We start from the raw sequence: 54819 nt of genomic DNA on the forward strand, positions 1-54819 counted from the left end.
TTTAAAGAACTTTTCTAACTAACTTACCGCTTCAGCGCCTCGTCGTTAGGGGTGCGTATCTTACGCTTCCCAATTTGAGAGTCAAGCATTTTTTCAAATTCTTTTTTCTCTCTTCCCGACTCGCTGTGTGACTTTCGTCTCACTCCGTGTCGGTGGATGCGCAGTATAGGGAATCCAGAAATGAGCGCAACCCTTTTTTTGAAAAAAACATTCCAAGCGGTCACTTATCCATCAAATGCGTAATATCTGCATATTTCTTCGTCACATTTGAGACATATCACAGCAATTGGTTGGAAAAACACCAACCATATACGTAAGATTCATGTGTCTATTTTGTTAATAGGCAGCCAATCTCTTTATCATCTATATGTAGTAATCAAAATGACGTCTAAAAAAAATCTGATCTTGTGTGCTGGGTTGGCGGTCATTGGGGGAATCATCTTCTCTCAGTTACCTGTGCCACCTGCCTTGAGCTTTGTTATCGGTGTTGTCGCTACTGCTTTTCTTTTTTCACTTTCTAGCAAAACACCTGTTCTTCAATCTTCGGATTCCGATCCTTCAACTAAAACGCTGTATGTCGGCAACCTTCCTTATAAGGCAAATGAGAGTCACGTTCGTGATTTGTTTGCTGAGTATGGTCAGGTTTATGCAGTACGCTTAATGAAAGATAAGCGCACTGGTAAAAGAAGAGGGTTCGGTTTTGTAGTGATGGCTGCGGCAGATGCAAAACCTGCTATCGCTAAACTCAATGAGAAGGAATATATGGATCGTACGCTTAAAGTACGTATCGCTAACGACCCTAAACACCCGGATGGCGGTAAACCTGAACAGGATTAAATCCTAAGTTCGCCAAACAGGTATTCAGTGCATCTTCTTGCCAAGGAGGTGCACTGGCATAAATCTTCTTGCTCCCCTCCTCTTTACTCTCTTCCTTCATATCACTTGTTAGTAATGCCTTTACTCGACGAGCAATGGCCTCACCAGAATCAACTAACGTAACCTCTCCACCTAACGCTTGATGGATTTCGTCTTTTATTAGAGGAAAGTGAGTACAACCTAGCACTGCAACGTCCACTTTATTACGCAGTGGGAGAAGAATGCTTTCCAGCTCTGGAAGAGAGATGCTTTCACCACGTAGCTTTTCTTCTGCCATATCCACTAATCGAGTAGAGCCTAATAACTCGACTGGTTTACCTTGGGCAAAGTCGCGGATAAGTTCATGGGTATATTGACGAGTTACGGTCGCAGGCGTAGCAATGAGTCCTACACCTTGAGAAGCGAGTAACGAGGCAGGCTTAATCGCAGGCACCACACCGACAACTGGAATAGATAGATTCGCACGCAGTGATGGCAGCACTATGGTACTTGCTGTATTGCAGGCGATGACGACGATGTCAGCTTGATGCTCTTCGACCAACGCTGCCACCAGCTTATTAACGCGAGTAATCAACACATCTTGATCGAGTTCGCCATACGGATAGGCTTCGTTATCGAACAGATACAAGTAATCCATGTGTGGTAGAAGTCGGTGGATTTCTTGGAAGACCGATAGCCCTCCGACACCGGAATCAAACACTAGGACTTTTTTCTTACTTGATGTTCGCACGAGTCTTACCTGCAAATTAGAGACTCGGCGATCATACTGGTTAGATTTGTTTTGGCAATGCTTTGGCTTGGTATCTTTGATGGCTGAATCGCTCCCCTATTTCCACTTCAAGCTTAGTCAATTCTATATGTCCTTGAAATGATGGGGTTGATGTCACCAATGTATGGAATTCACCATCTTCTCCGCAGGGATCAATATGACCGGGCAATGACTCAATCAGCGCTTTGTCATACCAACGTCCACACCACTCGGGCGGCAACACCTCCCCATCTGTGGTAATTAACATGGTTTGAATACCACGCTCGACAATTTCAAATGCCAATGCCTTGCTCTCTTCCCCCAGTAATGGGAATACGCACTCCCAACCGGCAGGTTCAATATAGCTGCGACGATAGTCTGCAATGCCATTACAGAACATATCGCCAAACGCGACCGCTTCTACATTCAGTCCGCTGCTTTGTAATGCATTAACGATAGTTGATTGATAAATGTCGTTACTCGGGAACACTTCAGGCAGTTCGATAGTTATGAGCGGAAGGCCAAGTAAGTCTGCCTGCATTTGCACGACCTCAAGCGGGGTTGCTTGGAAAGGCACTTCTTCATCTACATAGGTGGTGTACAAACCAACTACCTGATAGTGCGGATTTTCGTTTAGTCGCTCTAACGCTAACGTGGAGTCTTTTCCACTCGACCAACTGATCACGACATGTTTCGGTTCTGTCATCTTTTTTCCTTGTTACCTATTTCCACCCGGACCTGACTCACAATAAGAAAGACCGCCGATGTGGCGGTCTTGTTGGTATTAATTAGAAGCGGTAATCCGCAGAGACAAAGTACTGACGCCCTGGTGTCGCGTAGCCCACGTACATCTCGTAATCTTTATCAAAAGCGTTGCTTAGCTTCGCGTTGATATCCCAGTTTTGGTTTACTGCGTAAGAAGCCGTAAAGTTCCATAGGCTATAGCTAGGCAGTCTTGTGTTGCCATTAAAGCGTTCACCTTGGTAAAGGTACTGCGAGCCCAACGTCCATTGGTCAAACGTCGCGTAAGCGTTCCACTTAGCACCGCGCTTAGAGCGGTATGCTAGCTGGGTATCTTCTGCACCAGACTTATCGACAGGATCTTTATAATCTAGGTAGAACTCATGAGATACGATATCTGTATCGAGTTTCACTTCTAGTTCGACACCCTTGATCTCGGCTTCACCCACGTTTTGCATACCAAAGCCTTCCCAAATCAACATGTTTTCAATTTGGTTGTAGTAACCCGTCACCGTCCAATCAACAATTGATACGCCTCCAGAGACAGAAATCTCCGTGTTTTCTGACTCTTCCGGTTTTAGGTTTGGCATTTCGTAACCCGGGTAGTACAAGTCAACAAAACTCGGCGCGCGGAAGGCGGTACCATGGCTAAGCGTTAACTCGTAACCTTCGTAAAACGTCCACCCCGCAGCAGTTTGCCACGTGGTGTTGTTACCAAACTGGTTGTTGTCGTCATTACGTACGCTTGCTTCTAATGTCCATACGTCATAAGCGTATTGAGCAATAGCGCTAACAGCGAAGTTGGTTCTTGGGTTCTTTTCTGGATCGTAACTCTGAGAAGGTCCCCAATCACTTGGTGCAATGTAGCCCTTCGCGAGCTTCTCTGTACGGTAATCCAAACCACCACCAACACTGAGTTCCTCGGTAACACTGTACGAGTTCAACCAAATCGCATTGAACTGCTCAATAGCAATATGATCCCCCGCAGTTTTACTTTGACCTGATTTGTGGTCGTAGTTGTCTTGTTGACCATAAGCCAACTTCAATTCAGATGAGTAAACGTCTTTGTTGTATTCCAACGACAAGTCGGCGCCGACATACTCTACTTCACCCGTTTTCTTCTCGTGCTTATCAACCGTGCCCCAAGCTGGGTTGCCATAGCTACTATTGTCGTAGTCATATTCATTGTTGTAAGCGCTCAACCCAACGTAACCAGATAAGTTATCAGAGAAGTTTTGTTGGTAGCCTAGTTTAAGGTTGAGCGTTTCAAAGCCATGCTCATCACCATCGTTCACACCTGGCAGAGGTTTAACATTAAAACCATCTGTTTTCTCGTAACCGAGCACGCCCTTAAAGTGTTTACCGTCACCTACGGGCTTAGAGACAACAAACGTGCCTTTCTTGTGATTATCCGATCCATAGCCGACCGATACACGGCTCGCGTCATTATCAATGTCTGCACGAGTAATAATGTTGATTACGCCAGAGATCGCTTCTGAACCATAGATAGAGGCACGTGCACCACGAATGTAGTCGATACGTTCGATAGAGTTGATTGGAAATTGATTAAAGTCGATACCCCCCATGATTGCACGAGGCATACGAACCCCATCAACCAAAACGAGTACTTGAGACGAGCTACCACCTCGAACGTAGATGGATGCAGATTGACCACGCCCACCGTACTGAGCAACTTCAACACTCGGCAGTGTACGGAACACATCAAACAAGCTATCAGCTTGAAGGCGTTTGATATCTTCTTTGGTTACCGTAACGGTTTGTGCGAGAACCGCACCATCAACTTGTTTGAATCGGTTTGCAGTAACGACAACCGTTTCGTCTGCCGAGGCTTCTTGGGCCTGTAAATAAAAGGTAGGTGAAAGCAGCGATGCACACGTGATCGCAAGAAATGTTTTTCTCATTGTATTGTCCTAAGTCGCGTAATTCCTACTGAGCCCTACTCGTATTGAGCAGTCCAGTGCTGTGGCTCAGTTGCTGGCAGGTATTCGGACTTAAGAGCGAGGTTACACCATCCTACTTGCTCGACTTCCCACATAAACTAATGCAGTGTCTTGATGAGCGTTCGTTCTCTTTTACCGCTGCGCGTCAGTTCTGGATTTCCACCAGATTCCCATTTCAGCCATCTAGATTGCTAGATAGCACCAGCTTGGGGCAAATACTATTAAGCTATTGATTATTTGTCCAGCCAATATTAGCCCTAACAATTGTAACGTTTTGGTTCATTTCGACCTCAACTGACACAGAACACACTATCTTTAAATCAATTGGGGCACAAAACTGGACATCCTATTGAGATTGAATAAAATCTGCGCTCTTAAATTGAATGCACCATAAAAGGTAAGATCATGGCTACTCTTGATGTAAATCCACAACGCTACCAAGAACAACTGGCTGAAAAAGTCGAACGTCTCACTGATATGTTCGCGCCATACAACGTGCCAGAGCTGGAAGTGTTTGAATCACCAGAGCAGCACTACCGTATGCGTGCTGAGTTCCGTGTTTGGCATGAGGGTGAAGACCTTTACTACATCATGTTCAACCAAGAAACTCGTGAGAAATACCGCGTTGACCAATTCCCAGCAGCAAGCCGTCTGATCAACGACCTGATGCCACTATTGGTTGAAGCGATGAAAGACAACGAATCGCTACGTCGTAAACTGTTCCAAGTGGATTTCCTATCGACGTTAAGCGGTGAGATTCTGGTTTCACTGCTTTACCATCGCCAACTTGATGAAGAGTGGATTGAAAACGCGAAAGCCCTGAAGCAGCGTTTGAATGATGAAGGCTTCAACCTAAACATCATTGGTCGTGCTCGTAAAATGAAGATTGTCCTAGACCGCGACTACGTGATCGAGAAGCTAGACGTGAATGGCCAAAGCTACATCTACCAACAAGTTGAAAACAGCTTCACTCAACCGAACGGTAAAGTGGCAGAGAAAATGTTGGAATGGGCAGTCGACTGCACTCAAGAAAGCACTGGCGACCTACTAGAACTTTACTGTGGTAACGGTAACTTCTCTCTGGCGCTGGCACAAAACTTCGATCGCGTTCTCGCAACAGAGCTAGCGAAGCCATCTGTGGTTTCTGCGCAATACAACATTGCAGCAAACGAGATTGATAACGTGCAAATCCTACGTCTATCAGCAGAAGAGTTTACTCAGGCAATCGAAGGTAAGCGTGAATTCCGCCGCCTACAAGATGCAGGTGTGGATCTGAAGAGCTACAACTGCAATACGATTTTTGTCGATCCACCACGCTCAGGTATGGATGTCGACACTTGTAAGATGGTGCAAGGTTACGAGCGCATCATGTACATCTCTTGTAACCCAGAGACACTGAAAGAGAACTTGGACATTCTATGTGAAACCCACAACGTGACACGTTTTGCTCTGTTTGACCAATTCCCTTACACACACCACATGGAAGCAGGTGTACTGTTGGAACGTAAAGCGTAATCCACCAGCATCAGACATAAAAAAAGCGAGCTCAATGGCTCGCTTTTTTGTTGGATTCGTTTTGCTTATTCAGCGGTAGTCTTCTTTTCCATAAAACCCAGTTTCTTACCGATCCACGCTAGGAGAATCATTGAAACTAGAATTGCGAAGAAGTTAGAGCCTGCTTCTGGGTATTGCGCTTTGATAAACGCAGAGTGACCAAATGCACCAACGAAGAAACACGCCAGACCAACAAGTGGGATATCTTCTGATACTGGGTTGTTAAGGTATTCTTGGTACAGCGCCTGTACAGCTAGCACGAGTGCAATCAGAGGGAAGATTGAAAAAGACACTTCGCTCATGGTCAACCATGACAACAAAGCATCACCACACATACCTGCAACCAGTGCCAAAATCAGCGTTTTCTTTTCAGATTTATTTCCATTCGACATTATTCTATCCCGCCTTTTAATCGGTTACGTTCACGTTCTTTGCGATACCAATAGGCCCCTTTGGCTATCATTCGCAATTGCATGATCAATCGCTCGGCGAGTTCATCGCGCTCACGTCGATCTAAATCTAAAGCTTCCGCACCAGAGCTAAACACCAAAGTAACCGACGCCTCTGCTTGAGTGAACGCCTCTTCTTTGGTCATGCCGGTGCTCATTAAGTACTCAGTTAATTCTGCCGCAAAATGCTGAATTTCTCGAGCGACGGCAGTACGAAATTCAGAGGAAGTGCCGGAGCGCTCACGCAACAATAAGCGGAAAACGTTAGGACTACTTTCAATGAATTCCATGAAGGTTTCAACTGAAGTTCGAATCACACTGCCTTCTTTGACAATACGCTGACGCGCCTGACGCATCAGTTGTCGCAACAACAAACCACCTTCATCAACCATGGTTAAGCCCAGCTCATCCATGTCTTTGAAGTGACGATAAAAAGAAGTCGGTGCAATTCCTGCCTCTCGGGCAACCTCACGCAAGCTGAGATTGGAAAAGCTGCGATCCGCACTGAGTTGATTAAATGCCGCATCGATCAACGATCGACGTGTTTTTTCTTTTTGCTGCGCGCGGATTCCCATCGATTTCATTCTTTAACTTGCTCTTTTTCTATTGGGTACGAGAGCTTCAATATAACGCATATCGCACCCACGTATAAAGCGACGTTATCTGTCGATAAGCGGCGAGCACGTTACTATTGCCATGCACCCAATTGCAATTGTCTCGCTTCAAATAGTAGACATACAGCATACCAATTAGTTCTTTTGGGCGATTCTGCGTGATCACTTCCACTCTCTAGCAGGCATTACGTGTTCCCAATAGAGTAAATGAGTTAAAATCCCGCTACAGCAATGTTAAGCAAATATAACAAGGAAGACATCATGGCGCATGCTAATCACTATGACGTGATCGTAATTGGTAGTGGCCCGGGCGGTGAAGGGGCGGCAATGGGATTGACCAAAGCCGGACTGAATGTTGCCATCGTAGAAAAGGAAAGCAGTGTTGGTGGCGGTTGTACGCACTGGGGAACCATACCATCCAAGGCATTGCGTCATGCGGTTAGCCGTATCATCGAATTCAATAGCAACCCATTATTCTGCCGTAATAACACCAGCCTTCATGCAACATTTTCTGACATTTTAGGTCATGCGAAATCGGTCATTGATAAGCAAACTCGACTTCGTCAGGGCTTTTATGATCGCAATTCATGCACACTGTTGTTTGGTACTGCGCGCTTTATCGATAACTACTCCATCGCCGTCATGCAAAGTGACGGTACGGACGAAGTGTACTCAGCGGATAAATTTGTTATCGCGACAGGCTCTCGTCCATACCAACCAAATGACGTCGACTTCTTGCATGAACGCATCTACGACAGCGACTCTATCCTGAGCCTGAAACACGACCCTCGCCACATCATCATTTACGGTGCGGGTGTGATTGGTTGTGAATACGCATCTATTTTCCGCGGTTTGGGCGTGAAGACCGACTTGATTAACACTCGCGACCGTCTGCTCTCTTTCCTAGATAACGAAGTCTCGGATGCTCTGTCTTACCACTTCTGGAACAGTGGCGTGGTGATTCGTAACGATGAAACATTCGAGAAAATCGAAGGCACTGAAGATGGTGTTATCGTGCATCTTCAATCTGGCAAGAAGATGAAAGCCGATTGCCTACTGTATGCTAATGGTCGAACGGGTAACACAGACAAACTCAACTTACCTGCGGTTGGACTTGAGGGTGATTCGCGCGGACAGCTCAAAGTAGATGGTAACTACCGTACAGAGGTAGAACACATCTACGCAGTCGGTGATGTAATTGGCTACCCTAGCCTAGCGAGTGCAGCGTATGACCAAGGTCGTTTCGTGGCACAAGCCATCACTAAAGGACAAGCTGACGGTAATCTGATTGATGACATCCCAACGGGTATCTACACCATTCCAGAAATCAGCTCAGTGGGTAAAACCGAGCAAGAACTGACTGCGGCGAAAGTGCCTTACGAAGTGGGACGTTCTTCGTTCAAGCATCTCGCTCGCGCACAGATTGCAGGTAAAGACATCGGCAGCTTGAAAATCCTCTTCCATCGCGAAACCAAAGAGATTCTTGGTATTCACTGCTTTGGTGAGCGCGCTGCGGAAATCATCCACATCGGCCAGGCCATCATGGAACAAAAAGGTGAAGCTAATACGATTGAATACTTCGTCAATACCACCTTCAACTACCCGACGATGGCAGAAGCGTATCGCGTAGCGGCGCTGAACGGTTTGAACCGATTATTCTAATTCAATTGGGCTGCCATGATCCAAAAGCTAAAACAGCAGGTTTCGACCTGCTGTTTTTTATGTGTAACTAGGCAAGAAAGCTTCCCTTGCGCCATTGATAGAAGAAGATAGCGCCAAGTCCAATCCCTCGCATTGCCATGAAACTGGTCATCGCAAACCACAGCGCATGGTTTTGCCAGCCAGAGAACAAAAAGAAAATCGCAAAGAAACAACAAGTCGCCACGAACATACTGTTTCGCATGTCTTTACCTTTAGTGGCACCAACAAAGATGCCATCAAATAGGAAACACCACATCGAAGCTAATGGCATGAGCACCAGCCATGGTAAATATACCGACGCTTGCTGCTGCACCGCGTCAATCGAAGTGATCATGGCGATCAAGTGCGATCCCGCCAAACCAAATACCGCAGTCAAACCTAAGCAGATGATCAGACTCCAGAAGAAAGTACCAATCAACGAAGCACTGAGTTGCGCTCGGTCTTTGGCACCAATCGCTTTGCCAACCATGGCCTCCATGGCATAGGCAAATCCGTCCATGCCATAGGAAATCATCATCAAGAAACTCATCAATACCGCATTAGCCGCAACCACATCATCACCAAAGCTCGCACCTTGAAAAGTCATAAAGCTAAACGTAGCTTGTAAACAGAGCGAGCGTAAGAAGATATCGCGATTGAGTTTTACGAACCGCCCTAGCCCATGTTGAGTATCGGTTAGCAGGCTCTTAGGTGATGGCAACTGACGCGATCGCCATGTTTTCCACACACACATCAAGCCAAACGCCATGCCTGAGTAATCAGCTATTACCGATGCCAGCGCTGCGCCTTCTACTTTCCAGCCTAAGCCAATAACAAACAGTAAATCGAGCGCAATATTGGTCACGTTGGTGATGATCACCATCCACATTGGGGCTTTGGAGTTTTGCGTTCCGAGTAGCCAGCCCAACAACACAAAGTTCATCAGCGCTGCGGGGGCGCTCCATACACGGATAGCAAAATACTGCATGCCGTAGTGCTTCACTTCCGCACTGGCATCACTCCAACCAAATATCAGATCTGCGATCGGGTTATGGGCAATAAGAAAGACTAACGCAAACAGCAGTGCCATCAGTGAGCCTTGCATAAACACCAACGCGAGTTGTTTTCGATCCTCACCACCATAGGACTGCGCCGCTAATCCAGTAGTCGACATACGTAAGAAGCCAAGCAACCAGAATGTCACACTGATCATGGTACTACCAAGGGCAACACCGCCTAGATACCAAGCGTGTTCAAGGTGACCGATCACCGCAGCGTCAACCAAGCCCAAGAGTGGAACAGTAATATTCGACAGCACCATAGGAATAGCGAGCGCTAACACTTGGCGATGCACTTGAGGATTCGATAAAGGAGAGAAGATAGAGTTTGTCACAGGCACCTCGTTGTTTAGATCAGCGAGTGTACCTGAGTACTAAGGGTCTGTTGACCTTTAGAGCTTATTTTTGCAGCTGTTTGTGGGTTCTCACTATTCAATCAAAAAAAGAAAAAAGTTTGAAATGCAGCCACTCAGTACAGGAAGGTCACAAAGCTGCCAAGGGTTCGGCTAAAAGCGCTTTACTCTTTGTTGATAGGTCATTGCTTAGAGTGACTAAGCGGCTAACCTATCGTCGCGATTAAAACGCTTTTATCTCGAACAAAATTTAACCGCAAAAGGTAAACAGACCCTCGTGCCTAGCCAATTACCACTTGATGTGAACGAGGACTGGCGTGAGGCGATGCTTCAACATTGGGATCTTATTCAACCAACGTTGCCATGCTTTCCAACGTGAGCAGAATCGGTCGAATGGCGAGAAGGCTTTCACCCATTGCGCCCATGGCAGCCAATGCAGTACTTGTTGTGCTGGTGCTTCAAAACCATGTGCATACGTATCTGAGCCGAGCTTCTGACCCCATTTACTTTCGGTTAAATCACCCGCTAGCACCATGCAAACTTCTGCTGAAACAAAATGACGGCCCAGAGTTTGGATGAAAGTCGCAACGCGCGATTCATCACAATCGAGTAAAGCCATCTCACACAGAATCAATACTGGCGCTTTTTCAGGGATGCGTAGTTCATCTAACCAACTCATGTCTTCTACGCTACCGCAACGATGCTCGTAACGTTCGTTTTTATGGAACAATCGCTGACGCCAAACCAGATTCTCGGTGACATCCAGTTCAATCCAGTGACAACGACCATTGTCCAAACGGTAGAAGCGCGTATCTAAGCCCGCACCAACGTTAATGATCCAAGCGTCTGAGTGTTGTTGAAGAAAGTGACTGACCTGCTGATCGCACAGTTGAGTTAAAGTCACGTGCAGCAGCTGCTTCTGATCGACGTCGCCACTGATGCAATCTGGTGCCATCTTGCAGCTCAAGCACGCTTTTGCAGCGATCGGATCGTACACCAAGCCGTTATCGACCAAGCTTTCGCGGCTGCGCAAAAACAACGGTTTCAACAGATGATTAGGTACGTGATGTTGAGGCTTGGACATGGGCATTTCCTTGCGCCGAAAAGAAAATGGTTAAATGGAATTAGATGATAATAAATCTCAATATCACTTGCAAGTTTTAACGCAACAACCAAACGCTCTGAATCAGGCCGAGCGTAACTGTGCTCGGAAGAAAAGAAATATGCTTTGAAGAAAATAAAAGTGGGAATAGAAAGCGCAGAAAACACAAAGCCCAGCAGAACGCTGGGCTTTATTAGAATGCTTGAGGTAAAAACCTACATCCAGTCGGTGTTACGGATGATGCCAACCGCCAGACCTTCAATCGTCAGATGTTGCGACGTTAGGTCAACTTGGATTGGTGAAAACTCTTCGTTCTCTGCATGCAGTAGAACCGTAGAACCTTTGCGCTCTAAACGCTTCACCGTCACATCGTCATCAACACGTGCAACCACAACTTGACCGTCGCGCACATCTTGAGTTTTGTGCACAGCCAGCAAGTCGCCGTCCATAATACCGATGTCTTTCATACTTTCGCCGTTTACGCGAAGTAAGAAGTCTGCTTTTGGTTTGAACATCGCAGGGTCCACTTGGTAGTGAGACTCCACATGCTCTTGAGCCAGAATCGGCTCACCAGCAGCAACTTGACCAATCAAAGGCAGACCTTGATCGTCGTTTGCCGCATCTTCAAGTAGGATTCGGATCCCGCGAGATGCGCCTGGAATAATTTCAATCGCTTGTTTACGAGCAAGCGCTTTTAGGTGTTCTTCTGCGGCATTCGCAGAGCGGAAGCCAAGCTCACGCGCAATCTCTGCACGAGTTGGTGGCATTCCGGTGTCTTCGATTTTGCTTTTAATCAAATCGAAGACTTGTTGTTGGCGTGGCGTTAACGGCTTCATATGTCACCTGTCTTTTTATACAGTTAACTGTGAGTATATCCAGTAAATGGACAAATGAAAACCCAATTGGTTGTTTTTTAATTTATTTGCGCCAGTTTCAGATCCCATCCACAAACCTCAAGTGAGCATGCGTTTTAAACACGCATTCGGCAATTCGTCTAATGAAAGCAACAACCTAGGGGTTCGACTAATTTCCGCTCAATAAAATTAAAAGGTTTGACCAGTTTCTGGTATCCTTGCTGCGCTTAAATTTTATCGCCTAGGCTTATTTCTATAGCCGTATCTATTACCTTCTCTTTAGAAGAAGGCAAAGCGGACACTGAAATAAGGTTAGGCTTGTTTGAATACCTATTGAGGCTGTGAACTTTATGTCTTCTGGACAATCATTTTCACGTTCATTACTAAAACTACCTTTATCGGTAATGGTAAAGGGCACCACAATCCCATCGAATCCGATTGATGATCTCAACATCGACCTCACTAAACCGATTGTGTATGCCTTGCCGTTCCGTTCGAACGTGGATTTGCTGACACTGCAAAAACAAGCTTTGAGTCTTGGTCTGCCTGACCCGCTCAGTCCATTGGAAATTAATGGAAAGACATTAACTCGTTACGTGTTTATCGCGTCTCGTCCAACTGTGATGAGCAACGATAACGATGTACCAAGCGAGTCGGTTTCTCTATTTACAGAGTTACTAGAACTGCACAAACTCGACAGCGAGTTAGACGTTCAAATGATCCCTGCAACTGTGCTTTGGGGTCGTAAACCTGGTAAAGAAGAAAACCATAAGCCGTACCTGCAACCAATGAATGGTCCGCAAAAGGCAAAAGCGGTCATGGCAGCTGGTCGTGACTGCTTGGTGCGTTTTAGCCCAGTGGTTTCACTGCGTTACATGGCAGACTCTCACGGTACCGACAGCGCTATTGCACACAAGCTAGCGCGCGTTGCACGTATCCACTTCTCTCGTCAGAAGCTCGCGGCATCGGGTCCAAACCTACCTCAACGCCAAGTGCTGTTTGCACGCTTAATGAAATCGCCAGCGATTGAAAAAGCAATTGAAGACGAAGCGCAAAGCAAAAACATTTCTATCGAGAAAGCACGCAAAGAAGCCCATGACATCATGGACGAGATTGCAGCGGACTTCTCGTATGGTTTGGTGAAAAACGGCGATCGTATTCTTGGCTGGTTGTGGACGAAGCTGTACCAAGGTCTGCACATCAACAACGCTTCGACGGTTCGTCGCTTAGCACAAGATGGTCATGAGATCGTGTACGTACCATGTCACCGCAGTCACATGGACTACCTATTGCTTTCTTACGTTCTATATCATGAAGGCATGGTGCCACCACACATTGCTGCAGGTATTAACTTGAACTTCTTCCCAGCGGGCCCAATCTTCCGTCGTGGTGGTGCTTTCTTTATTCGTCGTAGCTTTAAAGGCAACAAGCTGTACTCAACGATTTTCCGTGAGTACCTATCAGAGCTGTTTGCTAAAGGTTATTCGGTAGAGTACTTCAGTGAAGGTGGTCGTTCACGTACTGGTCGTCTGCTTCAAGCAAAAACCGGTATGTTGGCAATGACGATTCAAGCCATGCTACGCGGTCTAAACCGTCCAGTAACACTAGTGCCCGTGTACATCGGTTACGAGCATGTAATGGAAGTGGGTACTTACGCCAAAGAGCTTCGCGGTTCACGCAAAGAGAAAGAAAACGCAGGTCTTGTGCTGCGTACTCTGCGTAAGCTGCGCAATTTTGGTCTTGGTTACGTTAACTTCGGTGAGCCAATTCAGCTAAACCAATACCTGAACGAACATGCGCCAGAATGGACGAAAGACATCGATCGCATGGGCGGCAGCAAACCACAATGGATGAACCCTGTGGTGAACGGTCTGGCAAACAAGATGATGACGCACATTAACGATGCGGCAGCGACCAACGCACTAACTCTATGTGCGACCGCGCTGTTGGCTTCTCGTCAGCGTGCATTATCTCGTGACTCTTTGATCAACCAGATTGAATGCTACCTGAAGCTACTTAAGAACAACCCTTACTCAAACACTTCAACGGTTCCAACAGAAACGGCTGAAGAGTTGGTGGATCACGCTATCTCACTTGATAAGTTTGTGATTGAAACCGACACCATGGGTGACATCATTTCGCTGGATCGTAGCCAGTCGATTCTGATGACTTACTACCGCAACAACATCATTCACCTGTTCGCCCTACCTTCATTGATTGCTCAGATGATTATTCGTCAGCGCAACGTGACCGTAGAAAAGATTCAAGAAAACGTCGCTCAAATCTACCCATTCCTTAAAAAAGAGCTGTTCCTAAGCTACAAGGAAGAAGAGTTGAACGAGCTAGTCGTGAAGATTTTGAACGAGTTCATTGAACAGAAGATGGTTTGCCAAGATGGTGACAAACTGGAAATTAACCAGTCAAACAACCAATCATTGGTTCTGTTGGGTCGTACTATCACAGAAACACTGCAACGTTACTCTATCGCAATGAACCTACTGGTAGCAGACCAAGAGCTGGGTAAATCTGACCTTGAGCAGAAGAGCCAAGACATTGCACAGCGTTTGGGGCGTCTGCACGGTATTAACGCGCCAGAGTTCTTCGATAAAGGTGTATTTACTGCAATGTTCAATACGCTGAAAGAGCAGCAATACCTAGATAGCGACGGTAACTGTGACCTTGAGAAGACACAGCAATTTGCCAAACTGTTGTTTGCTCTGCTTTACCCAGAAGTGAAGTTGACCATCGAAGAGAGTATCCACCAGTTGCAAGCATAGTTCGCTTAAGCTCGATACTCATCTCGACAAAAACACAAAAGGCATCCAATCGGATGCCTTTTTTCTATCTGAGTGTTTGTACTATGCCGTTACCAGAAAGCGATAACCAGACCGACCGCAATCACCATTCCCACATAGTTATTGTTAAGGAAGGCTCTGAAACACAAGTCGCGATCTCGATGGCGAATCAAATGTTGCTGGTACACGAACAATGAAGCAGCCACCAGAATCGTCCAGTAGTAGCTTTGGCCAAGTTCATAGTGCTGACCAAGCAACACCAACATCGCCAAGGTAATCAACTGTAGAACGCCAATCACCAGCTTATCGTGGCGACCAAACAAGATAGCCGTTGATTTGATGCCAATCTTTAAATCATCATCTCGGTCGACCATCGCGTATTGAGTGTCGTAGGCGATCGTCCATAAAGCATTAATCGCAAACACAAACCACACAATCAAAGGCAATTCGCCTGTTTGTGCTGCCCACGCCATCGGAATCGCCCAACTAAAAGCCAGACCTAAAAACAGCTGCGGCAAATGGGTGTAACGCTTCATAAATGGATAAATGAAAGCCAAAAAGATGCCAGCGAAGGAGAGCTTGATCGTCAGTGGGTTCATGGTCAGCACTAATAAGAAAGAGCTGATACCCAAAACCAAAAACAGACCAATCGCTTCTTTCGAGGTCACTTTACCCGATGGTAAAGGACGCTGTTTGGTGCGTTTCACATGCCCATCAACTTTACGGTCGGCAAAGTCGTTAATCACACAACCAGCGCTACGCATTAGGAACACACCTAATACAAACACGATGAGTACATTCCAACTTGGTATGCCTTGGGCGGCAATCACAAGTGCCCAAACCGTCGGCCACAATAACAAGAGTGAGCCAATTGGGCGGTCCATTCGCATCAGTTGCCAATATGCTTTGGCTTTGTCTGCGGACATTTACACCTTCTCCTTAGCGTAAACTGGTGAATTTGGTAAGAATAACTCAGCAACCAGCATGGGTTTGTGATTCATCCACAGTCTTGAGCGTCGCGCTAAAAAGCGCCCCTCCTGTGGCAAACTAACCCATCCCATTTGCAGAGCATCGCGTTCAACGTTATCGGCGCTGAACACAGTTAAACCCAGCGGGATATCTCCTTGCTGAGCTAAGTCATATTGTTGATCGACCAAGGTTGAACGAGGAATGAGCGTGCGGCCAATGACCCAATCCGTATTGTCGCCACATAAAATCACCTCTCTCAGTAGGCAATCTTGCTCAGACAATAGCTGGCTCTCATCCTGTTTTAACGTCTTGGCTGTGACGATCTGATTGTGCAGCAATTCCACTGTTAAGCGTTGGCAATGCTGACCTAAACGACGTGACAAAGAGCCCTGTTCTTCAAGCCAATGCTTGGCGAATTCGCTAGGGAATTCAAAATCTTCGGGGTTTTGCCACTCTACTTCCAATAAAGAAGTAAGATAGAGTGATGTCGGCTGATTCATACTAGTATTCAATTGGAGGCTTTATGCGTACAATAAAGCAACAACTTACCGTCTTATTGAAACCGTAAGTTCCGTTATTTGTTTTAGACGGTCTATTGTATCAAGACTGAAGCGATTCGAATATCGCGATCCAGAGAAAGAAAAGTTAGAAATATGTACAAACGTTATGTAGCCCAAATTATTTTCGCGCTAAGTCTGCTTATTTCAGCACCAAGTTGGGCTGAATCAGAAGAAGCTGCACCTAAGTTAGCCTACTTCACGCTAGAACCCGATTTGACCACAAACTTCTACACCAAAGGCAACAAACTGGGTTATGTGCAAGTACGTATCGACATCATGGTCATGAGCCAACAGGACCTTGCGGTTGTAGAACATCATCAGCCATTGATCCGCGATGCGGTGATTGAGCTTCTCGGCAAGCAAACAGAAGATACGATCAAGTCTTTGTCTGGCCGTGAAGACCTGCGCAAAACGTTGGTGAAAGAGCTCAACGAGACTTTGCTGCCAGAGACAGGCAAAACCATCATCGCTGATTTGCTGTTTACCAAATACCTTTATCAATAGTGTGAACAGCTAAAGCTGACGAGCTCATCTCTATAAGCGAAAGACAGATAAACAAAAGACCGCCGATTGGCGGTCTTTTTTTGTTGGTATCGATAAATCATTAACTCAGGAGGCTTGTTGATATTTCTGCTTACCGGAATCAAACAGCGCAATCGCCATCCCAGAAAGCAAACCCACCAAGTGTGCCGTATTAGCAATCGCCATAAATGGCTGAACAAAACCAAGCACTAGCCACACCAACATAAAGCCAATAATAGGTTTAGGCAGTGTTAAACCGAGATGTGGGCAGCGGTAACCAAGGATCCACAAGTAACCAAGCAGCGCATAAACCACACCAGATAAACCACCGAAGTTCGCCCCTTCCACATAAAACTGCCCTGCACCAGATAGTGCCGCAGAGATAAAGAAGATTTGCAGTAACTTACCAGAACTCAAACGACGCTCGATATCCCCGCCCAATTGCCACCACCACAAGAGGTTGAACACAATATGGGTAACAGAGAAGTGCAGCAGTGCATGACTAACCCAACGCCAGAGCTGCCACTGTTGTCCTTCAAAAGCTGGGAAATGGAGCAGAGCAAACACGCCATCACCAAAACCGAACATCTGCAAAAAGTAGATAACCGTACAAACGGCCATGATCAATAAGGTCACGGGGCCCGCTTTGGCTTTCACCATGCCCATGATGCTTGGGCTGGAATAATGGAATTTACTCTTACGAGTATCGGCAACGTCCCACGAGGCGGCGCTGTATTTCGAAGCAGAGGGGTTCGCTAAAAACTGCTTTAGTTCTGCTTCGACTTCAATTTCATGCTGTGCATCCGCCAGCCAAAGTGCAAACTGCCCTTCACCTTCTGGCATCATCTGGATATCTATCTTGCGCGATGCCATGTAATCAATGAAGGCTTGCGCCATACGTGGATTATTTAACGTTACCAATCTCTTCATTAACTTCTCACTATCGGTAGTTCTGCTCGTTGCCAGGCTTCAAAGCCACCATCCACACTGTACACCTGTTCGAAGCCTTGGTTAACCAAATATTGCGCCGCACCTTGGCTACTGATGCCGTGGTAGCACATCACTAGAATTGGTTGTTCGAATTCCACATCGTTCATGAAAGGAACGATCGAATCATTAGTCAGATGAAAAGCGGACTCGGCATGCGCCACAGCAAAAGATTGTGGGTCACGAATATCAACAAGCCTTGCCTCTCCTTGTTCGAGCAATGCTTGAGCGCCTTGTACATCGATATGTTGAAACTGGTCCATTTACTTTCTCTATGTCGTTTTCGTTATTGACGCCATTGTAACCTATCCAAAGCCAAACTTAGACACAGAGATAGTCAGGGCATTAAACGCTGTACATATTCGCACCGTTTGTGGATAAATCTGTGAATTGCGTTGATAAAGTGTATTTGGATCATTTGATCCACAATATGTAGTAATGATCTTGATCTAACTGTGTGTATATTCACAACTATCCCCAAACCAAAAACGGCTTCAAAGCCTTATTTTGTCCGGCTTTCGAACAGTTGATGAATAATTACTTCACAGAGTTATACACAGGTAGCACAGATTAATTAGATCGCAAACGCTGTCTATTTTCGATCGAAAATAAAAAAGCCGAGATCACATGATCTCGGCTTTCTATGAAAATCTTACTTGAGATTAGAAGCGAAAGTTAGAACTCACCAACAGCAAGTTTCAATTTCTTCATCGCGTTCTTTTCTAGCTGACGAATACGCTCAGCAGAAACACCAAACTCATCGGCAAGGTCTTGCAAGGTTGCTTTCTCGTCATCTAACCAACGAGAACGAACAATGCGCTGGCTACGCTCATCTAGACTTGCAAGAGCATGACCTAGACGGTTATTGGTGTGTGTTTCCCAGTTTGCAGCTTCAATGTTATCGGCAACATCCGAAGACTTATCTTCTAGGTACACCATTGGCGCTGTGTACGAGTTTGCGCTGTCGTCATCGTCCATAGGCATATCAAACGTAGAGTCTACAGCCGCTAGACGAGATTCCATTTCGCGAACTTCAGAAGGCTCAACACCTAGCTCACGTGCAACAGTTTCAACTTCACCGTTGTTGAACCAACCTAGACGCTTTTTCGACTTACGTAGATTGAAGAACAACTTACGCTGTGCCTTGGTTGTCGCTATCTTAACGATACGCCAGTTACGCAGTACGTATTCATGGATCTCAGCTTTGATCCAGTGAACAGCGAAAGACACCAAACGCACACCCACTTCTGGGTTAAAGCGCTTAACAGCCTTCATAAGACCGATGTTGCCCTCTTGCACTAGGTCTGCCATCGGCAAGCCATAGCCTGAGTAGCCACGAGCAACGTGAACAACGAATCGTAGGTGTGACAAGATCAGGCCTTTCGCCGCATCTATCTCACCATTGTAGTGTAATCTTTCTGCCAGCCCACGCTCTTCTTCTGGTGTCAGCATTGGGTAGCTGTTTACAGAACGGATATAGCTATCAAGGCTATCTTGCGTGACTAGAGCCATCGGATACGCTTCTTTTGTCATTCAATTCCTCATCAATCTCTGATCTGGAGCATTACATTGCAATTTAGCTTGGCCATCTTGAACTCAAAATGAACAAGTTTCAAGAAGGGCGAGTAATTATCCATAAACAAATAGTCTATACAAGGGGTAAAAATTAGCTTGTGCTAATAAATTCCAAGTATAAGACCTTTATCACCTAAACTGGTTCAATTTCTTTCAGGTGACGCTGCGCGGATACTCGAGCGGCAATACAACCTAAAAGACTACCAGTCATGATTAGTAGCAGAGATTCATCCCAGCTCAAGCCAATCAAGCGGAATTGGCTGTCGTAAAGCGAGGCTAATTGCTCAACCGCATTGTTCATAACAACCGTAATCAATGCCGTGACTAGCCACGCAATACTTGCCCCAAGCACACCGAACCACATGCCAGTGTATAAATAAGGGCGCAGAATGAAACTGTCGGTTGCACCAATCAGCTTCATGGTTTGAATCTCTTCTTTGTTCGCCAACACATTAAAGCGCAATGTATTGCCGACGATTAAAAATACAGCACCCAACATCAGCACTGTCAGGGTGATGACAATAATGCTAGCAAGGGTTTTTATCGCATCAAGGCGCGCTAGCCAGTCTTCATCGAGCCTAACGTCGGTAACGTCTTGTTGCTCACGAACTTCTTTAGCAAGCGACTGAATATCACTTTTTTGTTCTGAATCTGGCGTAATTACCAACACGCCAGGGAGCGCATAACCACTCAATAAGCTCAACGCTTGGTCAAAGCCGGCGTATTGGCTTAAATCAGATAGACCTTGTTGCGGCGAAATATATTCCACCTCTTTTACCAAAGGCCAAGTTTCAATCTGATCTTTAAGCACCATCACACGCGCATCAGGCATGCCTTCGACTAAGTAAGCACTCACTTGAGATGGCGACGCGACGTCTTGCGCAGCACTCGCCACGTTTTTACCCAGCAAATACAAGCAAGCCGGCATCGCTAACGCTACCGAGATGACGGCCAAGGTAAGAATGTTACCCAATGGACGACGCCATAATGCGCCAAAAGAAGATTTTGCTTGTTTTACATGGACAGAGAAAAAACCATCGGTATTTGCACGCTTGGCACTGCGACCTTTCCCTTTTTTCTGGGTGCGCTTGTTACCTACCATAGTCTTCTACCTCACTTAGGAAGCCTTGGTTCAATTCAAAATGGCGATATTGTGGGCGAGTGTTTACTAACCCGATATCGTGCGTCGCAAGAAGGATCGTTACGCCAGCACGGTTAAATTCTTCGAACAGTCGTAACACACGGTTAGACAATTCTGGATCGAGGTTACCAGTTGGCTCATCCGCCACCAGTAAGGTTGGTCGATTCACGACAGCGCGTGCGATACCAACACGTTGTTGTTCACCACCAGAGAGCTGGCTTGGCAAACAACGGGCTTTATCAAGCAAGCCCGTTTTATCCAACGCCGCAGAAACACGGCGTTTGATTTCGTTTTCAGAAATCGACTCGATGCGCATTGGCAGCGCGACATTGTCGAAGACGCTGCGATCCATCAATAAACGGTGATCTTGGAAAACAATCCCGATGTTGCGACGCAAGAACGGAATGTCTTTGTTTGGGATACGCGTGATGTCGTGGCCATTAAAATGGACTTTGCCATCGGTTGGACGCTCTATCGCACATATCAGTTTCAACAAGGTACTTTTACCTGCTCCGGAATGTCCGCCTAAAAACGCCATTTCTCCGCGTCGAAGGTGAAAGTCGACTTTCTGCAAGGCTTGTCGACCACCTCGGTAAGCTTTGCTCACTTGCTGAAATTTGATCACCGTTGATTTCCTCTAACTCTTGTTATTCTTCGCGACTAAACAGAGCGTCAATGAACTCTTGAGTTTCAAATGGACGCAAGTCTTCAATGCCTTCGCCTACACCAATGTAGCGAATTGGAATTTCGAACTGATCAGCAATGGCAAAGATAACGCCACCTTTCGCCGTACCATCCAGCTTAGTCAATGTAATCCCGGTTAGAGGGGCAACATCACTGAAAAGTTTCGCTTGGCTAATCGCATTTTGACCTGTACCTGCGTCTAGCGTCAGCATGATCTCGTGTGGTGCCGAGTCATCAATCTTCTTCATCACACGCACGATCTTACGCAGCTCTTCCATTAGGTTGGCTTTGTTTTGTAGACGGCCTGCAGTATCGGCAATAACGACATCCACACCGCGTGCTTTTGCCGCTTCAATTGCATCGTAGATAACGGAAGCACTGTCAGCACCTGTATGCTGAGCAATCACAGGAACGTTATTACGCTCACCCCAAACTTGTAGTTGTTCTACTGCTGCAGCGCGGAAAGTATCGCCCGCTGCAAGCATGACTTTTTTACCTTGGCTTTGGAATTGCTTCGCTAGCTTACCGATTGTCGTTGTCTTACCAACACCATTCACACCGACCATTAAGATAACGTAAGGCGTTTTGTTGGTATCGATCTCAAGCGGTTGCTCTACTTTAGATAGGATTTCGGCCATCTCTTCTTTTAGCAAGCCGTAAAGCGCTTCGCCATCTTTCAAATCACCGCGAGAGGCTTTCTCTGTCAGGTTATTGATGATTTTCGTGGTGGTATTCATACCCACGTCGGCGATAAGCAGCTGTTCTTCTAATTCTTCGAAAAGGTCTTCATCGATTTTTTTACCGCTGAACAAGCCGAAGAAACCCGCACCAATGTTTGCCTTAGTGCGACTTAGGCTGCGCTTAAGGCGAGCAAAGAAGCTTTCGGTTGGCTTTTCTTGTTCTTGGACACGAGGCGCAACCGGCACTTGTGGCTCTTCTGCTTCTGCTTCTGCTTCTGCTTCTGCTTCTGCTTCTGCTTCTGCTTCTGCTTCTGCTTCTGCTAGGACAGCCTCAACATTCTCTGGTTCTTGTTCAACCGTTGTTTTTTCTTCTGCTTGCTCGGCAACGTCTTCTGTTGGTTGTTGCTCGGCGGCAGGTGCTTCCACTGCTTCTTCTTTTACTGATTCTTCAGTTGTCGGTTTTTGGCTTTGCTCTTCATCACCAAAACCTAGCCACGAAAGTAATCCGCGCTTCTTTTTTTCCGTCATCTGGGGCTATCCTAGATTGTCTTCTTATCTATTAATGACTCTTTTCTGACAAGATTATTATCTTTACTGAAAAGGCGAATGACAAAGTTATGAAAACTTTCCAATTAGGTGAATCTAATCTTATTAGTGTTACACTCTGTCATCTTGAATATTCTGGGCTGTATCCAAGCTCAAAGCTTGGGCGATTGGATATAGTATCACTTTATTAGCGGTCAAAAAATCTATGGTAAGACGTCGCCAGCAAAACTCATCACAAAAAAAGCCAACAACAGGCTTTGTGCGCATTATTAGTGGCTTATGGAGAGGCAGAAAGCTCCCTGTTCATGATGCAGAAGGCTTACGCCCAACCACGGATCGCGTAAAAGAAACCCTGTTTAACTGGTTGGCTCAAGATGTCCCACAAGCGAAGTGTCTTGATTTGTTCGCTGGCTCTGGTGGCCTTGGCTTCGAATCCGCTTCTCGCCAAGCCGAACTTGTGACTATGATTGAGCTAAACCCGCAAGCATTTCAGCAACTGCAAAAAAATGTGTCCTCTTTGAATGCCAATAACATTCACGTTGTGAACACCGACGCTCTCAGCTTTTTGCAGCAACCGGGGACACCGCACCACGTAGTATTCATCGATCCGCCGTTCCGCAAAGGATTATTGGATGAAACCGTGACCTTGCTGGAGCAAAACGGCTGGCTTGCTGAAGATGCGATGATTTATATTGAAACGGAAAAAGAGCTAAGCATTGCTGGGCTGCCAGAAAGCTGGCGCTTGCACCGTGAGAAAACGGCAGGCCAAGTGAGTTATCGTTTATACGAACGCTCACCAGCTTAAAGCCTCGATTTAAAAGGATAGTTAAATGAAAGCACTATTGATACTGGCTAAAGCGGCCATCGCCTTCGTATGGTTCGTGTTGATCCTCAACTTCTTTATGCCATTCCCTGGTAAAGCGGCGATTGCGTTGTACATCATGACCGCTTTCTTGTTCATCATGCACGGTCTGCAAATGGCCATCTTTATTGGTGCATTTGGTGACAAGATTAAGATGAGCGCATGGGAAAAGTATTCGATTTTGATTTTTGGCATCTTTGCTCTGCTCGACATTCGCCGCAAGCATATGATGTAAAAGTCTCAGATAAACAAAAGCCGCTCACAAGAGCGGCTTTTTTGTATTTGTTTGGCGCTAGCCTAGGTAGCTTTTCACACCATCAAGGAACATTTGGGTAGAAATCATGACCAACAGCAAACCCATCAAACGCTCGACGGCTTTTAAGCCACGCTCACCCAAAATACGGTGGAAGAAACTGTAGAACATCAAGATAAAGAACGTCGCTCCCCACGCAATCAAGACCGCAGCGGAAAGCTCCATAATTTTGTCTGGGTGTTGAGAGGAAAGCAAAAGCAACGCTGCAATCACAGATGGTCCCGCAATCATCGGAATCGCCATCGGCACAATAAACGGCTCTTCACCTGCTGCAAGCCCGGTAATGCTGCCTGCGCTTGGGAAAATCATCTTAATCGCGATGATAAACAGGATGATACCGCCAGAAATACTCAAGGTTTCAGGCTGAACATGAAGGAAGCTCATGATGCTCTGTCCTGCGAACAAGAACAGCATCAAAATCATCAAGGCGAACAGCAACTCTCTGATCAATACTTTGCGGCGACGCTTCGCATCAAGGTGTTTAAGAATGGAGAGCACAATCGGCAAGTTACCGAGCGGATCCATAATAAGAAACAGCATGGTCGCTGCAGAAAGAATGTCCATGTTCTGACCTCGACGGAAAAATTGGCGGCCAGTATAACAAAGTGATTGAGTGAATATATGGTTGAAGGCGAAATGAATGTATCGCCTTCATTAATGATGGGTTAGCCGCCGCTTAGTGATTACAAACGCGCGCCATATTGACGACAAACTTACCTTCCAGTTCGCGTACTTTTTCACGCTTTAGTAAAAACTCTAGCAATGCATCTAAGTCTAGATCATTCAGCTTGCAGGTATGAAAACGCACTTCACTACCGAAGTGAGCCGCTAGCTCATCACGATTCATTGGGGTTTCACGAAGTAAGTTCAGTAAGTTGTGAGCATGAATTTCAGTCATTATCGACTCCAGTCATTAAATGGAATCCACTCAGTTTACTCAAAACGTAGCCGCTGACTTTGACCTAAGTTAGTAAATGATAGAGGCAACAATAAGTGCATGAGCCAAGAAGTAACTGCCACTTACCCAAACATACGCTCGCTTCATCGGCTTACGATATCCATGTATCGCGTAGGCTAAGGCGGAATAAATCATGACGAGAGTGCCGCTAAAGCCGAGAGCATTGGCAAAGCTCGGCACTTGTAACCACACCTCTCCTGCTGCCCAAGCTAGCTGAACCAACATGATCCCCATGATAACAACAGGAAAGACCATAGAATCCAGTTGAGGGAGCAACAAGAAGAAGGCCACGATACTCGCTGCAAGAAGCAAAGCTAACAGCCACCAAACGATGTCACCATTAAGCTGAATCCAGAACGATTTGCTGTAACAGATTTGTGCCAATAGATAACCGGCAAAATAAAGAGGCTTTCGAGATTTAAACGAATGGAGGGTATCGGCGAACATTGAAACCAATAAGCCACCAGCAATCCAGTAGGTGTGAGGTGCCGAAGCCCCCTCCGTGAGCGCCAGAACTAGCAGCAATAGCAGAGTAAAGATTTTAAATGCCAGAGACTGTGTCGGATTGGCCTGTTTCGCCCCCAACACGGAATATATTCCTGATAGCCCTATCGCTAACCAACTCCACATGCCGATACACCTTTCACGTAATCTCGCCGCTAGTCTAGGTAGACCAATCTTGATGTAAAGACACAATCAGTGAAAGTTGGATCTCGATAGCGAATCACGACATTTTGTAAACGGAACTTACTCAATTACTGATTATCGTTTTTCTCACAATTATTGAGCCCAACTATCTGACTTTGAATGTTATGGATAACTTCATCAAAAGACCTAACCTTCAGAAATTGAAAAACAAACCGCCAATCTGTTCGCCATACAACCGTTATGAGCAAATAACCGACACAAAAGCTAGATCCACCACCTCTGACCACTCAGAAAGGTAAAAACACCGTCCCATAACAAGATAAACAACTATTGGCTCAACAATTGTGTAGAGTAAAAATTCAAACGATCACACTTAACTGCCTGATATAACAAAGCATAATCCAGAAAAACAATAAAAACCTAACCTTAGCTATTGTGGATTAAAGCTAAACCCTTTTGGTGCTGAGATTTTCTCATTGAATAGGAAAAAGAGAACAAGATGGACGTCCATAAATGTGAGCCTCATTAGCATAAAAGCCAATTTTCTCAACTTTTGAGAAATTCAGCAAAAATAGTTAACCAACCTCCTCGCTGAAACAAGAAACACTATTTCATCATAAGATTACTCATATTTAACACATGAAAATCATACACTTAAAAAAGAAAAGAAGATAAAAACAACAAGTCGAACACTTAAAGAACAGCACAAAAAACACAGTTTTATTAGTCAATTCAGGGTAAAAACACTTAAGTTAAGTGCGAGTTTTGAAAACTTTTCCGCTTTGAAGTTGATCAAAGCTCAAAAACAGTGCTATATTATTTACATCGAGTTCATCAATGATTTTAGGGGTAGTGTTATGATTTCTTCTTCTCAAAAACAAGGGCTGGTAATGATTGCAGTGGTTGTTGGTTTAATGACACTGCCAATGATGTACTAAGTTACTGTTTACAATAAAAAAGGGACGCTTTCGCGTCCCTTTTTTATTATTCAAATTTTACTGTCTACAAATGCTTAACTAGAATGTCCCAATGCATGTAGTAAAAGCCGAGCGCAGCAAGCGTTATCAAGGCCATTAACAAAATCGCCGCTCGCCAAATAAAGCGTGAACTTCTCGGTGTCAGCTCTTTTTCGCATGCATCACATGCCGCTAAAAAGCCTTTTCGATCGTCCAGTTTATAATCCTCTTCGTGAACAACCTTATTCCGCACTGTTGCGATAAAACGCAGCTTTGCTACCACATCATGTGGTAAGCGCTCCTCGCAGCTAGTGATCAATTGATGTAGCCCTTTCCCTTCTGCATGGTATTGCGTGCGCAGAAGTTTCTCGATCGTTCGGGTACGCATGACTACTTTCTCAATATCTGACATCGTAACCCTCCTTACTTGACCCTTCCTTTGTCCGTCATTTCATTCTTCTATAAATTTAGAGCTTTTTCGAGCCAAAAGGTGCAAATTTCCTTTTAAATTGTGCTCTTGCACGCATATAAAATGTGAAGTGCGCCGAATAAAATCTACGACACTTTTACTAGATCACGAATAATTTATCTCAACTCATAGTTTAATCAGGGAGTTCTGTAAAATAGGCACCAATGAAACATTGGAGGTTATCATGCCAATCTCACTTATTTTGGCTCTGTTCGCCCTGATCGCACTAGGTGCATGGGCATTTTTCCGCTTCTATAGCAAACATTACTTTGGTGAAGACGCGCCAGAACAAAGCGCGCAAGTGACCATATTAGACAAGCAAGCCATAGAAGTTCCGGATGCCGAGTTAGGTCAAGACGACCAAGAATATTGGATCTACGTTCAACGTGGCGCTATTGGCCCTAAACGCGAATTCCAAATCGGTGTGCACTATTACCACGCGCTGAATCCTGGTGATAAAGGCACACTGACCTACCGTGGCGACAAGTTTTTACACTTCGCCCTAAAACGCTAACCTACGGCAACAGCCAACGAGTCTTGGCGGATTTCGAGAATAGATAACTCATCCCCAAGGCTCCTGCACCACTCAAAACAATCCACACCGGAATCACCCATGCAGGGTGACCTTCATACCAACCAAACGCTTTCATCGGCCACAAGAAGATTGGGTGTAACAAATAAATCCCTAAGCTGTGCTGACTAATAAAGCTCACTACTTTTTGTGTCTTCGGTGCCAAACCTTCACCGAAGTAGCGACATAACATAAAGATCATTGATGCCGCTAAAATCACATTCAATGTTTTGTAAGAGAACCAGCGCCCTACGGTGTACTTGTCCAATTCCAAACTGTTGGTCACCACCATGGTGAAAGTCACGGCCAAAGCGACTAACCCTAAGCCAGTAAAGATCGAAACGGTAGAGCGACTGAGAGGCATCTTTTTAAATAGTACATAGCCGAGCGGCAAATACCCCATGTAAAGCCAGTATTGATTACTCCAAGGACCATCAATCTTAAATAGGAACAAAGTACTGGTCAGTAGCCAAACAGCAAGATACGCATAGAGGACGTTCTCATCGCAATTGCGGACCACCCATTGGAATAACGGAATAACAAAATAGAGCGGGATAAAGTAGTAGAAGAATCCAAGGTGGTAGTAAGTCGCATGATGTGGGCTATTACCAACGACTTCTTTGACGGTCTCGAAATCAAAACCTTGCGCTGTCCAACCGGATAGATAGGCGTAGAACATCGACCAAACTAAGAAAGGCACCAACACTTTACCCAAACGCCGTTTAACGTAGTACTTGGCATCAAAAGGACGCGTATCACTGAGCATCAGCGCACCAGTGATCAAAATGAATACGGGCACCGCCCAGCGAGTCACACTGTTTACGCCTACCGCTGTCAACCATTGGTCAAATGGAATCACTCCCAACTCATTACGATATGGCGCTAACACATGAATGGCAATCACCGCGACCGCAGCGACACAACGTAATAAGTCGAAAAACAGAACCCTTTCTCTCATACCCTTACCTACTTTGATTGGCTTTACGTCTATAGCATAGGGTAATTTTCATCCAGTGAAATAGTTAACAATCTGTTTTTGCTTATTTTTAACTCAGCGATGACGCACCAATATCATTGATTTGCACAATGGTTAGCGATAAATCCTATTGTACAAATAGGATCAGCACCCCTAAGCTTTCTCAGATATGAAACAGATTTAACCGTTTTATTCCATTAGGATGCTGGACAGATTATTAAGAGAGGTCTTTATGAAGAAAACATTATTAGCGTCACTGGTTTGTGTAGTGGCTTTAGCTGGATGTAATCAAAAGGAAGAGACCGTGGCACCAACACAATCGCAATCGGAAGCGAACCCTATCTGCAGCGCTGAAAACCTTGCTGGCGGCTGGTCACAAGGTGAAGTAACACCAGAAGCTCAGCAAGCACTCGACTTTGTACTTGGTCAGATGAATACCGCGGCTAAGCTAAAAGAGATCTTAAGCGTACGAACTCAAGTGGTGAATGGTCTTAACTACGCCATTGAATTCGAAATGGACAATGGTGAAGTATGGAACACCATCGTTTACCGCTCACTGAAAGGTGATATGGAAATGACGCAACCTGCACAACAAGGTCGTCTTTGCCCATAAGCAAGACTTGCTGATTTGCGATACTGAATCGTAAAAACAAAAATGGCTCCCAATATGGAGCCATTTTTTATTTCTAAGTCGTAAACCGATTTAAGCCGTAGCCACTTTGGCCTTTGGTAGCTTGATAGAAATTAGCGTTGTTAGTGCTAAGAAAGCAAAAGACACCCACAAACATGCCGCTAGACCCGCTTCTTGGTAAATCCAACCAGACAGAACCGTACCAATCAAACGTCCCATCGCATTCGCCATATAGTAGAAGCCGACATCCAGTGATACTCCATCGCCCTTCGCATAACTAACAATCAGGTAAGAATGCAGAGATGAGTTCACTGCGAACACAGCGCCGAAAATCATCAAGCCCACCACAATAACAAGCTCTGGTTGCCAACCGATTTGCACGCCATAAGCAATCGCACCAGTAATGACAGCAAGGATACCTGCCCAAATTAATGCCGCGCTGCCATCTGGCACTCGACCTTGCGCTTTGCCGGTAATACGAGGCGCAAAACCTTGAACGAATCCGTAAGCAATCACCCAAGCCGCGAGGAAGCCACCCACCATCAAGTGATCCCAACCAAACACGCTGCCAAGATAAATCGGAAGAGCAACAACAAACCACACATCACGAGCGCCAAATAGGAACATACGTGCAGCGGAAAGAATGTTCACCGATTCTGACTTAGAGAAAATTTGACGGAACTTAGGTTTGCTCTTCGCCTTACCCATATCCGCTTCTAGCCAGATCAAGCTGCATACAAACACAACAGCCAGCACACTTGCCATGATGACCATCGAAGTTTGGAAACCAAACGCCGACAGCAACAAACCACCAACAAAGAAACCCGCACCTTTCAGCGCATTCTTCGAGCCCGTTAAGATCGCAACCCACTTATAAAGTGCACCTTGCTGCTCGTCTGGCACCAAAGTTTTGATCGCGCTCTTGGCACTCATCTTATTTAAGTCTTTGGCAATACCTGAAATTGCCTGCGCCGCCATTACCCAAGGAATGGTCAACCAAGCATTGGGCACTGCCAACATCAGCAAGGCAAAAATCTGCATCCCTAAGCCGACGTTCATGGTTTTGTTCAAACCAAGTCGAGCACCTAGCCAGCCACCAACCAAGTTGGTCACTACGCCAAAAAATTCATAGAAAAGGAACAGCGAAGCAATGGCTAAGCTTGAGTAGCCTAAGTCATGGAAGTAAAGCACCACCAGCATACGGAGTGCACCATCCGTCACAGTGAAGTTCCAATAGTTGAACGTCACCAGCATATACTGACGGATACTTTTACTTAGTTTTGAAATCATAACGACCTCAGATGTACAGCATTTAGAGCATTTAGATCATGATGTTCCAAATGCTCTATGACCTGAACACCAGCATTGAGTCACCTCAACACTGGCGCTAAATTGTGAAACAAGAACTGATGAGAAATCTAAACATTATTTATTAATAAACAATAATTTAAATATAGAATCAGTAAGCAAGAATCACATAAATTGGTAAGCCATTAAGGCATAAAGAAAGCTTTTAGATCATGATGTTCCAAAAGCCCGATAAGCTGATCAAGCGTTTTGAGCCACACGCTCGATGTACTCAACTTGTACTGGTTTAGTGAAAGCACCAGGACGCAGCGCTTGCACTTCACGTACGATGTCTTCTAGCGCCCAATCTTTCTCTAGCAGTAGGTGCGCAGCGAACAAACCTGTGCGACCAGAGCCACCCATACAGTGCATGGCAACCTTGCCACCTTGAGCAAGAATCGAGTGAAGTTCAGGACTCGCTTGTGACCATTTTGCCGCGAACTCTTCGCCCGGAGCACAGTCATCTTCAATCTCAATTTGGAACCATTTCATGCCCAATTGTTGAGTCAATTCACCCAACGCAGACACGTCTTTTGCTGCTAGTTCAGCATTATCAAGGGCAGTAACAATCGCTTCTACGCCTTGCGCTTTTAGCTGCTCTAGCGAAGCTTGCAGTTCAACACCTTTGGTACCAGGACATGGAGTCAGTACCAAAGCGCCCGTTTCTAAATCTAATTGCCATGTAGGATGAGACATCTTAAAACTCCTTATGCCATACCAACGTTACGAACCAATTCTGCAGTACGCGTCGCGTAACCCATTTCGTTATCGTACCAAGCGTAAATCTTCACCATACGAGAGCCCACAACCATAGTTGATTGCGCATCAACGATCGTTGAACGTTGGTCGCCTTTGTAATCGATAGAAACCAATGGACGCTCTTCAAAGCCAAGGATGCCTTTTAGCTCACCTTCAGAAGCTTCTTTCAGTAGTGCGTTAACCTCTTCAACCGTGGTGTCACGTTTCACATCAAAAATGATGTCAGTAAGTGAGGCGTTTGCCAGAGGAACACGCACCGCGTGACCGTTAATCTTGTCTTTTAGGTCCGGGAAGATTTCCACAATTGCAGTCGCACTGCCCGTAGTGGTTGGGATCAAGCTCATGCCACATGCACGTGCACGACGTAGGTCTTTGTGCGGCGCATCCAGAATCGTTTGTGTGTTAGTTAAATCGTGAATCGTTGTGAATGACGATTGTTCAATGCCCAGTTTCTCGTGAATCACTTTCACGACTGGTGCAATACAGTTCGTTGTACAAGACGCTGCGGTTACGATGCGGTGCTGCGTTGGGTCGAAGATGTGGTCGTTCACACCCACTACGATGTTAGCTACGCCGTCTTCTTTTACTGGTGCGCTAACAACAACACGTTTTACGCCTTGTTCTAGGTATTTGTTTAGGAATGAGGTTTTGCGATGAACGCCCGTTGCTTCAATCACAACATCACATTGACCCCAGTTCACAGCATCGATATCACGCTCTTGTGAAGTCGTGATGCGCTTACCATTGATCACCATGTCTGTGCCTTCAACTTGCACTGCATGGGTCCAACGACCTTGAACTGAATCGAACTCAAGTAAGTGGCCAAGAGTCGCTGCATCACCCGCAACATCGTTGATGTGCACGAACTCTAGCTCTGGCCAATCAAACGCTGCGCGTAATGCCAAACGACCAATTCGACCGAAACCGTTAATACCTACTTTAATCGTCATAATCTTCTACCTTTAAGCTTTCGCTGGTTAACAGCACGCTGCACGAGCTTTGTCTTGCAAACGTGAAATATCGTCTTGGTACTCTTGCTTTAAGCAGTTCGAGGCCACCAAGTCATCAATCAATTTTTGCATCCATCCCGGTAATTGATCTGACAGCTCGTAGTACACCCATTGCCCCTGGCGTTTATCAACTAAAATACCATTTGATCTTAGCTGAGCCAGATGGCGAGAAATCTTTGGTTGGCTTTCTTGTAGCGCATGGGCTAAATCACCAACACAGGTTTCCCCTTCACGAACCACCAGCATTAAGCAACGCACACGAGTCTCGTCGGAAAGAAGTTTGAAGAACTGATGTGGAAGCATACTTACATACCTATATATGGATATGCGCATATAGTTATTTAAAAATAGGATGCCGTCAAGCGATCGTGCTCGACTGTAATAAAAGTTTAATATTTGATCAGATTAGGCGCCAGAAAAGGTCTGACTCCAGCGAACGGCTTCGCCAAGTTCAGACTTCACGTCATCGACAGAAAGACCGAGTTGCTGGGAGAATTGCTCCACGCCTGCCCAGTCTGCACGCTCGTAGCACTCTTCAATTGCCAGTAACGCGCCGTATTCACCTTGGCGATGCAACAAAGCTTGCTGCACGGAAGGGCTTAACGGTAACTGGCCAACTAAAGATTCGACAGACAAATCGAGCATGGCATCGAGAATCGACAACAAGCCAACCATAAAACCCTGCTCGTTGAGATGCGAAAGAGGTTGATAGCGCGACATGGCTTCGCAGAATTGAGCGCGTTGCAAAGATAAGTTGTACAACTCACGCGGCTTCTTACTGGAGATATAAGACGCCACCACCAGCGAGACAAACATTTTGAGCTTCTCTTGCCCAAGGTAAATCAAAGCTTGGCGGAATGAAGTAATGGTCACTTCTAATGTGGTCGATTGCGTGTTTACAAAACGCAATAACTTGTACGACAGCGTGACATCTTGAGTAATGATGTTTTCAATCCGGTCGAAGTCAGGATCGGGAACACACACTTCTCTAAATAACTTAAGTGCCAGTACTTGCTCGGGGCTTACGTATTTAGTCTGCATCACTTCCGGCTTACTGAAGAAGTAGCCTTGGAAGAATTTAAAGCCCGCCTCTTTAGTCGCTTCAAACTCAGCTTCGGTTTCGACCCGCTCAGCTAAGAAGTGGTATTTGGTGCGCTTTTTGGTGTGCTTCTTAACTAAATCGCACGCATTTTTCAGCCCCATCGCCATGATGTCGAGTTTCACGATATGAACATAAGGCAGAAAACGACGCCATTCGTCAGTCAAAGTGAAATCATCGAGCGCGATCAAGTAGCCTTCACGGTACAGTTCGCGAATGGCTTCAAGCAGTTCATCGGTTGGTTGGCAGGTTTCGAGTACCTCAACCACGATTTTGTTTTTCGGCAAGCTTCTTGGCAGCCGACGCAACAAACTTTGGTGAGGAAAATTGATGAAACATCGCGAAGATGCAATCAGAGGATTGGTTCCGACAGAGAGAAAGTTCTCTACTATCAATCGGTATGTCGCCCTGTTTGAATCGATGTGTGCAGGATAGGCATTGCTTTCACCATCACGAAACAACAACTCATATCCCAGCGTCTGTCTTTTTCGATTAAAGATAGGCTGGCGGGCGACATACGCATTTTTCATTCGAAATTATTGTGCTTTTTATAATTTGTTACTTAGCTGCCGCTAATAATGCACCACATCCCATGAACATTGAACCGAATACTTTATTAATTTTGCCCATGATCTTATCTGAGCGAATAAAGCGCCCCATTTGTGCAGCCAAACTGGTGTAACCCAGCATCACAAACGCATCAATGGTTACTGTGGTCACACCCAATACCAACAGCTGCGTCAATTGGTCTTTCGCTGGGTCGATAAACTGTGGAAACAGTGCCACCAAGAAGACGATCGATTTTGGGTTTGTCAGGTTAATAAGAATGGCTTTGTACAACAGAGAAGTACCTGACATGACTTTGTGGCTCTCGGTTGCAACCAAACCAGACGTATCACGCCACTTTTGAATGCCAAGCCAAACAAGGTACGCCGCCCCCACCCACTTGATCACGGTAAATGCCGTTGCCGATTGCGCGACCAACGCACCGATACCAGCACCAACCAGAGCAATATGAATCGCCAAACCAATTTGTAAACCAACGATAGCACCCAATGACTTGCGCGTGCCGTAACTCAAACCATTGCTGATTGAGTTGACGGTACCAGATCCCGGAGCCAGACTAAAAACGATTGCTGTTACCACATAGGCTAACCAAACGTGGGTATCCATTGCATTTCCTCAATAATTCTTCGATGATACATCGCGTAAACAACGTATCTTCAGGTAATCGACTAATGGCTATTAACCATTCACCTTTGACTTATACTCAAGAGACTTTATTTGAGCAAGCAATAGGTGGTCCGATCGCAGCACTTTGGCAAGAACGCCAAGAAGGCTTTGTAAAAGGGACAGAGAAAAAGAAAATCTACTGGTGCAAACTCACCAATCCTGAGCACACAAAAGCCGTGCTGATCGTTAACGGTCGCATTGAAGCTTCCTGGAAATACCAAGAACTGTTCTACGACCTGTACCGACAAGGTTATGACGTGTATTCGTTTGACCACCGAGGACAAGGTTTATCAGATCGCCTAATTCCAGACTCAGACATGGGTCACGTCTATGACTTTAATGATTACATTGAAGATATGGAATTGGTGCTGCAGCAACTTGATTTAAGCGGATACCAACAGCGCTTTATCATTGCCCACTCTATGGGCGGCGCGATCGCCACACGCTACCTGCAAACGCATCCAGAACATAACTTTGATGGTTTGATTCTGAGTTCCCCAATGTTTGGTATTAACCTACCGTGGTATCTCAGCCCTATCGCGATTCCGGTCAGCCAAATCTTAGCGGCAGTTTCGACAAAACCTAGCTATGCTCCGGGACATAAGGCGTATTACACAAAACCGTTTGAAGATAACCCCCTTAGCCAAAGCTACGATCGTTATCATTGGTTCCGTGGTTTATACAACGACAAACCCGAACTACAAGTCGGTGGGCCAAGCACTCGCTGGGTTTGGCAAGGTTTAATGGCTGCCAAGCAATGTATTTTGCTGACACGCCAAATTAAAGTTCCGGTTTTATTGGTTCAGTCAGGTAACGATCGCATCGTTAGTAACGCCGCGCAGCAACGCTTTATCGACAAACTAAGTAAGACCAACCCCAATGCCAGCCTAGTTTCGATTGCTGGTGCAGAGCACGAAATTTTGTTCGAAAAAGACCAGTATCGTAACCAAGCTCTGGACGCTGTCTTTTCCTTTATGCGTGCTCAAAGCGCATAAAATGAATTAAAGAGGAAATACGAGGTCTGCGATTTACCCTCTTTTTCCTCCTTATTTTGGCGTAAACTTCATCATGTTCCCCGCACTCGGAGCAGTACGACCTAGTCAATCTACTGCGCTCCGTGTGCAATCAACCTGTTCTACTCTATCCGAACCGTTTACGAGGGCTTCATGAGCACATCGCTACCTTGCAAAGAGATCACTAAAATCGTTGCCTCAGATCTGGATGGCACTTTACTCGCACCAAACCACCAGCTAAGCGCTTACTCGAAAGAGACGCTCAAAGCGCTGCATGAACAAGGCTACACATTTGTCTTTGCAACGGGTCGCCACCACGTAGACGTTGCAAGCATTCGTCGCACGGTAGGTATTCCGGCTTATATGATCACTTCAAACGGCGCTCGTGTGCACGACCAAAATGATCAAGAGATGTACAGCCAGAACGTACCGGAAGATTTGGTTCAGCCAGTGATCGACACGATCAAAACGGATCCTGAAATACTTATCCACATGTACCAAAACGACGACTGGTTGCTGAACAAAGACGACGAACAACTGCGTGATTTCCATGAAGAGTTCACTTACAAGTTGTACGACCAAGACAATGCGCCAACAGACGGCATTGCAAAAGTGTTCTTCACCCACCCAGCGCAAGACCATGAACACCTTGTTACCTTCGAAACGAAGCTGCGTGAACAGTTTGGCGATCGACTAAACATCGCCTTCTCAACACCTTGGTGTCTGGAAGTAATGAGTGCGGGTGTTTCTAAAGGTGACGCTCTAAAAGCAGTGGCAGAATCAATTGGTTTGACACTAGAAAACACCATTGCGTTTGGTGACGGCATGAACGACGTAGAAATGCTATCGATGGCGGGTAAAGGTTTGGTGATGGGCACCTCTCACGAAAAAGTGATGAAAGCACTACCAAACAATGAAGTGATCGGCAGCAACGCCGACGATGCGGTTGCACACTACCTGCAAGATCATCTGCTATAACCAGTATTAGCTACCAACAGTAGGTTATCGGCAAAATCACAAAGGGCTGCACTATGCAGCCCTTTTCTATTATCGCTGACTCGGCAACTTCTCTTTGCCGAGGATTGCTTGCCACTCTTCTTCGCTCACCGGCATGATCGATAAGCGATTGCCGCGTTTCACCAATGGCATGTTTTCTAGCTCTGGCATTGCCTTCATGACCGACAACGGAATCAAGCGTTCAGTCTTACGTACAAACTCGATATCCACCATTATCCAACGCGGATTCTCTGGGTCGGATTTAGGGTCGTAATAATCACTCTCAAGGTCAAACTGGAAATGATCGGGATACGCTTCACGAGTCACTTTGGCAATACCTGCCACACCCACGTTCTTGCAAGAGGAATGGTAAATCAGCACCAAGTCACCCAATTTAACTTGGTCGCGCATCATATTACGCGCCTGATAATTACGAACTCCCTCCCAACATGAAACCTTTTGGGTTCGAAGCGTGTCAATAGAAAAGGTATCTGGTTCTGTTTTAAATAACCAATATGCCATAATGCCATCCGATGCAGATTGAGTAATGAGGAAGATATAACATGAAGGCTTTGAAAAACCCAGTGGCATTAGCCACACTGCTGGTGCTGCAAGCATGTAGCATGCAACCACAGCAGTCCGATGCAGACGCCCCAACCACTCCGCCTGCGTCCTTAGATAAGCCTGAAACCATCTTACCTCAAACCTTTATGCTGCGTGGTGAAGTCGTGATTGGGCATGAAAGCCAGTACATCACACCTTGTGGTAGCGACAAACAATATTGGTTGCAACTGTCACCACAACAGGTGCAACGAGCCATCGCATTAACCAATGAACCTTATCAAACCATGTATGGAGAGGTGATTGGTCATCTCAATCCTCCTGGTGTTGATGGTTTCTCTGCAGACTTCGACGCGAACTTCGTAGTAGAGCAAGTAAACTTCCTCACCACAGAAAACCCACAACGCTGCAAACAAACCAGTAAACCGACACGAGTCTTTGGCAACGAACCATCGTGGTCAGCCAGCTTTGAAGGCAACGCGCTCAAGTTCCAGCAAATGGGTAAGTCGACACAAACACTCGAAATCGACAGCAGTAAACTGCAACCTCGCCAACGCACCTACCAACTTAAGGATGGTGAACTGCGCATGACCGAGAACTTGTGTTCAGACACCATGAGCAACTCTCTCTACGGCTGGAAAGCGACGCTAGAGCATGACGATAAAACCTACCAAGGCTGCGGTATGGCGGCCAACGTAGACTCAACACTCGAGTGGGTGAACACTTACGTGGCGACATCTACCCAGTCACAAGGCTTCGAAGTGCAGATGACACTCAACAGCGACCACAGTGCCATCACCAAATACAGCTATTCAGACGGGCAACCGCCATTGATTGAACGCGGCTACTGGCAACAGCTGAGCCCATCGCAAGTACAAGTATTGATGACTCACCACCAGCAACAACGCTTAATGACCGAGCGCCTATTTACTCGCGAAGGCAACCAGCTGAAAGCAGTCAAAGAGAAAGTGGGCAATTTGGTTTATCCCATTGCCGATGGCGGCTTAGTGCTATACCCAGCAACAGTGCGTAACTCAGGTATTGAACAAGCTGCTCCTGAACGCGGTAGTGCGCCAATTGCAGCTGCGGATATTCCATCCAGTGCCGAATTTAATTCAAAAGTGGATGCGGCGGTACGTAACTACTTTTTCATTAATCAAACCAACCCAAGCAATAACCAATACCGTTGGCTGACTTACGATCTGAATGGCGATGGTGATGAAGAATTACTGGTGCAACTTGATTGGTGTGGCTCTGGCGGTTGTACTCTACTCGTCTTCGAAAACTACGAAAAAGAGTGGCGCTTCAACAGCCGTATGACGTTAGTACAAAGCCCAATTATGCTTGGTCAACAAACCTCGCACGGCTGGCGTGATCTCATTTTCAATGTCAGCGGTGGCGGCGCAACGACTGGGCAACACGTGATGCAATACACAGGCGTGAGCTACCCAATCAACCCAAGCTTGGCGCCAAAAGCGAACAAAGAGCAAGTCAGCGGCGTACGTCTGTTCTCAGACGGCATCAGCCCTGTTCGCGATGGAGTGCGCTTGTAATGGTGCAGCCTTATCCACATTGTGGCTTCCAGTTCAACTGCATCTGTTCACTGCTGCCTAAGTTAAGCAGTGAACAATCGCTGATGCTGTTAATGCACCCTAATGAACTGACGCGCGATACCAACACTGGCAAACTGCTCGCCCAGTGCCAACTGAATGTCACTCAAGTCGTTTGGGACCGAAAAACGCCACCAGCAGAGTTGTTAGAAACGCTAGCGAATCCAAGCCTGCTGCCAGTACTGCTATTCCCAAGTGAAGAGAGCCTAACGCTTGAACAAGTACAGCAACAAAGTACCGAGCAAGACAGACAACCGTTGTACATCATTCTTGATGCAACTTGGCAAGAGGCGCGCAAGATGATCAACAAAAGCCGATGGCTAGAAGGTATCGCGATGATGGGCTTAACCACTCAAGTCGATTCCCAGTATCAACTGCGTCGCAACCAACAAGAAGGTAACCTATGTACCTTTGAAGTAGCTGCGCAATTGCTCGGACAACTTGGTGAAGAGCAAAACCAGCAACAGATGCTGGACTTCTTCGAGCAATACCTTCCTCGTTTCCAAGCCGAGAAAAGTGGTCACGAGTTCAAAGTCTAACGCCCTTAAGAATCAAAAAACGCAGCTTTAACGCTGCGTTTTTTATTGGATGCTGTTTCACGTGAAACAAAACGTTAGAGCTCTTAAGCTCAATTAGAGCAAAGCACATTAAAACAAACGTGTCGGTTCACCTAAGTAATAACCTTGCAGATAGTCCACACCCATGTCCTGAGCAATATCGCACACCTCTTTGTTATGCACGAACTCCGCGACGGTCTTAGCATTAAATACCTGACACAAACGCACCAACTGCGAGGCAATCTTGCGCTGCTTTTGGTCTTTGTCGATGTAGCGAATCAAACTGCCATCGAGCTTTATCACTTCCGGCTCTAATTTTAGGATCTCATCAATATTGGAGTAACCCGAACCAAAGTCGTCAACAATGATGCGAGCGCCTAGGCTTCTAAAGTGGCTACACACCTCAATCATTCGTCCGTAGTCTTTGATTTGCTCCGATTCCAACACTTCTAAACCAATCCGTCTTGGGTCGTTAAGCTGGGTAATGGCATGTTCAAGCAACATCAAGGTTTTATCGCTGAGTAAATCCTGAGGTGACAAGTTAATTGAGAAGTCACCATGCTGGTCTTTCATGTAGTTGAGTGTTGAGCGAATCATGTGACGACTCAAACGCGTGTACAAATGCGTATCAGAAATGATGGGTAAGAAACGCCCCGGTGCAATGATGCTGCCATCCTCTTCCATGATACGCACCAAACACTCTTGGCTCGCTGGACGATGACTATAGGCGTGCACAATTGGCTGACTGTAGGTAATGATGTTCTGCTTGAGAATGGCGCGACTCACACAGCTTAGCCAACCCAACTGCTCTTTCCGCACATCTTCATTGACCTCAATGTCTTTGGCATTACAGATGTGAGTATTACTGCGCACCCCTGCTCTTCGTGCTTCAATGCCTTTGAGGAGCAATTCATCCGGCGATGCGGTTGGGAAATCACGACGGCTAACTAAGCCACCGCACAATGAAATCGAAAGGTAATCAATGTCCCTTAAGCCACTTGGTTCAAAGTTGGTTTGCTCAACCGCATCAGCAAAGCGAGTAAAGTGTTGCTTGATCGCTTCACTGCTGGTGTCAGCTTTAAATAAGAACGCCCACTCACCAACACCAATGCTATAAAGTTGCAGCGCAGCCGGTTTACCAAGGCGTTTACGCAGGCGATTGCTAAAGTGCATCGACAAGTCTTTCAGCAGCTGGTCGCCAACGCGATAACCGTACTTTTCGTTGATATGGCTAAAGTTAAGCAGTTTGAGCGTTAGTAAATGTTCATCGGCATCAATGCTGATCAAACGCTCTTGCAGCGCAACGCGATTTTGTAATCCTGTACGACTATCTCGGCGGAAGCTCTGTTCTAGCTTTTTCGCTTGGCGATCGAGTTGATAGCCCATATGAGCATTCATGTTGTTGAGATCGCCAATCGCATTGCGGATCAGACTAAATAAGGGAGAGATAGAAGTGCTCACTTCTTGCTGTGGCATGTTAAGCGCAGTAACTTCATCCCCTTCACGCATCGCCAAATAAGTCAGGCTATGGTGCAGAATTTCTTGTTGGTGATTCTCGCCGTACAACTCACCCATGCAGTAACTGCCCGAGGTGTGAGAAATGTCCGTGAAGGCACGAACTTCATCGCTGCTATCAATAAAATCAAGTCGCGATGCGCAGTTATAAATCATCACGGCTTCAGGTTGATGCATGGAAAGCTCCACCACCCCATGGCGAACTTGCTCAAGCGTTAACGAAGGATGGTTGTAACAGAACTGCACTTCATCACCCAAGCACCAAGGGCGATCGAAGCTCATGCTGCCGTCGGGATGGATTTCCGTCACGGCACACACCTCTTTGCGCCCAATGGATTCGCGATAAAGTGGGAAATTCAGCAGTTGATTAAGCGTCAGGTCGTGCCCGTCAGCAAGATAGTGCTTGTAGACTTCCAACGCTTTTCGCTCTCCTAGACGATACAAACGCGTCCCTTTGGCGTGAGTAACCTTGTGCGGCATACCAATTGGGTTCCACTCAGAATATGCACTCGTCCATGTTTTCAAGGTATCGCTGTGCAAGGCAACCGCGACAACCGCTTCGTCATAAACTTGGTCTTGATGCAGAACCCAACAACCATCATCGATGGTTTGAGCCAAACCGCCAGAAACCTTCGGACCATCGGCATCAAATACGCGATACACCGGATAATCACGGCGTTCGATTTGGACAGAAAAGCTAATAATGGCTTTGGAGTTATCTTGCAGTTGTAAAGCTTGCTTGAGATCGTAGCCATCGATATCTGGCGAGAAAGAATAATGCTGAACCGCAGACGTGAGTGTGGTTTGTTCAAACTCCATCACACACACTAAGCAGCCATGGTTGATGATTTCACCTTCCAAGATAACGTGACGGGTGCTGTGACCGATGATGTGCGTGTTGGGTAATCTTTCGAGTATTGCCCGAGCGAGCGAGACAGCGGAGTCGCGTGATTGGGTGGATAAGAGTTGCGCCAGATAACGTTTATCTGCACAACACTGAGAAGTGACTAAAAAGTCATTAAGCTGATTCACATTTTGAACCAGTTGAGAGAATGCTCGCATTTACCCTACCACTGCCGTCATCAAGCCACACCACATGAAAGTGGTTTTATTATTTTACTTTGATGAGAGTAATTTACGTAGCTTTAGGCGGCTTTTCTAGGGTCAGAATTAAGATTGCATGGATTAATGCGAAAGCGATTACAAAAGCGCGAGTAACGACTGCAAGTTATTGATTTCAATGTCAGGTAACGTTCGCGTTTTTGCCTGAGTAATGACATTTTTATTCATATCATTGAACCAGCATGCGGCAAAACCCGCGAGTTTCGCACCTTGAACGTCTGTTACTAAGTGATCACCGACATGAAGAATGTGCTCACTAGGCAAATCAAGAAACTGCTGCGCTTTGGTGAACATATCCGGCGCAGGTTTCGCGCTGCCATCCGGCCCTGCTTTCAGCACTTGTTGGAAATAAGGTGTGAGCCCTATTCTATCTAAATCCACATTACCGTTAGTGATTGCCACCAGCGGAATTTCTTGCCCCAGTTGAGCAAGTACATCGAGGCTTTGCTGTGGTACTTCAAAGCGGTTACGCCAATCTAAAGCAACCTCTACCGCGGCTTGCGCGGCAGAATGTGCTGCATCGTCATCGTAACCAACTTGGGAGAAGGCTTGCTTAAGTTGCACTAAGCGCCATACAGTGACATCACTCTTCAGCTCAGGTTGTTGCTGTAGAACACGTTGCTTGAGCGCAAACCAATCGGCTTTATCCATGTGAGCGATCGCCGGATGATGGTGTTTAAGCCAAGATAGCAACTCACGCTCCATACGAACTATCACTGGGTAGTTGTCATAGAGGGTGTCATCAAGGTCAAACGTCATCGCCTTAACAGGCGCGATACGGCGGTAGAATTTCATGGGATTCCTTGGTTAATCCGACTTGTCGTCGTTTCTCTTACGGGCTCTTGGATGCGCCTGATCATAAGCTTGCGCTAAATGTTGGAAATCCAAGTGGGTATAGATTTGGGTGGTGGAGATGTTTTCATGCCCCAATAGCTCTTGCACCGCACGTAAGTTATTGCTCGATTCCAGCATGTGCGTTGCAAACGAGTGACGCAATTTGTGCGGGCTAATGTGGCTCGCAACGGACTGTTTCTGTCCCCATTCCGCCATACGCTTTTGCACACTGCGATGTGAGATTCGTGTACCCAACTTAGAAACAAACAGTGCAGGTTCACCCGGCGCAGCTAAATCACCACGCACACGCAACCATTTACCAACCCATTCGGTTGCCATACCAGAGAATGGCACTTTACGTTCTTTGTCACCTTTACCAATCACTCGTAATTCGCCACTGCGTAGCTGAACATCACGTACATCGACGCTAACCAGTTCTGCCAAACGCAGACCAGCGCCGTACATTAGCTCCATCATGGCACGATCGCGCACCGCTAACGGGTCGTCCTCGTTCACTTCGAGCAATTGGTTTACTTCATCCACATCGAGGTTTTTCGGCAGTGGGCGTTTCTTACGTGGCGCAGAAACCCCTTTAGCAGGGTTCGCTGACATTTCTCCACGTAGGATCAGGAAATCGAAAAAGCTGCGTAGAGAAGATAAGCGCGTCGCTAAGCTGCTGGCTTTCATGCCTTCACGCATGCCTTTACCTGCCAATTGACGCACCCAACCTGCATCGACTTGCGACCAATCTTTCAAACCCATCTCAGCCAAGTGGTGAGCCATTGTTTCCAATTGTTGTTTGTAGTTGCGTTGGGTGTGCAGGCTAAGCCCCTTTTCGCTTCGCAGGAATTCGTAGAAGCGTTCAAGAGGCTTTTGAAGACTATTTGGCAGAGGAGTGTTGGGAGTTGTCGTCATCGTGACTTTGCCATACCAATGTTTGAGCGAGATGTGCCACTACTAAGGATAGGTGACGCAAAAACAAGGTATCCATATCTGGTTGGAAATGACCGCCATCCTCGCTAGAAAATGCCAGTACGCCAAGCGTCTGTTTTTTCACAAGCGGTAACACCACATAGGAACCCATTTCTGGAACGTCCATATCCCCAAACAACGCTTCGCGATCCACTTTACGCAGACGACCTAAGTACGCCTCTTTGCCGTTTAAGTGGTTGGTAGCAAAACGTTGGTAGCTTTCCTTACTCAATTGAGTCGCAGCATCACACTGGCTCAATAGACGCACATACGCCTTCAAACCAAGGTCTTTGGCTTTGAGTTCAATGGCGCTGATGACTTGCTTGAAGTCACCACACTTAAGGATTTGCCCTTGCAGATCCATGAACTCGTAGAAGGTGCGATCGTTGTTCGCGGCCAAAGACATCAGAGTAGTGATTTCTTCTTCTAACTCTTCAATTCGTTGGCGCTGGCGGTTCATTTGAATGTGAACCAAAGAAACCGTACCTAAATCTGTGTGTGGCAAAGATAGGCGATCGACCAACTCTGGACGCTGAACAAAGAAGTCTGGGTGGTCTTTTAAATATTGCGCCACCACTTCTGCAGTCAGCGCATCCGATTCAACTTCTGAGATTTGGTTTTCTTGCTCTTCAACTAGCACGACAATTGACCATCAAATACGTGAGTTGCAGGACCAGTCATAAACAGCGGTTTGCCTGGACCTTGCCAAGAGATGCGTAGGTCACCACCAGGAAGTGAAACTTTCACGTTCTCATCCAGTAGACCTTGCAGGATGCCCACCGCAACTGCGCCACAGGCACCGCTGCCGCAAGCTTGCGTTTCGCCCGCGCCACGCTCATACACGCGCAGACGAATGTGATTGCGATTCACAACTTGCATAAAGCCCGCGTTCACACGCTCAGGGAAGCGCTCATGTGATTCTAATAGCGGGCCAAGTGTTTCCACTTCAGCCGTATCCACATCGTCAACCACGGTCACCACGTGCGGGTTACCCATGCTCACTGCGCCACAGAACAGGGTCTTATCGCCTGCACGCATGATGTAGGTTTTCTCTTTCTGCTTCGCTTTGAAAGGGATCTTGTTCGGCTCGAACTCAGGTACGCCCATGTTCACCGTAACTTCACCATCGTCTTCAACATCAAGAATCATCTTACCCTTCTTGGTGCTCACGCTGATGCTGTACTTGTTGGTCAAGCCTTTCAAACGGACGAAACGTGCGAAACAGCGAGCGCCATTACCACACTGCTCAACTTCACTGCCATCGGCATTAAAAATGCGATAATGGAAGTCGCTTTCAGGATCATAAGGCGCTTCAACCACGAGCAATTGGTCAAAACCAATGCCCGTGTGACGATCCGCCAAACGACGGATCAAATCTTGCGAGAAAAACACGTTCTGGGTAATGCAGTCGACGACCATAAAGTCGTTGCCCAAACCGTGCATTTTGGAAAAGTGGAAATGCATTTGTTGTGTGTTACTCCGGTAGAATCTGTTCCAGCTGCCACAAACTGGTCAGCTCCTCACGCTGGCGAACAAGGTGGCTTTGGTTACCATCCACCATAACTTCCGCCGCTCGGGTACGAGTATTGTAGTTCGAAGACATCACAAAACCATAGGCGCCTGCAGAGCGAACCGCGAGTAGATCACCTTCTTGCAGTACTAGTGCTCGATCTTTGCCCAAGAAATCGCCCGTTTCACAGATAGGACCAACTAAGTCGTAAGTCTGTGCTTCACCTTCACGTGGTGCAACAGGAACAATATCTTGCCACGCTTGATACAGCGCAGGACGCATTAAATCGTTCATCGCCGCATCGATAATCGCAAAGTTCTTATGCTCTGTGTGCTTTAGGAATTCCACACGCGTTAGCAAGATACCGGCGTTAGCTGCAATCGCACGACCTGGTTCGAAAATCAGTTCAAGATCTTGATGGTTCTCAAGACGACCTAACAGCGCTTTCGCATAGTCAGAAGGCTGTGGTGGCAATTCATCACGATATACCACGCCTAGACCACCACCAACGTCCAAGTGACGGATGTTGATGCCTTGTGCTTTCAAGTCATCAATCAACGCTAATAGACGATCTGTTGCATCGATGAAAGGTTCAATCTCAGTCAGCTGAGAACCGATGTGGCAGTCGATACCTTGAACGTTTAGGTTTGGTAGGCTCTGAGCAAATTTATATACCGCAGGCGCACGGTCAAACGCGATACCAAATTTGTTGTCACGTAGACCAGTCGAAATGTAAGGGTGAGTCTTAGCGTCTACGTCAGGGTTAATTCGTAGAGAAATCGGTGCAACCACACCTAGTTCGCCCGCGACTTTGTTCAAGCGCTCAAGCTCAGGCTCTGATTCCACGTTGAAGCATTTAATGCCCAGTTCCAGTGCGCGCTTCATCTCTGCAGGCGTTTTACCAACACCGGAGAAGACCACCTTCTTCGCATCACCGCCAGCCGCGATAACACGCTCAAGCTCACCACCAGATACGATATCAAAGCCTGAGCCCAAACGAGCCAGTGCATTCAATACGCCAAGGTTTGAGTTTGCTTTTACTGCGTAACAAACAAGATGAGGATGCTGACCCACAGCGCTGTCAAACGCATTCCAGTGGCGCTCTAACGTCGCACGTGAGTAAACATAAAGAGGAGTGCCATGCTGCTCGGCAAGAGCTTGAAGTGAGACGTCTTCGGCCCAAAGCTGGCCATCATCCTGATAGTTGAAGTAATCCAAAATTTGCTTCCCTTAATTAATTCGACTGCTAAACCCTGATTTCACCCTAAGGGTGGCTAATTATTGTGACTGCTCGTTCTGCTGAGCGTCATCTGGGATGTAAAGTGAGCCCGATTGACCGCAACCAGCAAGTGTCGCTGCAACCATCACAAACAACACAGTAAGTAATTTTTTCATTTTGCATATCGTGATTATTAAACCAATGCCCCCTATAATCGCACCACACTCAGGAAAAGCAATAGGATAGACGGATGAACGATACTGAATTTCATCAACTCGTGGATGCGCAGATGCAACTCATCGAAGAATCCATCGATGATTCAGGTGCAGACATTGATTACGAAGTCACTGGCAACGTAATGACATTAGAGTTTGAAGACCGCAGCCAAATCATCATTAACCGCCAAGAGCCAATGCATGAGATCTGGTTGGCATCGAAGTCTGGTGGCTTCCACTTCAAGCTAGTCGACAACAAATGGACTTGCTCTAAAACGGGCATGGAACTGTTTGAAATGGTGAAAGAAGAGTGTGAAAAACACGCTGGTGAAACGATCGATTGGGCATAAGCCAAATGGGTCTTCGTGACGACCAGTCACCTAAACGAAAAAAGAGCACCGAGGTGCTCTTTTTTGTTATTCATTTCACGCGTTCACCGCTTTGGTTGGGCGAGTCGGCGTACAGCCATCATTACGGTAAGGGATAATGTAGGTGTTTCCTTCTTCCGGATGAATAATTTGGTAGTACTGCGGCAAGTTAAAGTTAATAAACTTCGACGATACACGATTATCATCTTTCACCGAGGTGTAGAAGCTGTTCACTGACGCAATCATTTCATCTTTCGAACCACTGAACTGGTGATAAACCTCAACTTGGTTTGACTCATCCAATACGTAGATATTGAAACCATCATCGGTGTCTTCAAAGAAGAACTGCACCAAACCTTCACTGGCGAAGCCATCCACTACTTCTGGTAGCTGGTACTCTTGCTCACGATCCAACATCAACAGCGGTGAACCTTTCAGCTTATTGGTTGAAATGCTGCGGTAGAAATCGACCGAGTTTTCCAGCTTCTGAACCGATACGCCACGACGCTCAAAGAACAAACCGTAAGTTTGGTTAGCAAGACGCATGGCTTTAAAGCGACGGCGTTTCTCTTGTTCAACCGGCTTCAAACGTAAGTCGATACACTCTGCCAATAGCTGATACACCATATTGCGCATCACGCCACGCATGTTCTTCGCGTAGCAGAATACATCCACCGACTCTGGCGGAATCGCATCTTGGTGCATTTTGCCAAGAATGGTCTTCAATGCATCTAGCATCGCAGTTTCGCCTTTGAAGTGCAGGGTACGCACTTCGTGCCATGAGTTGCGATAAACCAAATCGACACTGCCGACCAAGTTAATTTGCTCAGGGCCAAAGCTGAAGATATCAGTGTTCTTCACATCCACTTTGAGTGAGCGACCAGACAGCTCTGCAGTCGGATCATTTTCAAAGTTGATGAACATCGCCATCTGACTAATTTCGCACGGGCTACCGAGCGCTTGCATGGTTGGGCGACGCTTGCGTAACGAGAAGGTGTTACGTAGATCACTCACCATTTGGTAGAACTTATCGATGTCTAACTGCGCTTCACGCACCACCGCGTGCAAACGTGTTGACTCGGTAATCAAACCGTTGAAGAATGCCCAAGAAACCAACTTACTCAAGTACTCATGGTGCTCAAGACAAGGTTGCCCAAGAATGCGGTGCGCAATCAGTGGTTGCTTGTACAAGTACCAGCCTGATTTGTTCACCCCACCCTCTTTTACTTCAATAAAGCTTAAGTCAGGTTCGTGCAAATCTGGCGAGATCTGAGGGTTAAGCAAGGTAACCTTACCCGGCAGCACTTCGAATGCCGCGTACAGCTTACGGGCAAGAATACTGATGTCTTGCGGGCTGATCGCCGAAGTAATGTCGTTACGACGCGCAAACTGAATCAAGTTACGGTAGCTTTGCATCAAAGCATCCAACAGTGCATGGTGCACCACTTTCACTTGCTCTACTTTCCAGTTACGGCGATCGTCGAGCTCTGCTAATACCGCTTCATCCCAATCCCATTTCGCAATCATGTCGCTCAAAGCTTCACGGCGCCAAGCTACAGAACCTACATCAGGTTCACGAGACAGCTTTTCATGGGTTTTAAGGTAGAAACAGCGGCGAACCAAATCCAAACGTGTGTCGTCTTGGATTCGCTCTAGGTAACGCGTTACTTTCTCTAGCATCAAGTAGTACGCATCCATGCCGTACAAGTCAGGCTCGTGGGCAAAGAAGCGACGTTTGGTGTCGATGCTAAGAAGTTGTGTGTGCGGGTATTCCCACGAGTAAGCTTCAAGCAAGATCGCTTTCAACACGGATTTGTAAGGGGAATCGATACTCTTGTACAGCTGCCACAAGTTCGAGCCGAAGTACTCTTCAGCAGGAATGCGGTTAAGCTGACCAAAGTTGATCCACTCATCACAGTTGATGTAGCCATCTTTACAAAGCTGTGCAACGTACTCGTCGTAACACTCTTCCATTTCTGGTGGCACGATTTGCCACAACAAACGCTGTCCTGCCAGACGAACCGCAGAACGGTAGAATTCATCCAGCAGTAATAGATGCTGAGAAGAACCACAGTTATCGCCGGTCATCTCTTCAGAACGGTTGCTACGAAAACGCTCTTCATCCATTAAGAAGAAGTTCGCTTCTACACCTTGGCTTTGTGCCCAATCGGTGATCAGCAAGCATTTATTGGTCAGCAGTTCACGTTGGTCGTTACCCATCTCCGGTGAAATACACACCCAAATATCCAAATCACTTGAGGTACTTTGACCAATAGAAGAGGTACTGCCCATGGTGTACAAACCTAAGATCGCAGGTTGCTCTGCCGTCTTAAGCGCTTGACCGATTGTCAGTTGGGTATCATCAAGAAATTGTTGCTGGAGATCGTTCAGCTCTAGACCAAACACACCATAAGGTACGTCTGCATCGTAGTAGCCGGGAATAACAGGATGGTTGTAGTTCAACAAGGCAGGAATCAAGTGGAAGACTTGCTGGCTTTGCGAATCCATAAGCGCCAGCGCACGGTCGATCCGTTGCTGGTTCAGGTTATCTAATCGCTGAATAAGTTTTTGGGTGTAAGCCTGCAAGGGAAGTTCCTTGGTTGAACAATCACGAAAATCTGCTGATGTTTTAAACCAAAACGGTGTAAAAACGTGATCAATTTAACACTTTCATCAGGGTTGGTAAAGATTTCCACCCGCAAATAGTTGTGGTCTGAAAACCCCACACTAGTCGCAAAAATCGATAGCGCAGTAGTGTCGCTTGTATTCACCTATAACTAATAATAGTCCTTAGCCTAAATGAGAATCCAGTCACACTATTTTCATAACGTCATGTAATTCGATTCATGACACCAAGAGAAGCCTAACTAACATTAAGACTTTCACGCGTTGAGTGGTAGGATTAGGCAAAACTAAAACAGCATTGAGAAGACCATGACACAATCTACGCCAATTCGCATTGCAACTCGAAAAAGCCCTCTTGCCCTATGGCAAGCTCACTATGTAAAAGACGCACTTCAAGCCGCTCATCCAGGTCTGGAAGTTGAGCTGGTTACTATGGTGACCAAAGGCGACATCATTTTGGATACACCGCTAGCCAAAGTCGGTGGTAAAGGCTTGTTTGTGAAAGAGCTAGAAGTGGCAATGCTTGAAGGTCGTGCGGACCTTGCGGTGCACTCAATGAAGGATGTACCAGTAGACTTCCCTGAAGGTCTTGGCTTGGTGACGATTTGTGAACGTGAAGATCCACGTGATGCATTCGTTTCTAACACTTACAACAACATTGATGAACTGCCACAAGGCGCAGTGGTAGGTACTTGTAGCCTACGTCGTCAGTGTCAGCTAAAAGAATACCGCCCAGACTTAGTTATCAAAGAGCTGCGTGGCAACGTAGGTACTCGTCTAGGTAAGCTAGATGCAGGTGAATACGATGCAATCATTCTTGCAGCCGCAGGTCTGAAACGCCTTGAGCTAGAAGAGCGCATCCGTAGCTTTATCGAGCCAGAGCAATCACTACCAGCAGTAGGCCAAGGTGCAGTAGGTATTGAGTGTCGTGTGGATGACGAGCGTCTACTTAAACTGCTTGAGCCACTAAACCACCAAGATACGGCAGATCGCGTACGCTGTGAGCGCGCGATGAACCTCACCCTTGAAGGTGGCTGTCAGGTTCCTATCGGCAGTTATTCACTGCTTGATGGTGACAACATTTGGCTACGCGCACTGGTTGGTGAACCAGACGGCAGCCTAATTGTGCGTGGTGAAGTTCGTGGTCACCGCAACGATGCCGAAGCACTCGGTGTTCAACTGGCTAACGAGCTACTTGAAAACGGTGCGCGCGACATCCTAACCAAACTGTACGCAGACCACGAATAATCATGGCAGTGTTGGTCACTCGTCCGGGAGAGCAAGGCATGGCGCTTTGCTCTCTGCTCGAAAGGCACGGCAAAACTGCAATTCATCATCCTCTGATCGACATCGTCGCCGATCTCAGCGACACACAACTCTCCAAATACATTGAAACCGCTCAAATCATCATTGCTGTTAGCCAACATGCGGTGCAATGCGCAGAGCAAATCTTGCAGAACCACGCTAAATCATGGTCTAAGCAGGCTATATACCTTGCCGTTGGTCAAAAAACAGCACACTATTTGAGCAAATGTACCCAACAGAAAGTACACTATCCACAAGTCAGTGATAGTGAGCACTTGTTGCAGCTTCCCGAGCTAAACAATGTAGAAAAACAAACAGTTCTGATCCTCCGTGGCAACGGTGGTAGAGAGCTGATAAAAGATGCATTGGTGAGACGTGGAGCAAAAGTTCACTATAGTGAGACTTATAAGAGAGAATTTATCCCATTCGATCCAGTAAGCTGTGTCTCACTATGGAAAACCCAACAAATCGACCAGATTATCGTCACCAGTGGTGAACAACTGGATTATTTGTGCAGCCAATTGACGTCAGAGCAATTGACTTGGCTTAATCAACAAGAGTTGTATATCCCCAGTCAGCGAATCGCTGACATCGCAATTCAACGGGGCTTCACTCAGGTCAGGTGCACAGGAAGCGCATCCAACCAAGAATTACTGGCTGCTCTCCAGCCCTAGCTACACAGGATATAGGCATGACAAGTAAAAATAACGACCAAAAGAATAACGATAAAAACCTTTCCGAAGAAACCACATCGGCACCGCTAGCTGAAAAAGACACGCCTAAGAAGGAATCTGAACCAAGCAAGGCAGAATCAAAGCCTGCTGAGCCAACCAAACCAGCAGAACCAAACAAAGTTGAATTTGAAGAGAAGCAAGGCAAACGCGGCGTCAAGCTGGGTACTGTTGCTATCGTCTTATCACTGATTTTTGGTGGCGGTCTCACTTACAAAATGCTTGAGCAGCAATCTGAATACCAAACTCAGATCGCTCAACTGCAAAGCCAACTGGAACAAGCTCAATCAGCAATGAAGCAAGAGCTTAGCCAAGTAAAAGAAGAAACCATTGAAAAAGCGACCACTGTCACTCACAAAGCAGAAGTGGTACTGGGTCAGCAACAAAAGAGCATCGAAAGCCTACAACTGGCTGTCGCTGATGTGAAAGGTCGTCGTCCAAACGACTGGCTACTAGCAGAAGCTGACTACCTAGTAAAACTGGCAGGTCGTAAATTGTTCTTAGAGCACGATGTAGAAAGCGCGACTCAATTGATGGAAAGCGCGGACCAACGTATCGCTGCGCTGAACGATCCAAGCTTGGTCGGTCTGCGTAAAGCCATGGCAAATGACATTACTAAGCTGCGTGTTGTTCCTTTGGTAGACCGTGATGGCTTGGTATTGCGCCTCACAGCGCTACAACAGCAAGTCGATAAACTGCCACTTGCGAATGCTTTGCTACCAGAAGCAACTGCGGTAGAGAAACAACAAGTGTCTGAGGATATTGCAAACTGGCAAGATAACCTGATGACGTCATTAAAAGACTTCTCAGAAAACTTCATCACCTTCCGCACTCGTGACGGCAACGTAATCCCTCTATTGTCACCACAACAACATTTCTACTTGAAAGAAAACATCAAAGCGAAGTTAGAGACGGCAATCAAAGCGGTTTACCAAGAGCAAGGTGAAATCTACACCACCTCCCTAGAGACAGCAGACAAATGGGCAATGGCATTCTTCAACCAAGACGACAACTCGGTGAAAGAATTCAACAAAACACTGAGCCAACTGAGCAAGCAAGACATTCAAGTTGAATACCCTGCGAAGCTAGAAAGCCAAAACCAACTCTCTGATGTGATTCGTGAACGCCTACGTCGTGAAGTGACCACAATGACAGGTACGGAGGATAAGTAATGGTTCGTCTTATTTTCCTATTTGTTGTTCTTGGTGCTGGCCTGTTCGTTGGCACTCAATTCTCTGGTCAGCAAGGTTATGTCCTGATCTCAATCGCGAATACAACGATAGAGATGAGTGTCACTACTCTGGTGATCTTTGTGATTGCCGCATTAGCCGCGTTGTTCTTCTTAGAGTACCTAGTCAAGAAGTTGGTGTACGCAAGCTCAAGCACTTGGAACTACTTTAGCGTGCGCAAAATGCGTCGCTCTCGTCGCTACACCAACGAAGGCATCATCAAGCTACTTGAAGGTGACTGGAAGGGTGCAGAGAAGAAAGTGACTCGTTGGGCAAATCATCACGACATGCCTCTCCTGTGTTACCTAGTGGCTTCAGAGGCAGCACAAGGTCAAGGTGACAAAGCAAAGCGTGACCAGTATCTAGAGCTAGCAAGTCAGCAAGAAAATGCGCACCTAGCAGTAGAACTGACTCGTGCAAAACAGTTTATTCGTGATAACGAATTCGAATCTGCATTCGATACACTGCAAGCACTGAAAGGTCAGTACGCAAATAACTCGATTGTTCTTAACCTGCTAAAGACCACTTACATGCAGCTTAAGCTGTGGCAACCGCTGATCGATCTGATGCCTCAGCTAAGCAAAGCCAAACTGGTTACGGAAGAAGAGCAAGCGGAGCTGGTTCAGAAAGCACAATGCGGCTTGCTACACGAAGTGGCTCAGCAGCAAGGCAGCGAAGGTCTTATCTCACACTGGAATGGTTTGCCACGTAAGGCAAAACAAGACGCTCATTTGATCGGTTGTTTTGCTCACGAGCTCATCTCACGTAAAGCAGATAACGAAGCATTCACAGTAATCAAAGAAGCACTGAAGAAAAGCCCAACAGCAGAGCTCTACCAATTACTGCCAGAGCTAAACCTACCGGATAGTCACCCAGTCATCGTATTCTTGGAAGGCGTCTTGAAACGTGAACCAGAAAACGCAGCGGCACAAAGTGCATTAGCGCACTTCTTCTTCCGCCAAGAAAAATGGCAAGAAGCGCAAGAGCACTTTGAGGTTGCGCTAAAACTTCGCTCAGACGTTTCTGACTATGCTTACCTAGCAGACACACTAGAGAAGCAAAACCTGACAAAAGCGGCTCACGAGGTCTCTCGTAAAGCGCTAACGCTAGTTCAAAACAACTAAGCGATTCAGAAAGTAAAAAGCCGACAGTAAACTGTCGGCTTTTTTATTGCCTGCAATTTCTCACACCCTATCATCGTACGACTGACTCCCCCAAGAGCAGGGTTCTCTCTACTGACTGCACCTGATTAGAAATAATCATCAAAGCTTCTGTCATTCATTCCAAACCGCTCTTCTTGGTGCCATGAAGAACCACGTGAAACAGCCGCGCTCACTTCATGCAAGACAGGGCGATTGGTTCTAAATGGTTACTCCTTCAGAAGCATAGTAAAGCATAGTAATAGCCAAAGAAGTAACAGGCCCCATACAGCGCTTGGATAGCGTTTGTTATAAAAGCTAGAGCAATGAGTCATGTTCATCGGTAGTAAGTATAAAAAGGTGCTCAGACGCTCTAATACACATTGAATACTACAGCGAGTAGAAACGCTCTTTTGTTGAGAAGATAGAGATAGGAATGGCGAGGAGAAAGCTCAATCACTTTCGCTAGACGGCGGCTTCTATAACCCTTCAAGACAAAGAAAATAGAAGGCCTCAAAGTACGACTTAACACTGGGCTGCTTATTGAGTGGAGAGCAGAAGCGCTAGTTTGGAGCTGTACTCGGTTAGGAGGTTGATTCAAATCGCTTCACCTATTTGCAAGCTCCAGAAGCGACAAAAACCCGCCGATTTTTCAGTGGGCTTTCTTCGTAGTGACTGAGTTCGAGGACGATTAATCCTAAGTCGCGACTGACTTCGGACTTAATGCAAATCCCGTCTAATTCACAAACGTCAGAAATGAAAAAAGCCTCGCTATTTCTAGCGAGGCTTCTTAATAGTGGCGGAGAGATAGGGATTTGAACCCTAGATACGCTATTAACGTATGCCGGTTTTCAAGACCGGTGCTTTCAACCACTCAGCCATCTCTCCACAAATTGTCATCAACAGATTAGTACACTGGTGATGTTGTTACTTGTCTACACAGGTAACGATATTTAAAGCCTGGCGATGTCCTACTCTCACATGGGGAAGCCCCACACTACCATCGGCGCTAATTCG

The 54819-nt window shown here is 46.4% G+C and carries 54 protein-coding genes, 1 tRNA gene and 1 riboswitch; of the genes, 18 read left to right on the forward strand and 37 right to left on the reverse strand.

What is annotated here, in order from left to right; all coding sequences use genetic code 11:
• Positions 1 to 381 precede the first annotated feature (381 nt).
• Positions 382 to 837, forward strand: coding sequence for an RNA-binding protein (locus VCHENC03_RS18915; RefSeq protein WP_009705144.1), 456 nt, complete (start codon positions 382 to 384; stop codon positions 835 to 837).
• On the opposite strand, the gene murI is transcribed toward VCHENC03_RS18915, so the two are convergent.
• The 3 genes from murI to VCHENC03_RS18900 form a co-directional block, all read right to left on the reverse strand.
• Positions 800 to 1606 (reverse strand): glutamate racemase, encoded by an 807-nt coding sequence (murI, locus tag VCHENC03_RS18910; RefSeq protein ID WP_005438473.1) that lies wholly within the window; start codon positions 1604 to 1606, stop codon positions 800 to 802. The two genes, VCHENC03_RS18915 and murI, sit on opposite strands and share 38 nt — an antisense overlap.
• Positions 1607 to 1646: 40 nt before the next feature.
• The gene (locus VCHENC03_RS18905) at positions 1647 to 2330 is read right to left on the reverse strand and encodes an ATPase (RefSeq protein WP_009705146.1); all 684 of its coding nucleotides are present in this window, start codon (positions 2328 to 2330) and stop codon (positions 1647 to 1649) included.
• Positions 2331 to 2412: 82 nt separating this feature from the next.
• Complete coding sequence (locus VCHENC03_RS18900; protein WP_009705147.1) at positions 2413 to 4287, reverse strand: TonB-dependent receptor domain-containing protein; 1875 nt, start codon at positions 4285 to 4287, stop codon at positions 2413 to 2415.
• 58 nt (positions 4288 to 4345) lie between these two features.
• Positions 4346 to 4547, reverse strand: a riboswitch (cobalamin riboswitch).
• 184 nt (positions 4548 to 4731) lie between these two features.
• Here VCHENC03_RS18900 and trmA point away from each other — a divergent pair.
• Positions 4732 to 5841, forward strand: a complete 1110-nt coding sequence (gene trmA, locus VCHENC03_RS18895) for a tRNA (uridine(54)-C5)-methyltransferase TrmA (RefSeq protein ID WP_005438477.1) — start codon at positions 4732 to 4734, stop codon at positions 5839 to 5841.
• 65 nt (positions 5842 to 5906) lie between these two features.
• Here the strand turns inward: trmA and VCHENC03_RS18890 are convergent, their stop codons facing one another.
• Together VCHENC03_RS18890 and fabR are read right to left on the reverse strand one after the other, a co-directional pair.
• A complete protein-coding gene (locus VCHENC03_RS18890) occupies positions 5907 to 6272 on the reverse strand; it encodes a YijD family membrane protein (protein ID WP_005430908.1) in 366 nt (121 codons plus the stop codon).
• On the reverse strand, positions 6272 to 6913 hold the full coding sequence (fabR, locus tag VCHENC03_RS18885; RefSeq protein WP_005430912.1) for an HTH-type transcriptional repressor FabR: 642 nt from the start codon (positions 6911 to 6913) through the stop codon (positions 6272 to 6274). The genes VCHENC03_RS18890 and fabR overlap by 1 nt, the downstream gene beginning before the upstream one ends.
• 261 nt (positions 6914 to 7174) lie before the next feature.
• Here fabR and sthA point away from each other — a divergent pair, with 261 nt between their 5' ends.
• Complete coding sequence (gene sthA / locus VCHENC03_RS18880; RefSeq protein ID WP_083481808.1) at positions 7175 to 8605, forward strand: Si-specific NAD(P)(+) transhydrogenase; 1431 nt, start codon at positions 7175 to 7177, stop codon at positions 8603 to 8605.
• A gap of 67 nt (positions 8606 to 8672) precedes the next feature.
• On the opposite strand, the gene dinF is transcribed toward sthA, so the two are convergent.
• The 3 genes from dinF to lexA form a co-directional block, all read right to left on the reverse strand.
• Entirely contained in the window at positions 8673 to 10016 is a 1344-nt protein-coding gene (gene dinF / locus VCHENC03_RS18875; RefSeq protein ID WP_009705149.1) for an MATE family efflux transporter DinF, read from the reverse strand.
• Positions 10017 to 10323: 307 nt separating this feature from the next.
• Positions 10324 to 11118, reverse strand: a complete 795-nt coding sequence (locus VCHENC03_RS18870; protein WP_009705150.1) for a class I SAM-dependent methyltransferase — start codon at positions 11116 to 11118, stop codon at positions 10324 to 10326.
• A gap of 233 nt (positions 11119 to 11351) precedes the next feature.
• The gene (gene lexA / locus VCHENC03_RS18865; protein WP_005438488.1) at positions 11352 to 11972 is read right to left on the reverse strand and encodes a transcriptional repressor LexA; all 621 of its coding nucleotides are present in this window, start codon (positions 11970 to 11972) and stop codon (positions 11352 to 11354) included.
• Between the two features lie 368 nt (positions 11973 to 12340).
• Here lexA and plsB point away from each other — a divergent pair, with 368 nt between their 5' ends.
• Positions 12341 to 14767 (forward strand): glycerol-3-phosphate 1-O-acyltransferase PlsB, encoded by a 2427-nt coding sequence (gene plsB / locus VCHENC03_RS18860; RefSeq protein WP_009705151.1) that lies wholly within the window; start codon positions 12341 to 12343, stop codon positions 14765 to 14767.
• A gap of 89 nt (positions 14768 to 14856) precedes the next feature.
• Here the strand turns inward: plsB and ubiA are convergent, their stop codons facing one another.
• Both ubiA and VCHENC03_RS18850 read right to left on the reverse strand, forming a co-directional pair.
• Positions 14857 to 15711 (reverse strand): 4-hydroxybenzoate octaprenyltransferase, encoded by an 855-nt coding sequence (gene ubiA / locus VCHENC03_RS18855; protein ID WP_005438493.1) that lies wholly within the window; start codon positions 15709 to 15711, stop codon positions 14857 to 14859.
• On the reverse strand, positions 15712 to 16254 hold the full coding sequence (locus VCHENC03_RS18850) for a chorismate lyase (protein ID WP_009705152.1): 543 nt from the start codon (positions 16252 to 16254) through the stop codon (positions 15712 to 15714).
• A 153-nt stretch (positions 16255 to 16407) separates the two neighbouring features.
• Here VCHENC03_RS18850 and VCHENC03_RS18845 point away from each other — a divergent pair, with 153 nt between their 5' ends.
• Positions 16408 to 16818: a flagellar basal body-associated protein FliL gene (locus tag VCHENC03_RS18845; protein ID WP_005438495.1), complete on the forward strand. Its 411-nt coding sequence runs from the start codon at positions 16408 to 16410 to the stop codon at positions 16816 to 16818.
• A 105-nt stretch (positions 16819 to 16923) separates the two neighbouring features.
• On the opposite strand, the gene glpG is transcribed toward VCHENC03_RS18845, so the two are convergent.
• The 6 genes from glpG to ftsY form a co-directional block, all read right to left on the reverse strand.
• Positions 16924 to 17766, reverse strand: a complete 843-nt coding sequence (gene glpG, locus VCHENC03_RS18840; RefSeq protein WP_005438496.1) for a rhomboid family intramembrane serine protease GlpG — start codon at positions 17764 to 17766, stop codon at positions 16924 to 16926.
• Entirely contained in the window at positions 17766 to 18086 is a 321-nt protein-coding gene (gene glpE, locus VCHENC03_RS18835; RefSeq protein ID WP_005438497.1) for a thiosulfate sulfurtransferase GlpE, read from the reverse strand. Before glpE ends, glpG begins: the two co-directional genes overlap by 1 nt.
• Before the next feature lie 412 nt (positions 18087 to 18498).
• Positions 18499 to 19356 (reverse strand): RNA polymerase sigma factor RpoH, encoded by an 858-nt coding sequence (gene rpoH / locus VCHENC03_RS18830; RefSeq protein ID WP_005438499.1) that lies wholly within the window; start codon positions 19354 to 19356, stop codon positions 18499 to 18501.
• Between the two features lie 175 nt (positions 19357 to 19531).
• Positions 19532 to 20500 (reverse strand): permease-like cell division protein FtsX, encoded by a 969-nt coding sequence (gene ftsX, locus VCHENC03_RS18825; RefSeq protein ID WP_009705153.1) that lies wholly within the window; start codon positions 20498 to 20500, stop codon positions 19532 to 19534.
• Positions 20490 to 21164 carry a cell division ATP-binding protein FtsE gene (ftsE, locus tag VCHENC03_RS18820; RefSeq protein WP_005438501.1) on the reverse strand — a complete coding sequence of 225 codons (675 nt, stop codon included), beginning with the start codon at positions 21162 to 21164 and terminating at the stop codon, positions 20490 to 20492. The genes ftsX and ftsE overlap by 11 nt, the downstream gene beginning before the upstream one ends.
• Before the next feature lie 22 nt (positions 21165 to 21186).
• Positions 21187 to 22431, reverse strand: coding sequence for a signal recognition particle-docking protein FtsY (gene ftsY / locus VCHENC03_RS18815; RefSeq protein ID WP_009705154.1), 1245 nt, complete (start codon positions 22429 to 22431; stop codon positions 21187 to 21189).
• 223 nt (positions 22432 to 22654) lie between these two features.
• On the opposite strand from ftsY, the gene rsmD reads away from it, so the two are divergent.
• Positions 22655 to 23254, forward strand: coding sequence for a 16S rRNA (guanine(966)-N(2))-methyltransferase RsmD (gene rsmD, locus VCHENC03_RS18810; protein ID WP_009705155.1), 600 nt, complete (start codon positions 22655 to 22657; stop codon positions 23252 to 23254).
• 25 nt (positions 23255 to 23279) lie between these two features.
• Positions 23280 to 23546: a DUF1145 domain-containing protein gene (locus VCHENC03_RS18805; protein WP_005438504.1), complete on the forward strand. Its 267-nt coding sequence runs from the start codon at positions 23280 to 23282 to the stop codon at positions 23544 to 23546.
• Between the two features lie 57 nt (positions 23547 to 23603).
• Here VCHENC03_RS18805 and VCHENC03_RS18800 read toward each other — a convergent pair whose 3' ends face one another.
• From VCHENC03_RS18800 to VCHENC03_RS18785, 4 genes are all read right to left on the reverse strand, one after another.
• On the reverse strand, positions 23604 to 24188 hold the full coding sequence (locus tag VCHENC03_RS18800) for a YhgN family NAAT transporter (protein WP_005438505.1): 585 nt from the start codon (positions 24186 to 24188) through the stop codon (positions 23604 to 23606).
• Between the two features lie 112 nt (positions 24189 to 24300).
• Positions 24301 to 24522: a YecH family metal-binding protein gene (locus VCHENC03_RS18795; protein WP_005438506.1), complete on the reverse strand. Its 222-nt coding sequence runs from the start codon at positions 24520 to 24522 to the stop codon at positions 24301 to 24303.
• Positions 24523 to 24591: 69 nt separating this feature from the next.
• Positions 24592 to 25212 (reverse strand): lysoplasmalogenase, encoded by a 621-nt coding sequence (locus VCHENC03_RS18790; protein WP_032802212.1) that lies wholly within the window; start codon positions 25210 to 25212, stop codon positions 24592 to 24594.
• Positions 25213 to 26232: 1020 nt separating this feature from the next.
• Entirely contained in the window at positions 26233 to 26598 is a 366-nt protein-coding gene (locus tag VCHENC03_RS18785; protein ID WP_005430355.1) for a hypothetical protein, read from the reverse strand.
• 241 nt (positions 26599 to 26839) lie between these two features.
• On the opposite strand from VCHENC03_RS18785, the gene VCHENC03_RS18780 reads away from it, so the two are divergent.
• Positions 26840 to 27169: a DUF2500 domain-containing protein gene (locus VCHENC03_RS18780; RefSeq protein ID WP_005438509.1), complete on the forward strand. Its 330-nt coding sequence runs from the start codon at positions 26840 to 26842 to the stop codon at positions 27167 to 27169.
• A gap of 1 nt (position 27170) precedes the next feature.
• On the opposite strand, the gene VCHENC03_RS18775 is transcribed toward VCHENC03_RS18780, so the two are convergent.
• Positions 27171 to 28184, reverse strand: coding sequence for an acyltransferase (locus VCHENC03_RS18775; RefSeq protein ID WP_009705157.1), 1014 nt, complete (start codon positions 28182 to 28184; stop codon positions 27171 to 27173).
• 250 nt (positions 28185 to 28434) lie between these two features.
• On the opposite strand from VCHENC03_RS18775, the gene VCHENC03_RS18770 reads away from it, so the two are divergent.
• Positions 28435 to 28815: a cystatin domain-containing protein gene (locus VCHENC03_RS18770; RefSeq protein WP_009705158.1), complete on the forward strand. Its 381-nt coding sequence runs from the start codon at positions 28435 to 28437 to the stop codon at positions 28813 to 28815.
• Positions 28816 to 28905: 90 nt separating this feature from the next.
• Here VCHENC03_RS18770 and arsJ read toward each other — a convergent pair whose 3' ends face one another.
• The 6 genes from arsJ to rhtB all read right to left on the reverse strand — a co-directional run bounded on the left by arsJ (position 28906) and on the right by rhtB (position 34221).
• The gene (arsJ, locus tag VCHENC03_RS18765; protein WP_020197735.1) at positions 28906 to 30123 is read right to left on the reverse strand and encodes an organoarsenical effux MFS transporter ArsJ; all 1218 of its coding nucleotides are present in this window, start codon (positions 30121 to 30123) and stop codon (positions 28906 to 28908) included.
• A 258-nt stretch (positions 30124 to 30381) separates the two neighbouring features.
• Positions 30382 to 30876: a cyclin-dependent kinase inhibitor 3 family protein gene (locus tag VCHENC03_RS18760; protein WP_009705160.1), complete on the reverse strand. Its 495-nt coding sequence runs from the start codon at positions 30874 to 30876 to the stop codon at positions 30382 to 30384.
• Between the two features lie 11 nt (positions 30877 to 30887).
• Positions 30888 to 31889: an ArsJ-associated glyceraldehyde-3-phosphate dehydrogenase gene (locus VCHENC03_RS18755; RefSeq protein WP_009705161.1), complete on the reverse strand. Its 1002-nt coding sequence runs from the start codon at positions 31887 to 31889 to the stop codon at positions 30888 to 30890.
• Between the two features lie 27 nt (positions 31890 to 31916).
• Positions 31917 to 32252 (reverse strand): metalloregulator ArsR/SmtB family transcription factor, encoded by a 336-nt coding sequence (locus VCHENC03_RS18750; protein WP_009705162.1) that lies wholly within the window; start codon positions 32250 to 32252, stop codon positions 31917 to 31919.
• A gap of 102 nt (positions 32253 to 32354) precedes the next feature.
• The gene (locus VCHENC03_RS0125455; RefSeq protein ID WP_005438532.1) at positions 32355 to 33578 is read right to left on the reverse strand and encodes an EAL and HDOD domain-containing protein; all 1224 of its coding nucleotides are present in this window, start codon (positions 33576 to 33578) and stop codon (positions 32355 to 32357) included.
• A 28-nt stretch (positions 33579 to 33606) separates the two neighbouring features.
• Positions 33607 to 34221 (reverse strand): homoserine/homoserine lactone efflux protein, encoded by a 615-nt coding sequence (rhtB, locus tag VCHENC03_RS18745; RefSeq protein WP_009705165.1) that lies wholly within the window; start codon positions 34219 to 34221, stop codon positions 33607 to 33609.
• Positions 34222 to 34286: 65 nt separating this feature from the next.
• Between rhtB and VCHENC03_RS18740 the strand changes: the two genes are divergently transcribed.
• Both VCHENC03_RS18740 and VCHENC03_RS18735 read left to right on the forward strand, forming a co-directional pair.
• Complete coding sequence (locus VCHENC03_RS18740; protein WP_009705166.1) at positions 34287 to 35276, forward strand: alpha/beta fold hydrolase; 990 nt, start codon at positions 34287 to 34289, stop codon at positions 35274 to 35276.
• A gap of 171 nt (positions 35277 to 35447) precedes the next feature.
• The gene (locus VCHENC03_RS18735; RefSeq protein ID WP_005438534.1) at positions 35448 to 36272 is read left to right on the forward strand and encodes a Cof-type HAD-IIB family hydrolase; all 825 of its coding nucleotides are present in this window, start codon (positions 35448 to 35450) and stop codon (positions 36270 to 36272) included.
• Positions 36273 to 36341: 69 nt separating this feature from the next.
• Here the strand turns inward: VCHENC03_RS18735 and VCHENC03_RS0125460 are convergent, their stop codons facing one another.
• A complete protein-coding gene (locus tag VCHENC03_RS0125460) occupies positions 36342 to 36812 on the reverse strand; it encodes an EVE domain-containing protein (RefSeq protein WP_005452022.1) in 471 nt (156 codons plus the stop codon).
• Positions 36813 to 36853: 41 nt separating this feature from the next.
• Here VCHENC03_RS0125460 and VCHENC03_RS18730 point away from each other — a divergent pair, with 41 nt between their 5' ends.
• On the forward strand, positions 36854 to 38404 hold the full coding sequence (locus VCHENC03_RS18730) for a COG3650 family protein (RefSeq protein WP_009705167.1): 1551 nt from the start codon (positions 36854 to 36856) through the stop codon (positions 38402 to 38404).
• Entirely contained in the window at positions 38404 to 39000 is a 597-nt protein-coding gene (locus VCHENC03_RS18725) for a tRNA-uridine aminocarboxypropyltransferase (protein WP_009705168.1), read from the forward strand. The genes VCHENC03_RS18730 and VCHENC03_RS18725 overlap by 1 nt, the downstream gene beginning before the upstream one ends.
• A 108-nt stretch (positions 39001 to 39108) precedes the next feature.
• On the opposite strand, the gene VCHENC03_RS18720 is transcribed toward VCHENC03_RS18725, so the two are convergent.
• From VCHENC03_RS18720 to lptM, 7 genes are all read right to left on the reverse strand, one after another.
• A complete protein-coding gene (locus VCHENC03_RS18720; protein WP_009705169.1) occupies positions 39109 to 41595 on the reverse strand; it encodes a bifunctional diguanylate cyclase/phosphodiesterase in 2487 nt (828 codons plus the stop codon).
• Between the two features lie 138 nt (positions 41596 to 41733).
• Complete coding sequence (gene yigB, locus VCHENC03_RS18715) at positions 41734 to 42450, reverse strand: 5-amino-6-(5-phospho-D-ribitylamino)uracil phosphatase YigB (protein ID WP_009705170.1); 717 nt, start codon at positions 42448 to 42450, stop codon at positions 41734 to 41736.
• 12 nt (positions 42451 to 42462) lie between these two features.
• Positions 42463 to 43404, reverse strand: coding sequence for a tyrosine recombinase XerC (xerC, locus tag VCHENC03_RS18710; protein ID WP_005430404.1), 942 nt, complete (start codon positions 43402 to 43404; stop codon positions 42463 to 42465).
• The gene (locus VCHENC03_RS18705; protein ID WP_032802273.1) at positions 43370 to 44074 is read right to left on the reverse strand and encodes a DUF484 family protein; all 705 of its coding nucleotides are present in this window, start codon (positions 44072 to 44074) and stop codon (positions 43370 to 43372) included. Before VCHENC03_RS18705 ends, xerC begins: the two co-directional genes overlap by 35 nt.
• A gap of 20 nt (positions 44075 to 44094) precedes the next feature.
• Positions 44095 to 44925, reverse strand: a complete 831-nt coding sequence (gene dapF / locus VCHENC03_RS18700; RefSeq protein WP_009705172.1) for a diaminopimelate epimerase — start codon at positions 44923 to 44925, stop codon at positions 44095 to 44097.
• 10 nt (positions 44926 to 44935) lie between these two features.
• A complete protein-coding gene (gene lysA, locus VCHENC03_RS18695) occupies positions 44936 to 46189 on the reverse strand; it encodes a diaminopimelate decarboxylase (RefSeq protein WP_009705173.1) in 1254 nt (417 codons plus the stop codon).
• A gap of 60 nt (positions 46190 to 46249) precedes the next feature.
• Positions 46250 to 46366: an LPS translocon maturation chaperone LptM gene (gene lptM / locus VCHENC03_RS28210; protein ID WP_005533626.1), complete on the reverse strand. Its 117-nt coding sequence runs from the start codon at positions 46364 to 46366 to the stop codon at positions 46250 to 46252.
• Positions 46367 to 46440: 74 nt separating this feature from the next.
• Between lptM and cyaY the strand changes: the two genes are divergently transcribed.
• Positions 46441 to 46755 (forward strand): iron donor protein CyaY, encoded by a 315-nt coding sequence (gene cyaY / locus VCHENC03_RS18685; RefSeq protein WP_005438551.1) that lies wholly within the window; start codon positions 46441 to 46443, stop codon positions 46753 to 46755.
• Positions 46756 to 46830: 75 nt separating this feature from the next.
• On the opposite strand, the gene VCHENC03_RS18680 is transcribed toward cyaY, so the two are convergent.
• The gene (locus tag VCHENC03_RS18680) at positions 46831 to 49359 is read right to left on the reverse strand and encodes a class I adenylate cyclase (protein ID WP_009705174.1); all 2529 of its coding nucleotides are present in this window, start codon (positions 49357 to 49359) and stop codon (positions 46831 to 46833) included.
• 348 nt (positions 49360 to 49707) lie between these two features.
• On the opposite strand from VCHENC03_RS18680, the gene hemC reads away from it, so the two are divergent.
• From hemC to VCHENC03_RS18660, 4 genes are read left to right on the forward strand one after another with little or no spacing between them, the layout of a single operon-like run.
• Positions 49708 to 50646, forward strand: coding sequence for a hydroxymethylbilane synthase (hemC, locus tag VCHENC03_RS18675; RefSeq protein ID WP_009705175.1), 939 nt, complete (start codon positions 49708 to 49710; stop codon positions 50644 to 50646).
• 2 nt (positions 50647 to 50648) lie between these two features.
• The gene (locus VCHENC03_RS18670) at positions 50649 to 51377 is read left to right on the forward strand and encodes a uroporphyrinogen-III synthase (protein ID WP_009705176.1); all 729 of its coding nucleotides are present in this window, start codon (positions 50649 to 50651) and stop codon (positions 51375 to 51377) included.
• 17 nt (positions 51378 to 51394) lie between these two features.
• Entirely contained in the window at positions 51395 to 52606 is a 1212-nt protein-coding gene (locus VCHENC03_RS18665) for a uroporphyrinogen-III C-methyltransferase (RefSeq protein WP_009705177.1), read from the forward strand.
• Positions 52606 to 53787: a heme biosynthesis protein HemY gene (locus VCHENC03_RS18660; RefSeq protein WP_009705178.1), complete on the forward strand. Its 1182-nt coding sequence runs from the start codon at positions 52606 to 52608 to the stop codon at positions 53785 to 53787. Before VCHENC03_RS18665 ends, VCHENC03_RS18660 begins: the two co-directional genes overlap by 1 nt.
• Positions 53788 to 54599: 812 nt before the next feature.
• On the opposite strand, the gene VCHENC03_RS18655 is transcribed toward VCHENC03_RS18660, so the two are convergent.
• Positions 54600 to 54690: transfer RNA gene (locus VCHENC03_RS18655), tRNA-Ser, on the reverse strand.
• Between the last annotated feature and the right edge of the window lie 129 nt (positions 54691 to 54819).

It is taken from the genome of Vibrio sp. HENC-03 (assembly GCF_000305755.2).
GTDB classification, from domain to species: domain Bacteria; phylum Pseudomonadota; class Gammaproteobacteria; order Enterobacterales; family Vibrionaceae; genus Vibrio; species Vibrio owensii.

What these genes read in the sequence shown, in the direction of transcription:
- VCHENC03_RS18915 (WP_009705144.1), top strand. Translation starts at nt 382, where the DNA reads ATGACGTCTAAAAAAAATCTGATCTTGTGTGCTGGGTTGGCGGTCATT.
- VCHENC03_RS18905 (WP_009705146.1), bottom strand. Translation starts at nt 2,330, where the DNA reads ATGACAGAACCGAAACATGTCGTGATCAGTTGGTCGAGTGGAAAAGAC.
- VCHENC03_RS18900 (WP_009705147.1), bottom strand. Translation starts at nt 4,287, where the DNA reads ATGAGAAAAACATTTCTTGCGATCACGTGTGCATCGCTGCTTTCACCT.
- trmA (WP_005438477.1), top strand. Translation starts at nt 4,732, where the DNA reads ATGGCTACTCTTGATGTAAATCCACAACGCTACCAAGAACAACTGGCT.
- VCHENC03_RS18890 (WP_005430908.1), bottom strand. Translation starts at nt 6,272, where the DNA reads ATGTCGAATGGAAATAAATCTGAAAAGAAAACGCTGATTTTGGCACTG.
- fabR (WP_005430912.1), bottom strand. Translation starts at nt 6,913, where the DNA reads ATGAAATCGATGGGAATCCGCGCGCAGCAAAAAGAAAAAACACGTCGA.
- sthA (WP_083481808.1), top strand. Translation starts at nt 7,175, where the DNA reads ATGTTAAGCAAATATAACAAGGAAGACATCATGGCGCATGCTAATCAC.
- VCHENC03_RS18870 (WP_009705150.1), bottom strand. Translation starts at nt 11,118, where the DNA reads ATGTCCAAGCCTCAACATCACGTACCTAATCATCTGTTGAAACCGTTG.
- lexA (WP_005438488.1), bottom strand. Translation starts at nt 11,972, where the DNA reads ATGAAGCCGTTAACGCCACGCCAACAACAAGTCTTCGATTTGATTAAA.
- plsB (WP_009705151.1), top strand. Translation starts at nt 12,341, where the DNA reads ATGTCTTCTGGACAATCATTTTCACGTTCATTACTAAAACTACCTTTA.
- ubiA (WP_005438493.1), bottom strand. Translation starts at nt 15,711, where the DNA reads ATGTCCGCAGACAAAGCCAAAGCATATTGGCAACTGATGCGAATGGAC.
- VCHENC03_RS18850 (WP_009705152.1), bottom strand. Translation starts at nt 16,254, where the DNA reads ATGAATCAGCCGACATCACTCTATCTTACTTCTTTATTGGAAGTAGAG.
- VCHENC03_RS18845 (WP_005438495.1), top strand. Translation starts at nt 16,408, where the DNA reads ATGTACAAACGTTATGTAGCCCAAATTATTTTCGCGCTAAGTCTGCTT.
- glpG (WP_005438496.1), bottom strand. Translation starts at nt 17,766, where the DNA reads ATGAAGAGATTGGTAACGTTAAATAATCCACGTATGGCGCAAGCCTTC.
- glpE (WP_005438497.1), bottom strand. Translation starts at nt 18,086, where the DNA reads ATGGACCAGTTTCAACATATCGATGTACAAGGCGCTCAAGCATTGCTC.
- rpoH (WP_005438499.1), bottom strand. Translation starts at nt 19,356, where the DNA reads ATGACAAAAGAAGCGTATCCGATGGCTCTAGTCACGCAAGATAGCCTT.
- ftsX (WP_009705153.1), bottom strand. Translation starts at nt 20,500, where the DNA reads ATGGTAGGTAACAAGCGCACCCAGAAAAAAGGGAAAGGTCGCAGTGCC.
- ftsY (WP_009705154.1), bottom strand. Translation starts at nt 22,431, where the DNA reads ATGACGGAAAAAAAGAAGCGCGGATTACTTTCGTGGCTAGGTTTTGGT.
- rsmD (WP_009705155.1), top strand. Translation starts at nt 22,655, where the DNA reads ATGGTAAGACGTCGCCAGCAAAACTCATCACAAAAAAAGCCAACAACA.
- VCHENC03_RS18805 (WP_005438504.1), top strand. Translation starts at nt 23,280, where the DNA reads ATGAAAGCACTATTGATACTGGCTAAAGCGGCCATCGCCTTCGTATGG.
- VCHENC03_RS18800 (WP_005438505.1), bottom strand. Translation starts at nt 24,188, where the DNA reads ATGGACATTCTTTCTGCAGCGACCATGCTGTTTCTTATTATGGATCCG.
- VCHENC03_RS18795 (WP_005438506.1), bottom strand. Translation starts at nt 24,522, where the DNA reads ATGACTGAAATTCATGCTCACAACTTACTGAACTTACTTCGTGAAACC.
- VCHENC03_RS18790 (WP_032802212.1), bottom strand. Translation starts at nt 25,212, where the DNA reads ATGTGGAGTTGGTTAGCGATAGGGCTATCAGGAATATATTCCGTGTTG.
- VCHENC03_RS18785 (WP_005430355.1), bottom strand. Translation starts at nt 26,598, where the DNA reads ATGTCAGATATTGAGAAAGTAGTCATGCGTACCCGAACGATCGAGAAA.
- VCHENC03_RS18780 (WP_005438509.1), top strand. Translation starts at nt 26,840, where the DNA reads ATGCCAATCTCACTTATTTTGGCTCTGTTCGCCCTGATCGCACTAGGT.
- VCHENC03_RS18775 (WP_009705157.1), bottom strand. Translation starts at nt 28,184, where the DNA reads ATGAGAGAAAGGGTTCTGTTTTTCGACTTATTACGTTGTGTCGCTGCG.
- VCHENC03_RS18770 (WP_009705158.1), top strand. Translation starts at nt 28,435, where the DNA reads ATGAAGAAAACATTATTAGCGTCACTGGTTTGTGTAGTGGCTTTAGCT.
- arsJ (WP_020197735.1), bottom strand. Translation starts at nt 30,123, where the DNA reads ATGATTTCAAAACTAAGTAAAAGTATCCGTCAGTATATGCTGGTGACG.
- VCHENC03_RS18760 (WP_009705160.1), bottom strand. Translation starts at nt 30,876, where the DNA reads ATGTCTCATCCTACATGGCAATTAGATTTAGAAACGGGCGCTTTGGTA.
- VCHENC03_RS18755 (WP_009705161.1), bottom strand. Translation starts at nt 31,889, where the DNA reads ATGACGATTAAAGTAGGTATTAACGGTTTCGGTCGAATTGGTCGTTTG.
- VCHENC03_RS18750 (WP_009705162.1), bottom strand. Translation starts at nt 32,252, where the DNA reads ATGCTTCCACATCAGTTCTTCAAACTTCTTTCCGACGAGACTCGTGTG.
- VCHENC03_RS0125455 (WP_005438532.1), bottom strand. Translation starts at nt 33,578, where the DNA reads ATGAAAAATGCGTATGTCGCCCGCCAGCCTATCTTTAATCGAAAAAGA.
- rhtB (WP_009705165.1), bottom strand. Translation starts at nt 34,221, where the DNA reads ATGGATACCCACGTTTGGTTAGCCTATGTGGTAACAGCAATCGTTTTT.
- VCHENC03_RS18740 (WP_009705166.1), top strand. Translation starts at nt 34,287, where the DNA reads ATGGCTATTAACCATTCACCTTTGACTTATACTCAAGAGACTTTATTT.
- VCHENC03_RS18735 (WP_005438534.1), top strand. Translation starts at nt 35,448, where the DNA reads ATGAGCACATCGCTACCTTGCAAAGAGATCACTAAAATCGTTGCCTCA.
- VCHENC03_RS0125460 (WP_005452022.1), bottom strand. Translation starts at nt 36,812, where the DNA reads ATGGCATATTGGTTATTTAAAACAGAACCAGATACCTTTTCTATTGAC.
- VCHENC03_RS18730 (WP_009705167.1), top strand. Translation starts at nt 36,854, where the DNA reads ATGAAGGCTTTGAAAAACCCAGTGGCATTAGCCACACTGCTGGTGCTG.
- VCHENC03_RS18725 (WP_009705168.1), top strand. Translation starts at nt 38,404, where the DNA reads ATGGTGCAGCCTTATCCACATTGTGGCTTCCAGTTCAACTGCATCTGT.
- VCHENC03_RS18720 (WP_009705169.1), bottom strand. Translation starts at nt 41,595, where the DNA reads ATGCGAGCATTCTCTCAACTGGTTCAAAATGTGAATCAGCTTAATGAC.
- yigB (WP_009705170.1), bottom strand. Translation starts at nt 42,450, where the DNA reads ATGAAATTCTACCGCCGTATCGCGCCTGTTAAGGCGATGACGTTTGAC.
- xerC (WP_005430404.1), bottom strand. Translation starts at nt 43,404, where the DNA reads ATGACGACAACTCCCAACACTCCTCTGCCAAATAGTCTTCAAAAGCCT.
- dapF (WP_009705172.1), bottom strand. Translation starts at nt 44,925, where the DNA reads ATGCATTTCCACTTTTCCAAAATGCACGGTTTGGGCAACGACTTTATG.
- lptM (WP_005533626.1), bottom strand. Translation starts at nt 46,366, where the DNA reads ATGAAAAAATTACTTACTGTGTTGTTTGTGATGGTTGCAGCGACACTT.
- cyaY (WP_005438551.1), top strand. Translation starts at nt 46,441, where the DNA reads ATGAACGATACTGAATTTCATCAACTCGTGGATGCGCAGATGCAACTC.
- hemC (WP_009705175.1), top strand. Translation starts at nt 49,708, where the DNA reads ATGACACAATCTACGCCAATTCGCATTGCAACTCGAAAAAGCCCTCTT.
- VCHENC03_RS18670 (WP_009705176.1), top strand. Translation starts at nt 50,649, where the DNA reads ATGGCAGTGTTGGTCACTCGTCCGGGAGAGCAAGGCATGGCGCTTTGC.
- VCHENC03_RS18665 (WP_009705177.1), top strand. Translation starts at nt 51,395, where the DNA reads ATGACAAGTAAAAATAACGACCAAAAGAATAACGATAAAAACCTTTCC.
- VCHENC03_RS18660 (WP_009705178.1), top strand. Translation starts at nt 52,606, where the DNA reads ATGGTTCGTCTTATTTTCCTATTTGTTGTTCTTGGTGCTGGCCTGTTC.